The sequence below is a fragment of the Microcella sp. genome (assembly GCF_025808395.1).
GTDB lineage: Bacteria > Actinomycetota > Actinomycetes > Actinomycetales > Microbacteriaceae > Microcella.
Window position 1 is genome coordinate 2101026 of sequence record NZ_CP075524.1, and the last position, 57221, is coordinate 2158246.

Below are 57221 nucleotides of genomic sequence, written 5' to 3' on the forward strand. Positions count from 1 at the left end.
TCGCGATCCAGCCGGGGGCGACGGCGTTGACGGTGATGCCCGAGCGCGCCTCGTCGACGGCGAGCCCGCGCGTGAAGCCGAGCACGCCGGCCTTCGCCGTGGCGTAGCCGAGGTCGTCGCGCGCGGCCTGCACGGCGCCGGTCGTCGAGGCGACGCTGATCACGCGCCCCCAACCCTGCGCCCGCATCCCGGCCATGACGGCGCGCGTGACGAGAAAGACGCTCGTGAGGTTCACGTCGACGGCGCTGCGCCACTCGTCGATCGACATGCCGATGTCACCGCGGGGCATCTCTTCGCCCACCGACACCATGCCGGCATTGTTGATCAGGATGCTCGGGTCGCCCACGAGCGACCGCGCAGCCCCGACGGCCGAGGCCGCGGCGCTCTCGGTCTCGAGCCGCGCGACGACCCCGTGCGCCTCGAACCCCTCGGCCCGCAGCTCGGCCACGCGCTGCTCGATGCGGTCGGTCGTCGCCGTCATCGCGACGAGCGCCCCGCGCTCGGCGAGCGCACGGGCCGTGGCGAAGCCGATGCCCTGAGCAGATCCGCACCCGGTGACGAGGGCGGTGCGACCCGACAGATCGAGGTCGGCGGGCAGGGTGCGGCGTGCGGGGGAGGAGCTCGTCATGCGGTGAGCCTAGGGGCGGGCATCCTGAACCGGGTGCTTCGCCGTCGCGGCCGAACCCGTCTCTCGGGCCGCGGGGGTCGCGACGAACGCGAGCGCGATGAGCACGAGCACCACCCAGAAGGCGTTGAGCAGACCGAACTGCTCGCCGAGGAATCCGAGCACGGGCGGGCCGACCAAGAACGCGAAGTAGCCCACCGTCGCGACCGCGGCCACGCGAGCCGCGGCCTTCGACGGCTCATCGGCGGCCGCCGACATGCCCACCGGAAAGCCGAGCGCAGCGCCGAGGCCCCAGGCGACGATGCCGAACGCGGCCGCGACCGGGTGAGGCACCAGGATGAGCACAGCGATGCCCGCCATCGCCACGAGTGCCGACGCGCGCAGCACCGGCACGCGCCCGAAGCGATCGAGCACCCAGACCCCGCCGATGCGCCCCGCCGTCATCGCGGTGGCGAACAGGCCGAAATAGAGGGCTCCCGTCGCGGCGTCGACTCCGCGGCCGTCGACCATCGCGAGAGCGAGCCAGTCGTTGGCTGAGCCCTCGGCGAAGGCCATGCCGAGCACGATGAGCCCGATGACGAGCGTGCGCGGCTCGCGCCAGATCGCCATGCGCTCGCCGAAGGTCGACCGCTGGGGGCCGGGACCGTCATCATCGAGGCCCGGCAGCACTCGGTGCTTCGGCAGAAAGCGCACAGCGAAGAGTGTCGCGCCGGCGAGCAGCACGGCCATCACGGCGAGGTGCGCATCGAGCGACACTCCGATCGCGGCGACACCGGCGGCGATGCCGGCGCCGACGATCGTTCCGATGCTCCACGCGGCGTGGAACCACGGCATGATGCTGCGGCCCTGTGCTTGCTCGACGCCCGCTCCTTCGACATTCATGGCGACGTCGGTGATGCCCGTCGAGGCGCCGAACAGAGCCAGAGCCGCGAAGGCGATCGGAAACGAGCCGAGCGTGGCCGAGCCGACGCCGAGCAGCCCGAGAGCGAGCACGCAGCTGAGCAGGGCGATGAGGATCGTCGTGCGCGATCCGATCCGCGCGATGATGTGCGACGACGCGAGCAGACCGGCGATCGAGCCTGCTGCCATCGCCATGATGAGCACCCCGAACTGGTCGGTGCGCACCTCGAGCGCATCGCGAATGGCAGGCGTTCGCGCGAACCAGCTCGCCATGGCGAGGCCGTTGATGGCGAAGACCGCGAACACGGCGAGACGCCAGGCGTTCAGCGAGGGGCGGGCGGCGGTGGGCCTGGTCACGATGGCCTTTCACGAAAACGGATGCTCGCGCGCACGTCGAGCGCGCCGCAGGTCGCACCACGCTAACAGCCCCGTGAGGTTTCGGTTCCTGAGAAGTCAAGGGGGTGTCTCAGGGCGGGGCAGATGCAACTGTAGGAACAGTCGATCCACAAGATCGGCCACTGACGACACCGACGAAAGGAGTCGACCATGAACGACACCGGAGACAAGATGAGCCACAAGGGCGAAGAGCTCGGCGGCAAGGCCAAAGAGGCGGCCGGCAAGGTCACCGACAACGAAGAGCTCGAAGCCGAGGGTCGCGCCGATCAGGCGAAGGCCAACTTCAAGCAGGCTGGCGACAACGTGAAAGACGCGTTCTCGAGCTAGTCATCGCGACTGCACCCACGAGCGCTCGAGCTTCGGCTCGGGCGCTCGTCGTCGTCGCTGGGGCTTTCGCTGGCCCGTGAACCGCCGTCAACTGAGGTTCGCGGGCTAGGCTCTCGTGCGTGACTGACGCGCTCTCGAGCGGTATCGACCGCGACGAACTCGACCCCGCGGTGCGGCCGCAAGACGATCTGTACCGCCACGTGAACGGCCGGTGGATCGCTCGCACGCCGATTCCCGACGACAAAGCGCGCTACGGATCATTCATGGTGCTCGCCGAAGATGCCGAGAAGGCGGTGCGCGAGATCATCGAGCAGGCCCAAGAGGCCGAGGCCGGCACGCTCGAGAAGAAGGTCGGCGACCTCTACGCGAGCTTCATGGACGACGAGCGCATCGAGGCGCTCGGCGCGGCGCCGTTGACGCCGTTGCTGGGCGAGGTTGACGCCATCGATGACGTGGATGCTCTGCTCTCGACCATCGGAAGCCTCGAACGCCGCGGCGTGCCGGGCTTCGTGCAGTTGTTCGTCGACAACGACCCGGGCGACCCTGAGCGCTACCTGATCTTCGTCGAGCAGGGCGGCCTCGGGCTGCCCGACGAGGCCTACTACCGAGAAGAGAAGCACGCCGAGACGCTGGCGGCGTATCGTGCGCACGTCGAGCGCATGCTGGCACTCGCCGGTCTCGACGACGCCGCTGCTCGCGCCGAGCGCGTGGTGTCTCTCGAGTCGGCGATTGCCGGGCACCACTGGGACGCGGTGCGCAACCGCGACGCGCAGGCGACCTACAACCTCGCGACGTTCGACGAGTGGGCTGCGCGCGCTCGAGGTGTCGACCTCGCAAGGTGGCGCGACGGCTACGGCATTCCGCCGCTGGCGCTCACCGAAGTCGTCTTGCGTCAGCCCGACGTGACCGACGGCATCGCGGCCGAGCTCACCGGGGGCGACCTCGACGAGTGGCGCGACTGGTTGCGGTACGCCATCGTGCGCTCGATGGCGCCCTACCTGTCGACCGCCTTCGTCGACGAGAGCTTCGCGTTCTTCGGTCGCACCCTGACCGGGGCTCCCGAGCTTCGTGCGCGGTGGAAGCGCGGCGTCGCCCTCGTCGAGCGCGCCATGGGTGAGGCGGTGGGCGCGACCTATGTCGAGCGGCACTTCAAGCCCGAAGCGAAGGCCGCGATGGACGACCTCGTCGCCAACCTCGTCGAGGCATACCGGCAGAGCATCGAGACGCTCGAGTGGATGACCCCGGCCACTCGAGAGCGCGCGCTCGAGAAGCTTCGCAAGTTCACCCCGAAGATCGGGTATCCAGATCGCTGGCGCGACTACAGCACGCTCGAGATCAGCGCAGACGACCTGCTCGCCAACGTGCAGGCCGCGGGCGAGTTCGAGTTTCACCGTGAACTCACGAAGATCGGCTCGCCGATCGACCGCGACGAGTGGTTCATGACCCCGCAGACGGTCAACGCCTACTACAACCCCGGCTTCAACGAGATCGTCTTTCCTGCGGCCATCCTGCAATACCCCTTCTTCGACGCGGGTCGCGACGCGGCCGCCAACTACGGAGCGATCGGCGCGGTCATCGGTCACGAGATCGGGCACGGGTTCGACGACCAGGGCTCGCGCTTCGATGGCGACGGTCGACTTCACGACTGGTGGACGGCGGATGATCGAGCAGCGTTCGAGGCGCGCACAGCATCGCTCATCGCACAATATGACGCTCTCGAACCGACCGAAGCACCGGGTCATCACGTCAACGGCGCCCTCACGATCGGCGAGAACATCGGAGACCTGGGTGGCCTCGGCATCGCGTGGAAGGCCTACGTGCTCTCGCTCGATGGCGCCGAGCCCGCCGTCATCGATGGCCTCACCGCGGCCCAGCGGTTCTTCTTGTCGTGGGCGCAGGCCTGGCAGATCGCCATCCGACCCGAAGAGGCGCTGCGCCTGCTCTCGATCGACCCGCACTCGCCGAACGAGTTTCGCTGCAACCAGATCGTGCGCAACATCGACGCCTTCTACGAGGCATTCGATGTCTCGCCCGACGACGCCCTCTGGCTCGACCCCGACGCTCGGGTGGTCATTTGGTAGATGCGCCGCTCACGCGAGATCGGAGCGCTCGAGCGGGCACTCCGCGTCGGGCGCGCCATCTTGCCGACGTGCGGCAGCCGTCGTTCAGGCCGGCATACCGGTCGCTCGGCGCCGTGGCCTACGAGGGCGCGCGGGTGTCGGTCGCCGTGGTCGACCTCGACAGCGGAGAGAGCGTCTTCGCCGTCGACGAGCGCATCGTGCTGCCGACGGGCAGCATCGGAAAGATCTTGCTGCTCATCGAGGTGAGCGCCAGGCTCACCGACCGCACGGTGAGCGACTTCACCATTGCCGATCGTTCGGCCAACGACGCCGTGGCCGACAGCGGCATCTGGCAGCACCTGCAAGCACCCGCCTTTCCGATCGCCGACCTCGCGGCGCTCGTGGGGGCGACGAGCGACAACCTCGCCACCAATGTGCTCTTGCGTCACGTCGGGCTCGACTCGGTTCGCTCGCGCACCGAGAAGCTCGGGCTCGTGCGCACGGCCCTGCTCGACCGAGTGCGCGATGTGCGCGGGCCCGATGACGCCCCTCAACTCTCTGTGGGCTCGACGGCCGAGCTCGCCTGGCTGTTTCAAGCACTGGCCAACGGCCACATCATCGACCCCGTGACGAGCCAGCGCGTGCTCAGCTGGCTATCGCTCAACGCCGATCTCTCGATGGTGGCGAGCGCGTTCGGGCGCGACCCCCTCGCGCATCGGGGCGTCGAGCACAACACCTGGATGGTGAACAAGACGGGCACCGATGAGGGCGTTCGCAGTGAGGCGGGCATCTTGCGCGGCCCTCGCGCCGGAGTCGCCTATGCCGTCTCGGTGCATTTCGATGACACCGACCTGCCCAGGCGGCTGCGGGTCATGGAGGCACTTCGCGCGCTCGGAGTCGACTTGCTCGAGTTCGTGCACTGACCCTCGTTCATGGGCAGACTAGACGTTCTAGTCTTGCGGCAAGCGTCGACGGTGATCTACAGTCGCATCTGCCTTCGTGCGGCCTACCCGACATTCGTCCACGACGGCACTACCCGATAACCCGAACACCCGAACCCCACCCCAGCGAGGGTGTTGTTCTCGTGCTCCCTTCCCCCAGGAGCTGAAACCCATGAACGCCAAGAAGTTCTTGGCTGCCTGTACGGCAGTCGCACTCACGCTCGGCTTCTCTCTCGGTGCGTCATCGGTGGCTTTCGCCGATGAAGCCGAGAACGAGGCAGCCGAAACGACGCTGGATGTCGTGATCGAAGAGCAACTCGACTCGACAGAACAGCGCACTACCGAAACCGAAGTTGAAGCACCGGTGCAGCCCGCCCACCACAACCCTGGTCACACTCAGGGCGGTGGCAGCGATGCGGGTATCACGTGCGACTCACTCGGTTACCAGAAGCCCGACGCGCTCGATGACATCGAGGGCGGCATCGGCTCGTATGGATTGCCCGACATCGCGTGGGGATCTCTGAGCTGGGATGGCAAGTCGGTGTCGTGGACGATCAATGATGGCTACACCGTTGACATCTGCGTGAAGGGCGGCAACACGGCACCCCACGAGGCGACGGGCGAGACCGAAGGCGGTGGGCACACTCACGGGTTCGACATCTCGCACCTCGGTTTCCGCGTGACCTCGGTGCCGTCGGTTTCTTTTGAGGTTGCGCTGTACCTGTACAAGAAGCTCGACCCCAACGCGCCCGCAAGCTGGCCGAACTCCGGGCCGCAGACCCTGATCGACTTCAAGGCGGGCACTGAGTGGTTCACCGAGTTCCCCGCTGACCTTCCCGTCGACGTCTGTGGATCAGGGTGGGCGGTGCAGCAAGACAAGGTCTCGTACACCGGAACCTTCACGTGGCCGAACTCCATCACCTACCCGCACGACAACATCGGATGGCCCCCGATCTACGACGCCAAGCACGACAATCTCGAGAACTACGTCGACGTTCCCGACTGCGAAGTGGCGACGGCAGTCGTGACGGTCGCCGAGCGCGACTGCTACGTCGGCACCTCGTTCGTCATCGACGAGGAGAACAGCGAGAACGTCACGTGGGGCGAACCGGTGATCGACGACGAGGGCGAGACAATCTCGATCACAGCAACGGCCAACCCGGGATCGAAGTTCGACGGGGCGCTTGAGGGCGTCTCTGACGATGGCAGTCAACGCACCTTCGTGGCCAAGTACGAGCCTGCTGACGACTGCGAGCTCTCGGCGGTCGTCGTTCCCCTGGTCACGTGGGTCGACGAGTGCGTCGACGAGATTCGCCTCGACCTGGCCGCCGCTGCGCTGGTCGGGGTCGCGAGCTTCACCGTGACCGACTCGCCGAATGTGTCGTACAGCTACACGATCAACGGCGGTGCCTCTGTCGACGTCGTCTTTCCGATTGGAGAAGACACTGTGACGATCGTGGTGACCCCGGGTGACACTGTCGTCGTCACAGCTGCGGCGGCCGACGGATACCAGTTGCCTGAGGGGTACGAACCCTTCGTCAAGGAGTTCGTCGAGTCGGAGTTCTGCCTCGACCTCGAGACCGGGCCGGCGACGACCGCCTCGGTCGAGTTCACGCTCGGCGAGTGCGAGGGCGACAGCTCGGTCGAACTCGTCGATGAAGGCGGCGTGGTGTGGCGCATCAATGGCGTGATCGTCGCGGGCAACACCAGCCACACCCTCACCGCTGGTAGCGAGGTTGAGGTGACTGCGACGCTCGCGGAGCCGAGCGAGGAGTTCCCTCTCGGCTGGACGTGGAGCGACCCTGAGCAAGTGACGAGCTGGGAAGAAACGGTGGCCGCAAGCGACCCCAACTGCGACCCTGAGCTTCTCGCGACGACTGGGCTCGCCTCGATGGGTGAGCACCTCGGCCTGCTGGCGGTGCTGCTCACGCTGACGGGCATGGGTCTTGTGGCACGGAAGCACCGCACCACCACCGCCTAGTTCAGGTACAGAGCTGCTCACGGCAGCGCGGCGCCCCAGGTCAACCCGAATATGACCTGGGGCGCCGTTGCTGCACCGCCCCGAGCGGCATGCTGGGAGGCGACCCCCACAGCGGGGGTAGACCGAAGGTTCTGTCGTTGCAGGCCCCGCAATATCGTCTATGCTGACTATTTGTCGCGCCGTTGTGTCGACTCGTGCCGGATGTCCCGATCTGGCATCGCACCCGAAAACCCGAAGAACCCGAATCCCGATTTCTCGTTCCCGCGAGAGTCTGGGCTCCCTACCCCAGGAGCTTCCCCCATGCTGCGCTCTGAAGCACGCCGACTCGAACGTCGTGAGACCCTCCGCCGCCGAATTCTCGCGGGCGGTACAGCAATGCTGCTGGCGCTCGGGATGGCAGCAGGCGGTGCGGCCCCGGCGATCGCCGCGCCACCCAGCGCCACGCTGCCGACGCCGATTGTCTCTGCCGACGGTGTGACGACCTACAACAAGGGCGGCCTGACCTGCAACTCGAGTGCGGTGGGCTTTCAGAAGCCTGATGCGCTCGACGGCACCAACCTCAACAGCAACGGTGTCTATCAGGCGGTCAACCCGAACAACTGGGGAAGCCTGAGCTGGAACGTCAGCGAGAAGCGCGTCACCTGGAGCATCAACGCGGGGTGGGACGTCGACATCTGCGTCAAGGGCGGTACCCACCTGACCGTCATCGACACGAGCGAGACCCCCGAGGGTGTCACGAGCTACGTGCACACCTACGCAGGTCTCTCGCACTTGGGGTTCCGCATCGTGTCGACTCCGGCCAACACGCCGACCCAGGTCGTGACGTGCGAGAGCGTCACCTACTCGCACGGTTCGCCCCTCACCACCGCTGAGGGCCACTTCAACATCACCATCGACCCGCCGGGCAGCCAGATCAACGCCTATGTCGACCAGAACGTGCCCGGGGGCGTGAACTACAACGGTGCCAACGGGCTCGGGCTGCGCATCACCGCGTTCGGTGTGCCGCAGACGCCGGTGCCGTTGACGCTCGAGCAGGTCACGACCGGAGTCATCGAGTTTCGGTACGCAGACTTCATCACCAGCGACGTCTACACGGTGACGTTCGTGCAGACGCACTCGATCGACACCTGGCCGAACCTGCTCTGCGGTGACCTCGACACGCACAACTTCGTCGTACCGACTGTCAGCCAGACCGCACTCGAGTGCGACACGGCCGGCACTTACACGCTCGACGACATCGAGGGCGTGCGCTGGTTCATCGGCGACGATGAGGTGCAGCCAGACACCTACACAGTGGCCACTGCCAGCACGATCGTCGTGCGCGCCGAAGCAGCGAGCAGCGACTTCGCGCTCGACCCCGACGCAGACAGCGAGTTCACCTTCACGTTCACCGAGCCTGAAGACTGCGAACTGCCGTGCCTTCCGGCGAGCGCGGTGTCGTACACGTACTACAACCTCGCGACAGCGACGCTGACGAACCCAGCGAACTCGGGCCTCATCACCGTGACCGCCCGTGACGGCTACAGCGACGAGCTGTGCAACCCGTTCTGGGTCGTCGCCGCTGCGTGGCACTTCAGCTCGTCGACGAGCATCTGGCCCCAGACGCTCAAGGGCACAGACCCGGCCGGTGACCACGACGAGGGCTACATCGACTCGGTGGGCACCTACTTCTTCTACGTTCCGGTCGACTGCGGTCAGGGCGATGTCTACGCCTCGTTCACGTCGATGCCCTATGTCGGCTCCGAGCTGTTCGGCCCGAGCGACCCCTTCACCGAGAAGTTCTTGCACGACATGGGATTCACCGGGCCGAACCCGACCTACCTCGTGACGGCTCCCGGTTGCAACGTGGCGAACCCCATCGCGCCCACGGCGACGCCGATTCTCGAGTGCAACACCTACGGGTCGATCGACATCAGCGACGTGGCCAACCCCTACGTCGGCTACACGGTCTACCGAGGTGCCGCTGACGACCAGGGCTCGGTAGCGGGCCTCGAGACGGTGCCGGTCTCAGAGGCGAAAGAGGGCGTGTTCACCGTCGTCGCGACAGCGATGAACGGCCACGTGTTCGCCCCGGGAACCATCCGCCAGTGGGAGTTCGATCTGGGCACCTACTACTTGTGCGAACTGCCCGAGCTGCCGATCACGAACGCCTCGATCGGCTTCATCGACCCGACGTGCGACCTCGGCCAGCAGCTCGACCCGACCAAGCTGCTGGTCGACGACGACACTCTCGCCAAGCTCGACAGCTACGAGGTCTTCGACGACAGCACCTACGTCGTCGTCTTCGTCACCATCGATGACGACGCACGATTCTTCGACTCCGACACCCCTACGCCAGGACGCATCGTGTCAGAGGGCGGCACGAAGCTGACCTTCACCGGCACGCTCGACGGCCGCCTGACGGGCGACGACTGCGACGTGCGCGAGATCGAGGTCGTCGACCCCTACGGCTACACCGACAACTGCCTCGACGACCCCAGCTTCTGGGTGCGGCTCGTCGAAGGCATCGTCTACACCATCACGGTCGACGACGAGACCCCGATCATCGTCGAATGGGAGGGCGTCGACGAGGTGCGCACCTTCAGCGCGTCGCCGGGTGCGACTCTGAACATCACCGCGAGTGCAACCGAGGGCTTCACGCTCGCTCCCCAGCCCGGCCCGCTCGACCACGTGTTTCAAGAATGGCCCGATGAGTGCCTGACCACTTCTCCGCTCGTCGAAGGAAGCGTGACCTTCACCCCCGCAAACTGCCTCGATGCGACCAACTGGGTGACCCTGCCCGATGTCGACGGCGTGCAGTGGTGGGTCGATGGTCACGAGACCGCCGCCGGAAAGTGGGCCATGCCCGCTGGCGAGGTCATCGTGGAAGCCACCGCGCTGCAGGGCTACGGGTTCGGCCTAGAGGCGACGACCCGCTGGGAGCACACCTTCGCCGCCGCCGATGATGTCTGCGACCTCTCAGGGCTTGCTGAGACTGGCGCGTCGAACGCCCTCGTGGGTATCGGCTTCGCCGCAGTGATCATCACGCTGGCCGGCATGGGTGTCGTCATCGGCCGCCGTTTTCAGCAGGCCTGACCACCGCTCGCCGAGTGCTCGACTCTTCTGAGCGAGCACTCGGCTCAGCGTGCCACGATGTCGCGATGATCAGCACCGCACTCGCGAGACGGCTTCGTGACGCCGGGCTTCGCTGGCGACCCGCATCCGGCGACCGGTTTCAGATCGACCGGGCAGAGTTCGACGCAGATGTCTTCACGGTGAGCGATCTCACGATCGAGGCGCACGAGTACTCGACCGGCACCGTGCTCGGCTTCAATGGCACGACCGAGTGGGCACTCGACTCGGTAGAACTCGATGACGCTCTGTGGCTGCCGCGCGAAGACCAGTTGCGCGACCTGCTGCGCGCGTCATTCCGCGGCTTGCGGCGCACTGCAGATGGCTACATCGTCACTATCGACCTCGATGGCGAAGGCCGCGAGTTCGAGAGCGTGTCGGCTCCAGAGGCCTACGGCCTGGCCGTCATGGCGATGCTCGAGCGCGTCACCGCGTGATGTCGGGCTGAGCGGCACTGTGCGCGAGAATGGCGAGGTGAACGAGGTCATCGTGGTCGGGTCGGGCCTCGCCGGCCTCGTCGCGGCCCGCCAGAACGTGCTGCAGGGCCGCACCGTCCGCGTGCTCGACACCGCGTCGCGCGCAGGAGCCAGCGCGCTCAGCGCACAGATCGCCGGAGTCACCCTCGATGTCGGCACGCTCTATCTCGACCCGTTCGACACTGCGCTCGCTGACGTCGTCGACCGATCGGGGCAGAGCCCCGGCCTGGTGCCGTCAGAGCCGAAGCGCTGGTGGCTGGCGACCCCGACAGGCACTCTGCCTCTGCCTGAGATGCATGTCGTCGGCGTGCCGGCGGCGCCGCTCGCAGCAGAGACGATCGCCATCGTGGGTCGGCGGGCAGCGTGGCGCGGCATGCTCGACGCTGTCATGCCCGGGCCCAGGGGATCGAAGGCGAGCACTCTCGGCGAGCTCGTGCGGGCGAGACTCGGGGTGGGCATCACCGACTCTCTCGTGGCGCCCGTCGTGCGCGCGCTCACCGGCAGCGCACTCGACGAACTGAGCCCCACCGATATCGACGGGCTGCGACACCTCATGCTGCAGCAGAACTCCCTGACCCGGGCGGTGACGCAGTTGCGGCTCGACGATGCCGGTCACCACCGATTGACCGCCATCGCAGGCGGGCCGTCAACGCTCGTCACCGCGCTGCTCGCCGAGCTCGACACCTACGGGGTGCCGATTGAGCTCGGCGTCGATCGTGAGTCTCTCGACATGGTTCGCGACGACGCTGACTCGGTGATCGAGACGCACGACAGACCGCGGGGCGCGATCGCCACTCTCGTGCTCGACGGGTCGCAGGTGCCGGCGGGGCGCCGGGGCGCCGGGGTGCTCGCGGGTCATTCGACAGGCGCCCCCGTTCGCCGCGTGCTCGATCTCTCGTCGCTGTGGCCCTCGCTCTACGGGCAAGACCCATCGCTGACGCTGCTGCGGGTCGAGAGCGACAGCGAGCTGACGGTCGATGAGGCCATCGAGATCGTGGCCCGGTGGTGGGATTCGGCGGGCGTGAACGCTGCCGTGAAGGGGGCCTACCTGATGCGTGACGACGACGTCAACCCCTGAGAATACGCTCTGCATTCCTGGCACCCTGTAGAGGGGCGGCCACTACGCTGGTGTCGCCACCGCCGATGAGTCGAAGTGCTCGGGTGGAGTGAGGAGAACGTCATGAGAGGCAAGATCCTATTTGCGACCGGACTCGCTGTCGGTTACGTGCTCGGTAGTCGTGCGGGCCGTGAACGCTATGAGCAACTGAAGGCCGTCGCCAACAGCTTCTGGAATGACCCCCGGGTGCAGCGCCGAGTCGACCAGGTTGAAGACTTCGTCTCAGACGGTGCCAAGAAGGTCGTCGATCAGGTGACCAGCATGGCGACCACGAAGAAGCCCGCTTCGAAGCCAGCCGCCAAGACCCCGGCGAAGTCGACCAGCACGGCCAAGAAGAAGCCGGCGAGCACGTCGCGCAGCAGCGGCACATCGTCGTGACGGGCCGGAAGGGCTGCTGATGACTGACCCAGACGCGGCGACGCCGCGCGAACGGCGAGGGCTCTTCGCCCTGCTGACCGACATTCCTGGCTTGATTCGTGAGCTCATCGCTGCCGAGATCGAGTCGCTCAAGAACGAGATCATCGGCAAGCTCAAGGCTGCCGGTATCGGAGCAGGTTTTCTCGTCACCGCCGCAGCCTTCGCCTTCTTCGCGGTTCTCGTGCTGACAGCGGCCGCGGTTCTGGCCCTGTCGCTCGTGCTGCCCGGGTGGGCCGCGGCGTTGATCGTCGGAGGGGCCTTGCTGGCGCTCGCCGGGATCGCCGCAGCGATCGGCATCGCCCAACTCAAGCACGGCGTACCGCCGACCCCGACTGAGACCATCGAAAGCGTGAAAGAAGATGTGCGCGTCGTGCGCGGCATCAGAAAGTGACGGCAATCATGAATGAGTCTGCCAACCAGTCTGTCGACGCAGTGCGTGCTCGCCTCGAGCAGACACTCGACGCCATCGACGAGAAGCTCGACGTGAAGAAGCAGGCCAGCGAGCTCACCGAGCGTGTGAAGAGCTCGTACGAAGAGAACCCTGTGCCGTGGATCATCGGTGCCACGGCCGCGGCCGTCGTTGTCGTCGGCTTGGTCGCGTGGGCGATCTTCAGCGACGACTGAGAGCCCGATCGAGCGGATGCTGAGCCAGCGCTCGATTATGACTCTCGACCTGACGGGGCGATGATGGAGGGGATGTATTCCCCCCACGATGTGACGATCGAGCGCACGCCCACGGGCGCACTGCCCGTGATCAAGCCCCTGCTGGGCTGGCGCGTGCTCGTTCCGCGCGGCGGAAAATGGGGCGACAGCGTCGCTGCGCACCTGCGCGCACTGGGAGCGATTCCCGTCATCGCGCCCCTCATCAACTTCGCACCGAGCGATGACGCCGAGCGGCTGGCAGCCGAGTTCGATGATCTGCAGCGCGGTGCCGTCGACTGGCTGGTCGTGACGAGCGCGACCACCGTCGACGTGCTCGTGGGTCACGGCGTGACACTGCCCCCCACGACACGGGTCGCCGCCGTCGGTGAGACGACGGCCCAGGCTCTGCAGCTCGCGGGCTACGACGTCGACTTCGTGCCGAGCGACCACTCGGCTCGCGGACTCGTGAGAGAGTGGCCAGACGCCGACACGACGAGAGTGGTGCTCGTGCCCCAGTCTCAGATCGCAGAGCCCACGCTCGTCAGCGGGCTGCTCGAGCGAGGCATCGCCGCGCGCTTCGTCACCGCGTACCGCACGATTGGGGTCGAGGCCGCGGCTGAGGTCGCCACCGACATCGCCGACGGGCGCATCAAGGCTCTGCTCGTCAGTTCAGGCAGTGTCGCGCGGCAGATCGCCGAGCAGTTCGCACCACTGCCCGACTGCTCGGCAGTCGTCTGCATCGGCCCGCGCACGGCGTTCGACGCGCGCGCGGCAGGTCTCACCGTTCACCGCATCGCCGAAGAGCGCACGAGCCAGTCGCTCGTGCATGCGCTCGTCGACTACGCCATGAACCCCGACGACAACTGCCCGCCCGTCGTCTCGTAGGTCAGGCGAGTCACCCTGCCACGATCGCCACGGTCGCCACGAGCGGCAGACCTGCCTGCGCGAGAGCGATCGGCAGAGTGCGTCTCGGAGCCGTGATCGCGAGGGCGACGCCCGCGACGACCATGACCGAGCATCCGGCGATGATCAAGACGGTGCCGAATGCGGCATCGGGCACCGCGATCGTCAGGACGAGGCCGGCGAGCACGAGCAGCGCCAGCGCCAGATTGTAGATGCCCTGATTGACCGCGAAGAGTCGCAGTGCGGGGGAGTCATGCTCGGGGCGCACTCCGAACACGCGCCGCCCGAACGGCAGCCGAAACAGAACGCTCTCGAGCACGAAGAAGGCGAGATGCAGCAGGGCGGCCATGCCCGCGACGATCAGACCGATGATAGTGAGCGCGCTCATGCTTCCTCCTGGGTGACAGCGCCGGGGGCCACGCGCACCGAGAGCCGGCCGGTGATGGTGCCGGCGAGCAGTTCGCCTGCTGCGTCACGGGCGGCATCGAGCTCGATGGGTCGAGCGATGAGGTCGACGACCTCGGTGTCGAGGTCTTCGCTGAGGCGGCGCCAGATCTGCTCGCGCAGTGCCGGTGCGACGAGCGAAGAATTGCCGCCAATGAGCGTGACGCCTCGCAAGATGAACGGCATCACGGTGGTCTCGAGCGAAGCAGACGCGGCGTTGCCGCACGCCACGGCCGCGCCGTTGTGCTGCAGCATCGCGAGGGCGGTCGCGAGCGAGCGGCCCCCGACCGAGTCGATCACGCCGGCGTGGCGCTGCGATTCGAGCGGCCGGCTCTCTCGATCGAGCTCAGCACGATCGATGACCGTCGTCGCGCCCAGTTCGCGAAGGCGATGCTCGTTCTCGCGGCGGCCCGTCACTGCCGTCACCGAGAAGCCGGCGCGGGCGAGCAGCGCGATCGCGAATGACCCGAGACCCCCGCTTGCACCCGTGACGAGCACATCGCCCTCTGTCACGCCGTGCCTCTCGAGCGCCAGCACTGCGAGCATGGCGGTGAAGCCTGCGGTTCCGATGCCGGCAGCCTGGGCATCGGTGAACGCTGTCGGCGTGGCGATGAGGGTCGACCCGTCGAGCACCGCCCGCTGCGCGAGGCCGCCGTGCCGGGTCTCTCCAGCCCCCGCGCCGTTCAGCAGCACACGGTCGCCGGGCGACCAGCGCGGGTTCGTCGACTCGGCAACAGTGCCGACGACGTCGATGCCCGGCACCAGTCGAGGCACGCGCACCACCCCGCGGTTGCCGGCGAAGGCCAGTGCGTCTTTGTAGTTGAGACTCGACCAGCTGACATCGACCATGACGTCACCGACCTCGTTCTCGCCGGGGCGAAGCTCGTCGTCGGTGAGATCGACGAGCTCGACGCTCAGGTCGTTCTCGCTCGAGTCGCCTCGGGTGATCAGCCAGCCGCGTGTCATGCGAGTCAGCCTATGCCGGGCGAGCAGACGGGGGCGAAGCGATCACCCGAACAGTAGCGCCGCCTCGTCGTAGCGGGCTTGAGGAACCGTCTTGAGCTTTCCGAGGGCGGCCTCGAACCCGACCGCCTCGATCTCGGTGCCGCGCAGCGCCACCATGCTGCCCCATGCACCATCGTTGACGAGCCCGATCGACGCCATGCCCAGCCGGGTTGCGAGCACGCGGTCGAATGCGCTCGGGGTTCCGCCGCGCTGGATGTGCCCGAGCGTCGTGGCACGAGTCTCGATGCCGGTGTGCTCTTCGATGAGCGGCGCGATGCGCTCGCCGATGCCGCCGAGCCGTGGTCGCCCGAATGCATCGAGACCGCGCTCGTTGAGCGGCTCTTCGTCGCCGTCGAGGCTGAAACCCTCAGCCACCACCACGAGCGGAGCGCGACCGCGGTCGTAGGCGCTCTGCACCCAGGCGCAGAGCTGCTCGAGGCTCGTGTCTTGCTCGGGAATGAGAATCGCGTGGGCGCCGGCGGCGATGCCCGAGTGCAGGGCGATCCAGCCGACGTGACGACCCATGACTTCGGCGACCATGCAGCGATTGTGGGCGTCGCCGGTCGTGCGCAGGCGATCCATCGCCTCTGTCGCGATCTGCACGGCCGTGTCGAACCCGAAGGTGTAGTCGGTGGCGTCGAGGTCGTTGTCGACGGTCTTGGGCACTCCGACGATACGAATGCCAGCATCCGTCAGCCGCTTCGCCGCCGCGAGGGTGCCCTCGCCGCCGATGGCGATGAGTGCGTCGAGGCGGTGCTCGGCGAAGACCTGGTTGATGCGATCGACCCCGCCTCGCCCCTCGAAGGGGTTGGTGCGGCTCGTGCCGAGAATGGTGCCGCCCTGCTTCGAGATGCCTTTCACCTCGTGCCGAGAGAGGGGCACGGTGTCGTTCTCGACCAGGCCCTTCCAGCCGTCTTTGAAGCCGACGAAGTCGTGGCCGTGCACGGTGGTTCCCGTGAGCACGGCGGCGCGGATGACCGCGTTGAGGCCGGGGGCGTCTCCGCCGGAGGTGAGCATTCCGATGCGCATAGTCACCATCATGGTGGGTCAGCGCGCGTGGTGCGAAAGCGGGCCGCCTCTGCATCGACTGCACGGGTCTTCCGCCGCGGTGCCGCACGCGAATACGATGCGAGCCATCCAGAACCATCCAGGTTCTCGTTCGCAGGAGTCACGATGACCGACGCCCCTCCCCCCACCGCTCCTCTGGTCAGCCCTCCGGCGTCGACCGACCCGGGAAAGACCATGGGCATCGTCGCCCTCGTGCTGTCGATCATCGGGCTGCACCTGGTCGGTGTCGTCGTCGGGCTCGTCGCCCTCTCGCAGTCGAAGAAGGTCGGCAACACGAACGGCTTCGCGCTCGCAGGGGTCATCGTGGGTGCCGTGCTCTTCGTCATCAGCTTGGTCGTGATCGGCCTCATGATCGCGGGCGGGGCCGCCTTCTGGAGCTTCATCACCGAGGCCTGCAGAGACCTCGGGCCGGGCGTGTGGGAGGTCGACGGCATCACCTACTCGTGCCCGTGATGAGAAGTAGGAATTACTCTTCTGCGCGAGGCGCGCCGAACACTACGATTCGTGCGAACGGAACCACTTCGGTTCCCGAATCGCAGGAGTCAACATGACCGACGCACCTCCCCCCGCACCCGCACCTGCCGCCGCCTCACCCGCCCCGGTCAACCCCGGCAAGACCATGGGCGTCGTCGCGCTCGTGCTGTCGATCATCGGTCTGCACCTCATCGGCATCATCGTGGGGTTCATCGGCCTCAACCAGTCGAAGAAGGTCGGTCAGAAGAACGGCTTCGCGCTCGCCGGCATCATCATCGGCTTCATCGGAATGGTCATCGTCATCGCCTTGCTGGTCGGCGGCGGCGCCCTGTTCGGCAGCCTCTTCGGCGCGTGCGCCGAATTGGGCCCCGGCATTCACGAGGTCGGCGGCGTGACGTACACCTGCGGGTAGCAGCCTGCGTAGCCTGGTCGCGTGATCGCCGCGACTCCGGATGCCGAGCTCGAGCTCGGCACCTCCGAGCCGCGCGATCTCGCGGCCACGATCGGCTTCATCCGGCGCGGACGCGGCGACCCGACCCTGCACGTCGTCGAGGGGCCGGAGGGCTGGCGCGAGGTCTGGCGCGCGCAGCGCACACCCGAGGGCACCGCAACGCTGCGGCTGCTCGTCGAGGGCGAATACCTGCGCGCGCAGGCCTGGGGCCCGGGCGCGACCTGGAGCGTCGACCGTGCACCCGCGCTCATCGGCGAGCACGACGACTGGCGCCCGCTCGACGCCGTGCTCGCCGCGCGCGACGACGCCGCAACCACTGCGCTGAGCCGCGCGCGACGACGGCGGCGCGGTCTGCGGCTCACCAGCACCGGCATCGTGCTCGAAGCCGCGGTCGCGGCGGTGCTCGAGCAGAAGGTGACCGGCGTCGAAGCGCGGCGCGCGTGGCGCAGGCTCGTGCTGCAGCACGGCGAACGGGCGCCAGGCCATGCACCCGAGGGTCTCACGGTCATGCCCGACGGGGTGGGCTGGCGCAGCATCCCCGATCATGAGTGGCACCGCGCGGGAGTGGGCCCGCAGCGCATGGCCACCATTCGGCGGGTGGCGGCCGTCTCGGCATCGCTCGATCGACTGACCGAGCTCGAGCCGAGCGCGCTCGAGGTGGCGCTGCAGTCGATTCCGGGCGTGGGGCAGTGGACTGTCGCCGAAGTGCTGCAGCGCTCGCATGGCCACCCCGACCTGGTGAGCGTCGGCGACGCCCACCTTCCGCACGTGGTCGGCACCTGGTTCACGGGCGACCGTGTCGACGACGCGGGAATGCTCGAGCTTCTTGCACCCTGGGCGGGTCACCGGCAGCGGATTGTGCGACTCATCACCTCACTGGGGGTCGACGTGCAGAGTTTCGGTGCACGAGCCACCATCAGTGACCACCGCGGGCACTGAGCGTCGTAGCGTGGCCCGGTGAACAAACTGCTACGACTCTGGTGGGTGCTCGTGCGCGCTCGCCGACGGCCCACGCTCGCGCCCACCGATGTCAGCCGGGTGCGCTTCAGGGTGCTGCCCAACGACCTCGACCTGCAACGCCACATGAACAACGGCGTGTACTTATCGATCATGGATCTCGGCCGCATCGACCTCATGGTGCGCTCGGGCGTCTGGCGCGAGCTCACCGCGCGGGGCTACTACCCGGTGGTCGTGAGCTCGACCATCACCTACCGCCGGTCGCTCGACCCCTGGCAGTCGTACGAGCTCGAAACCCGCATCGTCGGACTCGACGAGATCGCCGGCTACGTCGAGCAGCGCTTCGTTCGCGACGGTGAGATCTGTGCTCGCGCCGTCATCAAGGCCCGCTTCTTGAAGAAGAGCGGCGGCGTGGTGCCGATTCCCGAACTCGCCGAACTCTTCGGGCTCGACCCGGCACACCACCCGCTGCCCGAATGGCTTGCAGCGTGGAGCCAGAGCGCGTCGCTGCCGTCGCGCCGCGAGCCGGCCCCGAGCGTGTGGACGTGACGTTCGTCAAGCCCTGGTCGAGCGTCGATCACGCGCGATAGCGTGCGGTCATGACCGACGACTCCCGACGCCCTCGCTCTGTCTACTCGGTAGGGGAGGAACCAGAGGTGCAGGCCTCGCTCGCCAACGAGCGCACGGCTCTGTCATGGATTCGCACGGGCATGGCGCTCGTCGCAGGAGGGGTCGCACTCGCGACCCTCGCGAGCTTCGGCGACCTGCCTGTCGTCGTGGTGATCATCGCCGCCATCTCGAGCCTCGGCGGAGCAGCGCTCGGCGTGTGGGCGCTCGTCTCTTGGCGACGGGCCGAGCGGGCACTGCGACTGCGCGAACCACTGCCCCACCCGGCAGCACTGCCCTGGGTGGTCGCCGGAGTGGTCGCCGTGGGTCTCTTTCTCGCGGGCTTCGCCGCGTTTCAGGCACTCGAGCTCACGCGATGAATGCGGCAGTGGATGCTCGCCGCGGCCCTGTCGATCGCACGAGCCTGTCGTGGCAGCGCACCGCGGCTCACTCGGCCCTCGTCGCTCTCGTCGCCGCCGCGACCGCGCTGCAGCTCGGCGAGCCGCTCGTCGGCATCATCGCCGCCGCCCTCGCCATGGCGGCACTGCTGATCGGCGCCACGACGCCACGCGTTCGCCGATCGACCGCCGAGCATCGAGACCCGTGGGCACTCATGGTGCGCACGCTGCTCGTGCTACTCGCCAGCAGCGTCGTGGCCCTCATGCTCATCGCCTCGGTGGCGCTCGACGGGTGATGAGCGGCCGGATGCTTAGGGCAGAACGTAGTCTTGAATCGCGAGCACGGCGGCCCCACGACACCACTCTGAGTCGTCGCCCGAGGTGAAGTTCAGGGGCAACTCTCGAGTTCGGGGGTCTCGATTCTCGGACATGCCCGCGCGGATGGATAGCTCTGCGATCGACGTCAGTCGAACTCCTTCACCACCGATGACGACCATTTCAGGCATCGTGAGATTCGCTATTGCAGCGATCAGACGGCCCAAACCGCGGGCGGCTTCGTCAATGACTCGCGCGGCGGCCGGCTCGCCGGCCTGCGCGAGGTCGAGCGCCTCGTCGTAGCTGACCGTCCGGCCCAACGCAGCGCTCACAGAGCCTGCTATGGCCATGCTGGTGAGCACGGTGCGCGCACAACCACGGTGGCCAGCAGGGCACAGGGGCCCGTAGGGGTCCATCGGCCAGTGCCCGACGAGGCCGATGCCGTAATCGTCGTCCATGACGATCTCGTCGTGCACAACGAGGCCATACCCGATGCCGGCACCGAGGGTGATGACAGCGAATCGCTCGAGTTCACGCCCTGCTCCGAACCAGTTCTCGTACTCGGTGAAGGCGACCAGGTCGTTGGCGACCACCGTCGGAATACTCGTGCGCTCGCGCACCAATTGCTGTAGCGGAACATCGGTCCATTCGAGAAAAGGGGCGCTACGCACGACCCCGTCACTGCCGATCAGCGCACCTACGCCGATGCCCATCGCGTTCACCGACGGAACCAAGCCGCCGAGCTCGCGCGAGAGCGCCTCGATGATGTCAACGACGTGCTCGACGGCTGTTGAACGAAGGTTCGCCGTTCGCGTGCCCAGAATTGTTGCGCGAAGGTCGGTCACGACACCGAGAACGCTATTGCTCGTCACTTTGAAGCCCAAGAAGTGACGCGACTCGGGAACAATGTCGAGCGGCCTACTCGGTCGCCCTGCTCGACCTCGGCTCTGTTCGTCGCCTTCTATGAGCACCCCGGCCTCGATCAGTGGAGCGGCGAGGCGTGTCAAGCTTCCGGCAGAGAGCTGCAGCTTCTTCGCGATCTCACTGCGCGCGATGGGTCCATGGAGGAGAACCTCGAGCGCGACGGCTCTGGTCGCGCCGACGTCTGGGGCCCACTCGACGGTGGAAATCCTCACAGGCACTCCTCGGCTGCGTGGCGCCGACGCGTCACGTCGGACAGGAAATTCTTTCTTCAAAGAACTTACACCGCGAAACATGCTCCGCAAAATAGGGACTTGACACGAGGTTTCTATTGTCATAGAACTAATACCGATGTGTCGCCACGTCTCACGACGGTTCATTCCCAACACACGACAGGAGATTCGCAATGATGCGATCTACACGGTCGGGGCTTGCCCTGACCATCACGGCACTCGTCGCGATCGGCGCGGCCGGCTGTTCACCTTCGGCTGATCCAGATGACGGCGACGTCACTATCACCTTCTGGGGCGCATACGGAAACGGTGGCAATTCGGCACAACAAGCAGTACTCGACAACGAGCTCATCCCTGCATTCGAAGCCGCGCACCCCGGCGTCAAAGTGCAGTACGTCGACGTCGCGTATGACGACCTCCTCCAGAAGCTGACGACGAGCGCCGCAGGCGATGCGCTCCCCGATCTGGTTCGGGCCGATCTCGGATGGGTCCCCCGCTTCGCCGACCTGGGCGTGCTGGTTCCACTGTCTCAGGTCATGGATGACTTCGATCAGTTGGCCAGCGCGGTCTACCAAGGCAGTCTGTCGACGAACTTCTACCAGGGTGAGTACTACGGACTGCCGCTGAACACGAACACCCGGGTGCTCATCTCAAACCCGGATGCGCTTGAGGCAGCGGGCATGGATGCACCGCCCGCGACCTTCGATGAGGTGCGCGCTATGGCGGCCGCGCTCGACGGCACGGGCATTCAAGCGTTCGCCGACGGTGGCCTCGGTGCGTGGAACATCATGCCGTGGCTGTGGTCAGGTGGAGGGGACATTGCCGATGAAGCGCTGACGACGTCGTCGGGGGTGCTCGACAGTCCCGAGAACATCGCCACGGTGCAGATGCTGGTCGATCTCTATCAAGCCGGGCAGGTGTCGACGGGCATCACGGGAAACGAAGGCTCGGTGTCAACGAGTGAAGGGCTTCCAGGCGGCAACTACGCCAGCATTCTGGACGGCCCATGGATGCAAGGCATCTGGAGTGATCAGTTCCCCGACTTTGCGCCGATCTATTCTCCTGTGCCCGCGGGCCCTGGCGGGTCAATCAGCGTCGTCGGCGGTGAGAATATCGTGCTGACGTCTAGCTCGAAGCATCAGGAAGCTGCGCTCGACTTCATCCGATTCACCCAGACTGCAGAGTTCCAACTGGCGCTCGTCCCGACCGGCCAACTCACCATCATTGAGGCTCTCGGTGACGCGCAGGTTGAACTAGTGCCGGGGCTCGCACTGTTCACCGAACAACTGTCGACTGCGAAGAGTCGTCTCGCCATCACGGGCGGGTCCGAAGTCGACACGATCCTCAACACCGAGCTCACCCCCGCCTTCGAGGGTTCGGTCTCGGTTCAGGAAGCGCTTCGCCGCGCGGCCGAGCAAATCGACGCCGTGCTCGCGCGCGGCTGATCATGAGAGCCAGGGTGGACAACGCCACCGCAACCCTGGGCGCGGAAGCCTCGGCTTCCGCGCCCAGGGCGCGGGCGCAGCGACGACGGGCAACGACCCTTACTGGACGCCTGACGCCGTACCTCTTCATCGTGCCCGGCTTTGCGGTCTTCCTCCTGGCCATCATCTATCCGACGGCGCAGGCCTTTCAGATGAGCTTCTTCGACTGGAAGATTGTCGGTTCGGCTACGAGCGAGTTCCTCGGGTTCGGCAATTATGCGCGCGCCTTCGGAGACCCGCAGTTCTGGGTGTCAGGTGTCAACACCGTGGTGTACATCGTCGCGACCGTCATTCCGCAGATCGTCATTGGTCTGGCCGTGGCGCTGCTGCTGCACATGAAGAGCCCGGCGCAGCCCTTGTTCCGAGTTCTCTACTACCTTCCCGTGGTCACGAGCTGGGTGGTCGTGAGCCTCTTGTTCAGATTCCTCTTCGCAGATGCGGGACTCGTCAATTTCACGCTCGGCGAGGTACTTCAGCTGACCGACGGAGATACGTCATGGCTTGCCGATCGCTGGACAGGTATGGCTGCTATCGCTGCGCTCGGCATCTGGAAGGGGATCGGGTGGTCGATGATGATCTTCCTGGCCGCCCTGCAAGGCGTCCCCACTGGTTTGATCGAAGCGGCGACGGTAGACGGAGCGAATGCGTGGCAGCGCTTCCGGGTCGTCACCCTTCCCGCCATCTGGGCCGCGTTGGCCTTCGTCACCGTCATGCTCGTTATCGGCGGCTTCAATGTCTTCATCTCGGTGTACCTCATGACCGGCGGAGGACCCGCGGGTCGCACTCAAGTTCTCTTGACCTACATGTATCAGCAAGCCTTTGAATACCTCGACTTCGGCTATGGCTCGGCGATCGCCGTGCTGCTCACGCTCGTCGTGTTCTCCTTCTCCGTAGTGCAGCTGCGGGGATTCCGAAGCCGCTATCGAGAGGACGCACGGTGATCCGTACTCAACGCCAGCGTGCCCGGCATCGCTGGAGCCTCACCGCGCGCCACGTGGTCTTGGCGGCCGGAGCCGTGATCATGGTGACGCCCTTTGTCTACATGCTGTCGACGTCGTTTCAGCCACAGACGTTCGTGCTCACCACCCCGCCGCAGCTGATTCCCAGCGACCCGACTCTGGCGAACTACGCCGCCGTCGTCTCGACAGAGAACATCGCGCGGTACTTCGCGAATTCGGTGTTCGTCACCGCGGTGTCGACTGCACTCTCGTTGCTCTTGAGCTCGATGATGGCGTACGCCTTCGCCCGGTTCCACTTTGCAGGCAGAGAGACAATCTTCCGAGTGCTGCTGCTCGGGCTGATGATTCCCGCGATCATGCTGATCATTCCGCAGTTCATTCTCGCCAAGCAGCTCGGGCTGCTCGATTCGCTCGCGGGACTCATCGTGTTCTATGTCGCGGGCACGCTCGCCCTCAACACATTCTTGTTGCGCGGGTTCTTCGAGTCGATCCCGCAAGAACTCGATGACGCTATGCAGATGGACGGTGCCAATGCATGGACGCGCTACTGGCGTTTGGCCTTGCCACTCGCCAAACCCGGACTCGCCACAGCCACCATCTTCACCTTCCTCGCTTGCTGGGATGAGTTTGCCTGGGCTTTGACCATCATCAACAACCCTGAGATTCGCACTTTGCCGGTGGCGATTCGTCTCTTTGCGGGTTCTGGCAACAACGCCGTCCAGTGGGGAATCGTGTTCGCGGCCTCAGTCATAGCGGTGGTGCCGGTCATCATCGTGTTCTTCGTCTTTCAGCGCTACTTCGTGCAGGGCCTCACTTCAGGAGCAATCAAAGGATGACCACCACCTTCACTCTTCTCCCCACGCGCGCCACGTACCTACCTGGCGAGCCGATCGACCTTGACGTTCGCGGAGGCTCTGTCGTCGGTGAGGTGGTCGTGCGCCAGTTGGGTGACCAGATCGCGCGGCTCGCTCACCAGGGTGGCCAGACAGTTCGTCTTGAGCGGCTTCCGGAAGGACGCTACGCAGTCGAACTCCATGGGGAGCACCACGTCGCCCGAACTGCGGTTGAGGTCTCATCGACTCCTCGGTCTCGATTGCGCTACGGGTTCGCGGTGGACTTCTCGCCTGGGCGTGACTCGGCAGCACTCAGTGACCTCTTGCGTCGACTTCACCTCACAGGGGTTCTGTTCTACGACTGGGCATATCGGCATGCAGACCTGCTCGGCGGCGGTGATCAGTACGCGGACGCTCTTGGTCAACCTGTCGACCTGGCGACCGTGATGCGGCTCATCGAGGCTGTACACGATGTCGGCTCGCACGCCATCGGCTACGCCGCGATATACGCAGTGGGTCCGGATGAGTGGGAGAAGTGGAGCCACGATGCACTGCTGCGTGCTGACGGCGAGCCTTTCGCGCTTGGCGACTTTCTGTTCATCGTCGACCCCGCAGCACCTGACTGGCTTGCGCACTTGCAACGAGAGCTCGTCGCCGCCACTCGCCGCCTGGGCTTCTCGGGCTTTCACCTGGACCAGTTCGGGTACCCAAAGATCGCCCGCCGCGCCGACGGAGCAGTCGTCCGAACGAGCGAGTCATTCGTTCGGATGATCGGTGGAGTTCGCGAGGCACTGCCCGAAGCCCACCTCGTCTTCAACAACGTCAATGACTTTCCGACGTGGGCCACCGGTTCCACTCCTCAAGATGCGGTCTACATCGAGCCGTGGCAGCCGGTCGACACCCTCGGAGCACTCGCTGCTCGAGCATCAAGAGCGCGAAGCGTCGCAGACGGCAAACCTGTTGTCTTTGCGGCGTATCAACACGTGTATGACAGTGCACCTGCAGAGTCTGCAGATCGAGCGACTGCCCTCACGATGGCGACCCTCTACTCGCACGGTGCGACCCAGCTGCTCGCGGGTGAAGGCGACCGCATCCTGGTCGACCCGTACTACGTGCGCAATCATGTCGTCGAACCCTCCACCGCTGAACTTCTTGTGCGCTGGTACGACTTTCTCGTCGAGTTCGATGAAGTGCTCATGGAGCCCGATCTCGTCGACGCGACTGCGTGTCTCGCCCGCGAGTACAACGACGACTGCGACGTCACGTACCCGGACGTCTCGACCCACGACGAGGCGGTGACGGGCGGAGTCTGGCGACGCATCACGACCGTGCGGAATCGCCTCGTCGTGCACCTCATCAATCTCGTCGACCAGCCAGACGCTCTTTGGGATGCGCCGAGGGCTCCGATCGCCGCCGTGGCCAATGGAGTGCTTCGCATACGGTGCGTTGCCGGAGCACGGCCTCGGGTTCGGGTGGTTGACCCCGATCGACCAGGAGTGGTCATCGAGCCTGTCGCAGCGCTGGAGGGCGAGCACGCGCAGTTCACTCTCCCGGAGTTGCAGATCTGGCAAGTCGTGATTATTGACCTCGTGGACGATCGTGGCGCCACATCATGACTCTCCTCAGTTCTGACGACTCTCGCCTCCACCAGCACGACGCTCCTTGGTGGCAGAGCGCGGTCGCCTACCAGATCTACCCGCGCAGCTTTGCCGACTCCGATGGCGATGGAATTGGTGACCTGCGCGGGGTCATCAGTCGCCTCGATCACCTGGAGTATCTGGGCGTCGACGTGATCTGGCTGAGCCCGATCTATTGCTCACCGCACGATGACAATGGCTATGACATCAGCGACTACGAAGACATCGACCCGACATTCGGAACACTCGCCGATGTCGATGAGCTGATCGCCGAAGCGCATGCGAGGGGCATACGCATCGTCATGGACCTCGTGGTGAACCATACTTCTGACGAGCATCCGTGGTTCATCGAATCAGCGAGTTCGACGACGAATCCGAAACGAGATTGGTACTGGTGGCGACCGGCACGAGAGGGTTTCGAGCCCGGCCAGGAGGGCGCGGAGCCCACGAATTGGGAGTCATTCTTTTCGGGTTCGACGTGGCAGCTCGACGCGCAGACGGGCGAGTACTACTTGCATCTGTTCTCGCGAAAGCAACCCGATCTCAATTGGGAGAACCCCGAGGTGCGGCGGGCGATTCACGGCATGATGAATCGCTGGCTCGATCGAGGTATTGATGGCTTTCGCATGGACGTCATCAACCTCATCTCGAAAGATCCCGCTCTGCCAGACGGTCCAGTGGCCGATGGGGCGCGGTGGGGAGACGGGTTTGCGCACTATGCCGCCGGGCCGCGCATCCACGAGTTTCTGAAGGAGATGCACGACGAAGTTTTCGCGGGGCGAGACCGCGTGCTCATGACTGTCGGCGAGATGCCGGGGGTGACGATAGACCAAGCTCAGCTCTTCACTGACTCTCAGCGGCGCGAGCTAGACATGGTCTTTCAGTTCGAGCACGTCGGGCTGGATCACGGCGTAGACGGCAAGTGGTCGCTGCGCAAGGCGTCGCTCGTCGACCTCAAGGCGTCTTTCGAGCGGTGGCAACTCGGCCTTGCCGGCCGCGGGTGGAACAGTCTCTACTGGAACAATCACGACCAACCCCGAGCCGTCAGCCGCTTCGGCAACGATGGCGCGTACTGGCGCGAGTCGGCCACGGCACTGGCGACCGTGCTGCATCTGCAGCAGGGCACCCCGTTCATCTACCAAGGTGAAGAGATCGGCATGACGAACGTGCGGTTCACGTCGATCTCGGACTATCGAGACATTGAGACCCTGAACCACTTCTCTGACGCAGTGGACGAACGCGGAGAGGATCCTGCTCTTGTTCTCAGTCGGCTGCGCGAGACGAGCAGAGACAACGCGCGCACGCCCATGCAATGGACGGGCGACGACGGGGGAGGGTTCACGACGGGGTTGTCGTGGATTCCGATGAACCGCAACCACCGAGTGATCAACGTTGCCGACCAGAAGGGTCACGCCAGTAGTGTGCTCGAGCACTATCGGCTCTTGATCGAGCTCCGGCACCGACTCCCTGTCATTCGTACAGGGGAGTTCGTGTTGCACGACAGAGAGCACCCGAGCCTTTTCATCTTCGAGAGAGTGTCACGCGACTGTTCCCTGCTCGTAGCGGCCAATCTGTCTGAAGTCGCGGAGACGCTCGACGCGGAGCGCTCGCCGTGGGCGGCATATCGTGACGCTGAGATCATCGTTGACAATCAGCAGAGCTTCGGCTTTCGCTATTTGCTGCCGTGGCAGTCGGTCGTGCTGGCTCGCGATCTCACGGACTAGCGGGTCTCGAGCACGGCCATCGCAGCATTGTGGCCGGCGATGCCGCTGACGGCGCCGCCGCGGCGTGCTCCCGACCCGCAGAGCAGCACGCCGTCGAGACCGGTGGCGACGCCCCAGCGCTGAGCGGGCGAGTCGAGCACCTCATCGTTCTCGACCCACGGCCAGTCGAGGTCGCCGTGGAAGATGCTGCCGCCCGGCAGCCGCAGCGCGTGCTCGAGGTCGCGCGTGGTCTTGGTCTCGACGCATGGTCGACCGTCGGCGTCGGTCATGAGCAGGCTCTCGATGGGCTCGGCGAGCACCGAGTCGAGCGAGTCGAGCACGGCGTGCTGCAGGGTCTCACGCATCGCATCGTTGTTCGCCTCGGTCAGCAGGCGATCGGGAACATGCAGCGCGAAGACGGTGAGCGTCTGCGCCCCCGATGCCCGCAGCTCGGGGCCGAGAATGCTCGGGTCGGTGAGCGAGTGGCAGTAGATCTCGGCGGGCACCGGATCAGGCACGCGGCCGGCGACGGCCGCGTCATGCGCGGCCTGCAGCTGCGTGAAGGTCTCGTTGATGTGGAACGTGCCGCCGAAGGCTGCCGCGGGGTCGAGCGCAGCATCCCGAAGCCGAGGCAGGCGCTGCAGCAGCAGGTTCACCTTGACCTGGGCGCCCTCTGCGGGCGGGGTGGCGAGGCCGTGATCGGATGCCCCCGCGCCGCCGCCCGCCGCGAGCAGCCGCGCGAGCTCGTGCGGCGAGCAGTTGACGAGCACATGCTGGGCGGCGGTGGCGTGCTCGACTCCGGCGGCGTCGACCCAGAGCACGACTCGGTCAGGCTGCAGCGCAGTGACCTCGGCACTCGTCGTGAGGGTCGCCCCGGCGAGCCGTGCGGCACGCTCGAGCTCACCCGAGACGGCGCCCATGCCGCCGACGGGCACATTCCAGTCGCCCGTGCCGCCGCCGATCACGTGATACAGAAAGCAGCGGTTGGCGAGCAGGCTCGCGTCGTCGTTGGGGGCGAACGTGCCGATGAGGGCGTCGGTGTAGACGACGCCGCGCACGAGATCGTTCGAGAAGGTGTCGGCGATCGTGCGACCGATGGGCTGCTCGATGAGGGCGTTCCACAGTGCATCGTCGCCCACGGCCGCGCGCGCCTCAGACCGCGTGAGCAGGGGGTCGGTCACTGTCGGAAACAGTGCGCGCGCGAGTCGTTGCGTGCCCTCGTAGAAGGTGGCCCAGGCGAGCGCGTCTTCTTCTGCCCCGAGGGCAGCGAAGCTGTCGGCGGTCGCGAACGGGTCGTGGTTGTCGACGAGCAGGCCGGTGTCGGTGCCCGGCAGCGGAGTGTACGAGCTGAAGCGGCGAGGAGCGAGCTCGATCTGCAGCCCCAGGTCGTCGATGATGCGCTGGGGCAGCAGGCTCACGAGATAGCTGTAGCGGCTGAGCCGGGCATCCACCCCGGCGAACGCTTGCGCCGAGATGGCGGCACCACCGAGCACGTCGAGACGCTCGAGCACCTGCACGTCGAGCCCCGCCTTCGCGAGGTAGGCGGCGGCGGTCAACCCGTTGTGGCCTCCGCCGATGATGACGACGTCGCGGCGATCGGTCATGTGGCCCAGAGTAGCCGCTGGTGACGCGACGGGAGAGGATAGGGGGGTGAGCACACGTGAGCAGCCGACCGCTGACGAGGCCGTCGCACTCGTCCGACGGTGGCTCGCCCTCACCGTCCGCGCCAAGCCCGACCCGAGCGCAGCACGACTCGCTGGGCTGCTGCAAGACCCGGTGGGGCTCGACTTCGCGATCGGCTTCGTCGACCGGGTGGCGCGACCAGACGACCTGCGCGTTGCGGGGCGCAACCTCGAGCAGCTGGCGCAGAGCATCCCGAGCTTTCTGCCCTGGCCCCTGCGCGCGCTCATCGCGATCGGCGGCCCCCTCGCCCGCCTGCTGCCGTGGCCGATCGTGCCCATCGCACGCCGAGTGCTGCGAAGCATGGTGGGGCACCTCGTCATCGACGCGACGCCGAACCGGCTCGGCCGCACGCTCGAGAGCCTGCGCGCCGAGGGCGACCGGCTCAACATCAACCTGCTCGGCGAGGCTGTGCTGGGCGACGGCGAAGCCGATCGCCGGCTCGAGGGCATCACCGAGCTCGTCAAGCGCTCTGACGTCGACTACGTGTCGGTGAAGGTCTCGGCGATCGTCAGCCAGGTGAGCATGTGGGCGTTCGACGAGACCGTCGAGCGCGTCGTCGAGAGGCTCGCACCGCTCTACGACCTCGCCGCGCATGGCGTGAACCCCACCTTCGTCAACCTCGACATGGAAGAGTTTCGCGACCTCGACCTGACGATCGAGGTCTTTCAGCAGCTGCTCGACCGACCCTCGCTGCGCCACTACGAGGCGGGCATCGTGCTGCAGGCCTACCTGCCAGAAGCGCTGCCCGCCCTCGATCGGCTGACGACGTGGGCGAAGCGCCGCCGCGCCGCGGGCGGGGCCGGCATCAAGGTGCGAGTGGTCAAAGGCGCCAACCTGGCGATGGAGCGAGTGGATGCTGCGCTGCACGACTGGCCCGTGGCCGTGCTGCCCAGCAAGCGTGACAGCGACGCCAACTACAAGCGCGTGATCGAGGCCGCACTGCACCCCGATCGAGCGGATGCGGTGCGCATCGGCCTCGCCGGCCACAACCTGTTCGACATCGCGTGGGCGTGGCAGCTCGCTGAAGCACGGGGCGTGGCCGACGCGGTCGAGGTCGAGATGCTGCTCGGCATGGCGCCCGACCAGGCCGACGCCGTGCGACGCACCGTCGGGCACCTTCTGCTCTACACGCCCGTCGTGCACCCGCGCGACTTCGACTCGGCCATCAGCTATCTCATCAGGCGGCTCGAAGAGAATGCGAGCACCGAGAACTTTCTGTCGGGAGTCTTCGAGCTCACGCGCGACGAGACCATCTTCGAGCGTGAAGAGCAGCGCTTTCGCGCATCGCTCGCCCTGTTCGAGTCGTCGCCGCACGCGCCCCCGGCGCGCCGTGTGCAGAACCGCTTGACCGAGCGGCCCCTCGACGAGCCAGACGCGCTGCCTGTTCCGGCGGGCGTTCGCGACGGCTTCCACAACGTCGCAGACACTGACCCTTCGCTGCCAGACAATCGGGCGTGGGGGCGCGCGATCCTGCAGCGCGCTCAGACGACCACTCGCGGGCAGGCGCTCGTCGACGTGAGCGGCGTCGCCTCGGCCGCCGCGATCGAGCGCATCGTCGCCGAGACGCGCGGTGCCGCCGCCGACTGGGCTGGGCGATCGGTGGAGCATCGCGCGGGCATCCTGCATCGATGCGGGCGGATGCTCGCCGCGCGCCGCGCCGACCTGCTCGAAGTGATGGCGGCCGAAGCCGGCAAGACCCTCGCCGAAGGCGACCCCGAAGTGAGCGAGGCCATCGACTTCGCGCACTACTACGCCGAGAGCGCGCGCGACCTGGCGCGCATCGACGACGCGACGTTCACCCCCGCGCGCCTGACGGTCGTCGCGCCGCCGTGGAACTTTCCCGTCGCGATCGCCGCCGGCGGAGTGCTGGCGGCGCTCGCCGCGGGCAGCGCAGTGATCATCAAACCTGCGCCGCAAGTGCGCCGCAGCGCCGCCGTCATGGTCGAAGCGCTGTGGGATGCCGGGGTGCCGCGTGAGGTTCTGCGCTTCGTCGACGTGCCCGAGAACGAGGTGGGCCAGGCGCTCATCGCGCACCCGGCAGTCGACCGGCTCGTGCTGACGGGTGCCTGGCAGACCGCTGCGCTGTTTCGCTCATGGCGGCCCGACCTGCCGATCATGGCCGAGACGAGCGGCAAGAACGCGATCATCATCACACCGTCGGCAGACCTCGACCTCGCCGTCGCCGACCTGGTTCGCTCGGCCTTCGGGCACGCCGGTCAGAAGTGCTCTGCGGCGTCGCTCGCGATACTCGTCGGATCGGTGGCGACGTCAGAGCGCTTCGAGCGCCAACTGGTCGACGCCGTCACGACGCTGCGGGTCGGGCACGCGCTCGATGCGACCACCACTGTGGGGCCGCTCATCGAGCGCGCCGACGGCAAGCTGCTGCGCGCCCTCACCCGGCTCGACGAGGGCGAAGAGTGGATCGTGCCCCCGCGAGCGCTCGACGCGAGCGGTTCGGTGTGGACTCCTGGCGTGAAGCGCGGGGTCGCCCCCGAGAGCGAGTTCCACCTCACCGAGTACTTCGGCCCGGTGCTCGGCCTCATGCGCGCTCGCGACCTCGACGAGGCGATCGACCTGCAGAACGCGACGCCCTACGGGCTCACGGCGGGCCTGCACTCGCTCGATGTCGACGAGATCGACCACTGGCTCGCCGCCGTGCAAGCCGGCAACCTCTACGTCAACCGCGGCACCACCGGAGCGATCGTGCGCCGACAGCCCTTCGGCGGCTGGAAGCGTTCGAGCGTCGGAGGCTCGACGAAAGCGGGCGGGCCGTCATACGTCATGGGGTTCGGAACCTTCACGCCCGTGCCGCGCGAGCCGCGCGAGTCGCTCAGCATGCGCGGCATCGACCGGCGGGTGCGCGAAGTGCTCGAAGCCGCGCAGCCCGGGCTCGACTTCGCCGGCTTCGACATGGCCCGAGCGGGGGCTGTGAGCGACCAGCTCGCGTGGGGCGACGAGTTCGGCGTCGCGCGCGACGCGAGCCAGCTCGGCGCGACGACGGCGCACATCGTCGAGCGCAACGTCTTGCGGTATCGCCCAGCGCCGGTCGCCGTGCGACTCGCCGAGGGCGGCTCGATGGCCGAGCTCGTGCGCGTGCTGCTCGCTGCGACGCGCGCCGCATCACGCGTGAGCATCAGCAGCGCCGTGCCGGTGCCGGCGAGCCTGCTCGCGCTCATCGACTCGGGAATCTCGGCCCTGCGGGCCACGTCGGTCGCGATCGAGACGGATGCGCGCTTCGCCGACGCGGTGCGGGATGCCCGCCCCGCCCGCATCCGCCTCATCGCGCCAGACGGCGCACGTGTCGCCCGTGCACTGCACGAGGCCGTCGAGGGCGACCCCGACGTCGCCGTCTGGTCGGGGGCCGTCACGACCGCGGGCCGCGTTGAACTGCTGCCCTTCGTGCGCGAGCAGGCGGTGTCGATCACGACGCACCGGTTCGGCAACCCCTTCGCCGGGGTCGCCGAGCTCGAGCTCTAGGGGGCGAGCGCGTCGGCGATCAGCTCGCCGATGAGCACGGCAGTGGCTGCCGGCCCACCGGTGGGGGCGCGCGGCAGCATGCCGACGTCGGCCACGTGCAGGCCGACCACCCCGTGCACTGCGCCTCGGCCGTCGACGACCGACGTCGCCGGGTCGAGGCCCATGGGTGTGGTGCCGCACGAGTGCAGCGCCGTCGAGAGGTTCGCGAGAATCCAGCCGTCGAGCGCCTCGTCGTCGAGGTTGCTCACCTGTCTGTGCACGGGCACGGCTCCGATGCTCTGCAGGGGTGCGCTCTCGAGCAGCCGGGCGGCGAAGCGCGCGCTCGACCGAAGTCGCGCCCGATCGTCGTCGGTCGCGGCGTAGTTGAACCGCACGCGGGGCGGCGCCAGTGCGTCTGCGGGGTCGAGCTCGACCCGGCCGCCGCCGCTGCCGCGCAGCGGCGAGACGAGCAGGCTCAGCATCGCATCGGCGTCATCGGTGCCCAGCATGCGGCCGAGGGGGCGCATGAGGGCGAGAACTTCGAGATCTGCGACGCTCGAGGCAGTGCCGCCGACGCCGCTCGAGGCGTGCAGCGACACCCCGAGCGCGCCGTCGACCGCAACACTCAGCGTCTCGACGGGCATCGCGAAGGGCAGCACGAGCTGAGGGTGATCGTCGAGCCGAGCGCCCACCGCTGGTGCGTCGACGACCACGGGGATGCCGTGTGCGGCGAGTGAAGCGCTCGGGCCGATGCCGCTGAGCATGAGCACGTGGGGTGTGCTCAGCGCGCCGGCGCACAGCACGACGAGGTCGGCCGAGAACTGCACGGCCTCGCTGCCGGCGACGGCGAGCACTCCGACCGCCCGCCCGGCACGCACGATCACCTGCAGCACTCGATGGCCACCGCGCACCTCGAGCGTCGCCGGGGCGCCTGGCAAGTACGCGCGTGCGGTGCTGACGCGTTCGCCTCCGACCGTGTTCGTCGGTGTCGGCCCGACCCCGGGCGGGGCCTGCGGGCTGGCGTTCTTGTCATGCTCGACGGGCAGACCGAGCTCGATGCCGCCCGCGAGCAGGGCGGCACTCAGGGGGTGGTCGAGGGCGCTTCGGGTGACAGGCATGGGGCCCGTTGAGCCGTGGCCGGGGTGATCGCCCAGATCATGATCGTTCTCGAGCCGGGCCCAGAGCGGCGCCGTGCGCTCTGCGCTCCAGCGGGCATCGCCGGCCGTGGTCGCCCAGTCGTCGAGGTCGTGCGCGCGCGCCCGACGAAAGTAGCCGCCGTTGATCGCGGTAGAGCCTCCGACGACGCGACCCCGCACGACGGTGTGGGGGCGACCCGGTGCGAGCTCGGCGGCGAAGGTCGCGGCCAGTGGATGCCCTGGCATGGCCGCGGCGAGGCTCGAGGCGTCGAGGGTCGATAGGGGGGCGGGCACGGGCCCCTCTTCGAGCAAGAGCACCGTCGCGCCCCGTTCTGCCAGCCTTCGGGCGAGCGGTGCGCCAGAACCACCGGCGCCGACGACGATGACGTCTGCGGCCGGTGCGGTCACGTTCGGCCGGGCTCGTCGAGCAGCATCAGATCTCGAGCCGCGAGAAAACCCTGGTCGAGCAAGTCGCTCAGCGATGCGTCATCATGGGCGAGCCATTGCTCATACGCGGCGATCGACACACCGAGGCAGACGAAGGCGATGGTCTGCGGCACCAGGCCCGACGCCGAGACGCCGAGCCGTTCTGCCACGAAATCGGCGATCACCTGCCGCCACGAGGCGTATCGAATGGTCGAGTGCGCCACGAGCGAGGGCACGGTCAGCAGCAGGGTCATGCGTTCGCGGTGATACTGCAGTTCGTTGTCGGGGATGTGGTTGAAGACCACGATGGCGATGCGCAGGGCATCGCGCAGGGGAAGGCTGCGCGGCAACGACGCGAGGTGCTCGCGCATGCCCGCGAGCATCTCGTCGAACTGGCCCCACGGCAGATCGTTCTTCGACGGAAAGTAGCGAAAGAAGGTGCGTCTGCCGATGCCGCACGCCGCGGCGATGTCGTCGACGGTGACTCGATCGAAACCGCGATCGATGAAGAGCCGCAGCCCGGTGTGGCTGATGTCGGCGTGAGTGGTGGCGGGTTGCCGACCGATGCGCGTGACGCGAGCGGGCTCACCGGCTAAGAGTTCACTCATGGTTCACCGCCACCTCTTCCCTTCGGCACTGAGTGCCAATACAGTAACCTTCACCGGCCGTCGGCACATCATCGTCGCCGACTCACTGCAAAGGAGCAAGCCATGAGCGTTTCGCCCACTGTGACCCCCGAGCCCGCCGACGAGCTTGTTGACGAGGAATCGCTGGTCGAAGAAGTCTCTATCGACGGAATGTGCGGCGTCTACTGAGCCCGTCATGGCCTCACTCGAGTTCGACCACATCGTCACGATTCACCCGCGGGTCTCTATCAGGCCCGAGCCCTTCGGTGCGCTCCTGTACCACTTCGGCACTCGACAGCTCAGCTTTCTGAAAGACCGCCGCCTGCTCGACATCGTGCGAGCGTGCGACGGTCAGCGCAGCCTCGCCGATGCGTTCGCTGTCGCAGACGTCACCGATGCTCACACCGATCGCTATCGCCGAGCGATCGAGACGCTCGTCGCTTCGTCGATGCTGCGTGTCGAGGCCCCGAGTGAGGTGGCGGCATGACGCTCGTCGTTCCTCCACCGTCGTCCGCACGGCCCGCGAGCATCTCGCCAGGTGCACCCGCCCCGACCTCGCAGACGCTCATCGGTCACTTCGAGCGAGGTCTGGATGCCCCCATCTGTCTCACCTGGGAGCTCACCTACGCCTGCAACCTGTCGTGCAGCCACTGTCTGTCGAGCTCTGGCCGACGCGACCCTCGCGAGCTGACGACCGACGAGTGCAAAGCGGTCATTGACGAGCTGCAGCGCATGCAGGTGTTCTACGTCAACATCGGCGGCGGTGAGCCGACCGTGCGCAGCGACTTCTGGGAGCTCGTCGACTACGCCACCGATCATCAGGTCGGGGTGAAGTTCTCGACCAACGGCATCAAGCTCACGCCCGAGGTCGCCCAACGGCTGGCCGCGAGCGACTACGTCGATGTGCAGATCTCGCTCGACGGCGCCACCGCCGAGGTCAACGACCGTGTGCGCGGGCCGGGCTCGTACGACACCGCCATCCGCGCGATGCAGAACCTTGCCGATGCGGGCTTCGTCGGGTTCAAGATCTCGGTCGTCTGCACGCGAGACAACATTCCGCAACTCGATGAGTTCAAGGCCATCGCCGACCGGTTCGGGGCGCAACTGCGACTCACTCGGCTGCGGCCGAGCGGTCGCGGTGCCGACGTGTGGGACGACCTGCACCCGTTGCCCCACCAGCAGCGCGAGCTCTACGACTGGCTCGTCGCGAACGGCGAGGGCGTGCTGACGGGCGACTCGTTCTTTCACCTCTCGGCGTTCGGCGAAGCGCTGCCCGGCCTGAACCTGTGCGGCGCGGGCCGCGTCGTCTGCCTCATCGATCCCGTCGGCGACGTCTATGCATGCCCCTTCGCGATCCACGACGAGTTCCTCGCCGGCAGCGTTCGCGACGAGGGCGGCTTCGCGGGCGTGTGGCGCGAGTCGGAGTTGTTCCGACGACTGCGCGAACCCACCGGCGGCGGCGCCTGCGGTTCGTGCTCGTTCTACGACTCGTGCCGGGGTGGGTGCATGGCGGCGAAGTTCTTCACGGGGCTGCCGCTCGACGGGCCAGACCCGGAGTGCGTGCGCGGCTTCGGCGAGCAGCTGCTGGCTGAGCGGGCGACGGATGCTCTGCCGAAGCCCTCGGGCGACCACTCGCACCGCACCTCGCCACCGCGGCCGCGCGGCTCGACCGGGCCCGTGCCCCTCACGCTGAGCATCCGTCGTCCGGATGCCCCGCCGGCGCACGCCTGCGCCGAGAGCCCGCTCGCGGGCTTCTCTCCCACGTCGACGGCGTGCGCCTGCGGCGGCCACTGAGACCAACCCCGCGCCGCGCGGTTCGCGGCACCACAACTCCAGAAACGATCAGAAGGAGGCACGCGATGGGGCGTGTATCAGGAAAAGTCGCATTCGTCACGGGCGCCGCTCGTGGTCAAGGTCGGGCGCACGCGCTGCGCCTCGCAGAGGAGGGCGCCGACATCATCGCGGTCGACCTCTGTGCTCCGGTGCCCGATCTGCAGTACCCGCCCGCCACGCCCGATGATCTGGCCGAGACCGTCCGGCAGATCGAGGCGCTCGACCGTCGTATCGTCGCCCGCCAGGCCGACGTCCGTGATCACGCGGCGCTCAAGGCCGCGGTCGACGAGGGCGTCGCCGAGCTGGGTGGTCTCGACATCGTCGTCGGCAATGCAGGAATCTGCATCATCGCCGATGCCGAGAGCACGACGCCCGAGATCTGGAAGAACACGATCGACACCAACCTCACCGGCGTGTGGCACACGGTGCAGGTTGCCGTGCCGCACCTCAAGGCGCGCGGCGGCGGATCGATCATTCTCACCAGCTCGGCGGCCGGCCTGGTCGCGCTGCCGTTTCTCACCGCGTACATCGCGGCGAAGCACGGGGTCACAGGGCTCGGCAAGGCGTACGCCCTCGAGCTCGGGCGATTCGGCATCCGCGTCAACACCCTGCACCCGGGTGGCGTCAACACCGCGATGGGAGGCATGGGAGCCGCGTTCCCCGAATACATCGAGAAGAACCCCGGCATCGTGATGGGCGGCTACGGCGTGCTGCCCGAGACGACCACAGAGCCGGTCGATCAGGCCAACGCGGTGCTGTGGCTCGCCTCCGACGAGGCCAAGTTCGTCACCGGCACCCAGGTCTCGGTCGACGCCGGAATGGTCGTCTGCTGATCGTCGCCGGGTCGCCGTGACCCGGCAAGACAGCCCCGCCGAGGTACGCGGGGCTACTCACCCACAATGAAGAAGGAGAACGCAATGGGGCGTCTAGAAGGCAAAGTGGTATTCATCACGGGCGTTGCTCGCGGACAAGGTCGCAGTCATGCGATCAGATTCGCCGAAGAGGGCGCCGACATCATCGGCATCGACGTGCTCGAGCCCATCGCCGGCAGCACCTCGCCGCCGGCCACGCAGGCCGACATGGATGAGACTGTCGCCGCCGTGGAGGCGCTCGACCGACGCATCGTGGCGACGAAGGCCGACGTTCGCAGCCTGGCACAGGTGAAGAAGGCGGTCGACGATGGAGTTGCGCAACTCGGGCGACTCGACGTCGTGATCGCGAACGCGGGCGTCTCGACGTTCATGGGCCCCGCCGAATCGCTCAGCGAGGAGGCATTCGTCGACATGGTCGACATCAACCTCACCGGTGTCTGGCGTTCATGCGCCGCCGCGATTCCGCACATCAAGGCGGGCGGTCGAGGCGGATCGATCATCATGACGAGCTCGGCCGCCGGACTCATGGCCTATGCGAACGTCGGTCACTATGTGGCCGCGAAGCACGGTGTGGTCGGCCTCATGCGCACCCTTGCGCTCGAGCTCGCCCCCGAGAGCATTCGCGTCAACTCGATCCACCCGACCACGGTCGACACGCCGATGGTCAACAACGAGGCGACGTTCAAGCTGTTCAGGCCCGACCTTGAGAACCCCACCGCTGACGACTTCGTCGAAGCGGCCAAGGTCATGAACGCCCTTCCGATCGGATGGGTCGAGTCGGTCGACATCTCCAACGCCATGGTGTGGCTCGCCTCGGACGAGGCTCGTTACGTCACGGGCGTCACCCTGCCGGTCGACGCCGGCGCAGTCATCAAGTAGCGCACTGCCCGGCCCGCGGGCGACCGCGGGCCGGGCATCTCACACCACCGAAAGGACACACATCATGGGACGGTTGGATGGCAAAGTCGTACTGATCTCGGGCGTCGCCCGCAGCCAGGGTCGCAGTCATGCGCTGCGCTTCGCCGAAGAAGGTGCCGACGTCATCGGGTTCGACCTGCTTGACGAGATCAAGGGCTCGCCCTCGGCGCCCGCGACGCAGGCCGATATGGACGAGACGGTGCGGCAGGTCGAGGCGCTCGACCGGCGCATCATCGCCACGAAGGCCGATGTGCGCGACTACGCAGCAGTCAAGGCCGCCGTCGACGACGGTGTGGCGCAGCTCGGCCGCCTCGACGTCGTGCTCGGCAACGCTGGAGTCTTCACATCACCGTCGTTCGCCGAAGACATGGAAGACGACATCTTCATGGACACCCTCGACATCAACGTCGCCGGTGTCTGGCGCACCGCGAAAGCGGCGATTCCGCACCTCAAGAAGAACGAGCACGGCGGGTCGATCATTCTCACCAGTTCGGTCGCAGGGCTCATGGGCTATCCGAACTTCGCGCACTACGTCGCGTCGAAGCACGCCGTGGTCGGCCTCATGCGCACGCTTGCGCTCGAGCTGGCCCCGCACCACATCAGGGTCAACTCGGTGCACCCCGGGTCGGTCAACACCGTGATGGTGACCAACGACACGATCGCGAAGCTCTTCAGGCCTGACCTTGAGAACCCGACTGCCGCCGACTTCGCCGAAGTGGCGAAGCAGATGAACCCCATGGGCATCGAGATGCTCGAGTCGTACGACATCTCGAACGCCATGGTGTTCTTGGCCTCTGACGAGGCGCGCTACATCACGGGCGTGACCCTGCCGGTCGACGCCGGAACGATGGTGCAGTGAACGACGCCTCCACTGTCTCGGCGAGCCGCGATCGGGTCGCCGGGCACCTCGTCGGCCGCGAGCGTGAGATCGAGCTCACGCTCGCGGCCGTCGCGGCCGGCCGCGACATCGTGCTCGAGGGCCCCCCCGGCACGAGCAAGACCACGATGCTGCGCGCGATCACCGACGAGTGGGGAATTCCGCTGCTGTTCGTCGAGGGCAACGCCGACCTGACGCCGGCGAAGCTCGTCGGCCACCACAACCCCTCGCGCGTGCTGCGCGAAGACTATTCGCCCGACAACTTCGTCGCCGGGCCGCTCACCGAAGCCATGCAGACCGGGGGGTTTCTGTATATCGAAGAGTTCAACCGTGCTCCTGACGACACCCTCAATACTCTGCTGACGGCGATGGCCGATCGCCGACTGACGATTCCGCGAGTGGGCACTGTTGACGCGCAACCGACCTTCCGGGTGATCGCCTCGATGAACCCCTACGACAACGTCGGCACGACCAAGCTGTCGTCGTCGATCACCGACCGCCTCAACCGCCTGTCGGTCGACTACCAGGATGCGCCGGCCGAAGAGAGCATCGTGCGACTGCGGGCGAGACCGCAGAGCGCGATCGCCGATCGCCTCGTGAGTGACGCAGTGGCGGTGACGCGGGCGACCCGCGAGCACCCGTACATCCGTCAGGGCTCGAGCGTGCGCGGGGCCATCGACCTCGTCGCCGTCGCCGAGCAGCTCGCCGGCCTGCGCTCGATCGCCTCGCCCGACCACGAGCGATACGCCGAGCTCGTTTACGACGCCATGGTCGTGTCGCTCTCGGGGCGCATCCACATCGATGAGGCGGTCGACATCAGCCCGGAGGCCGTGCTGCGCGAGATCTGGGAAGACCGATTCGTGCTCGAGCCAGCGATGGCCAAGCCGGGATGAAGGGATATCCGGGTCGAATCACCCGTGCAGCGCACGCGCCACGGTCAGCGGTCGACGATGACGAGTCGACCGTTGTCACGAGCACCCAAGCAGCTCGACGAGAAGCCGACGGTGTTCGAGCCGGGGCAGGGCGGCGCCGGCATGGTGTTCCGCTCGCGACCGGCAGCGCGCAAGGGCCACGAGACGAAGCGCTCGGGCGGAACCGCCGAGGGGTTCACCGACGAAGCAGCCGAGCTGGTGCCGGTGGAGGCGTCGGGGTCACTCGACCCCGCGGTGCGTTCGCTCGCTCGGCAGATCTCGTCGCGACTGATGATTCCGCGGCCGAAGAGAGACGCGCGCTCGCAGCGCGGCTCGGGAGCGCTCGCGAGCGTGCCCTACCGGCGCGGCAGCGACGAGATCGACCTCGACAAGACGATCGAGATGCTCGCCGAGCGCCCGGTGCCAGACGACGAAGACATCATCGTGCGCGAGCGGGTGCGCACCCGCCGCGCGGTCGTGCTGATCGTCGACGTCTCGGGGTCGATGAAGGGCGAGCGCATTCGCACGGCGGCGGCGATCGTCGGGGCGCTCGCGGGCGAACTGTCGAACGACGATCTGGCACTGATCGCCTTCTGGTCAGACGCGGCCGTGCTGCAGACCTTCGGCCAGCAGCAGACCCCGGATCGCCTGCTCGACCTGCTGACCAGCATCCCCGCCCGAGGGCTGACCAACGTGGGGTTCCCGCTCGAGCTGGCTGCCCAAGAGCTGCGCAAGCGGCCCGCGCAGGACGCGCGGGTGCTGCTGCTGTCAGACTGCGTGCACAACGCCGGCCCCGACCCGCGACCGATCGCGGCGCTGCTGCCGCGACTCGACGTGATGCTCGATCTCAGCGGCGAGCACGATGCCGAGCTCGCCCGAGAATTGACGAGGGCCGGCCGCGGCGTTCTGCAGACGGTGCTCTCGCACCGCGATGTCGCCCCCGCCCTCACCCGCATCTTCACCTCATGAACCGCACCCGTCAGAAGGAGAACGCACGATGAGCAGGAACGCATGGTTCGAGACCGTCGCCGAGGCGCAGCGTCGAGCCAAGAAGCGGCTGCCGGCCCCCGTCTACGGGGCGCTGATCGCCGGCTCGGAGAAGGGCGTCACTCTCGACGACAACATCGCGGCGTACAGCGAACTCGGCTTCGCGCCGCGCATCGCCGACCACCACGCTCACCGAGACCTGTCGAGTTCGGTCATGGGCATCGACATCGCCCTGCCTGTCATCATCTCGCCCACCGGAGTGCAGGCCGTGCACCCGCAGGGCGAGATCGCCGTGTCACGCGCGGCCGCCAACCGCGGCACCATCATGGGCCTGAGCTCGTTCGCGTCGAAGGCGGTGGAAGACGTTGTTGCCGCCAACCCGAACACCCTCTTTCAGGTCTACTGGAGCGGCTCGAAAGAGGAGATGGTGCATCGGATCGAGCGGGCGAAGGCCGCTGGCGCCAAGGGACTCATCGCCACTCTCGACTGGTCGTTCTCGCACGGTCGCGACTGGGGCAGCCCGCAGATTCCCGAGCGGCTGACGCTCGGCGCGGCGCTGAACTTCGCCCCGCACGCGCTGCCGCGCATCCCCTGGCTGTGGAGCTTCGCCAAGACCTTCCGCGTGCCCGACCTCAAGGCGCCCAACCTGAAGCCCAAGGCGGGCGGCGAGCCACCGACCTTCTTCGGCGCATACGGCGAGTGGATGGGCACGCCCCCGCCCAGCTGGGACGACGTGCGGTGGCTGCGCGAGCAGTGGGACGGCCCGTTCATGCTCAAAGGCGTCGGGCGCATCGACGATGCCAAGCGGGCGATCGACATCGGCGCCACGACCATCTCGGTCTCGAACCACGGCGGCAACAACCTCGACACGATTCCGGCGCCGATTCGCATGCTTCCGGGCATCGCCGAAGCGGTCGGCGACCAGATCGAGATCGTGCTCGACGGCGGGGTGCGCCGTGGCTCCGACGTCGTCAAGGCTGTCGCGCTCGGAGCTCGCGCCGTGATGATCGGCCGTGCCTACCTCTGGGGTCTCGCCGCCAACGGGCAGGCGGGGGTCGAGAACGTGCTCGACATCATGCGCGGCGGCATCGACTCGGCGCTGCTCGGGCTCGGGCGCGGCTCGCTCAGCGAGCTCACGCGCGACGACGTGTACGTGCCCGAGGGCTTCGAGAAGATCCGCTGAGCCGCACCGTGCCGGGCAACCCCGATACGGTGGCGTCGTGACGCGACTCGACGAGGTGGCCTGGCCGGGCATCCCGAACCAGCCCCTGATGCTCGTGCCGCTCGGATCTACCGAGCAGCACGGCCCGCACCTGCCGTTCACGGTCGACGCCGTCGTCGCTGAGGCTGTCGCGCGGTCGGCGGGCGCGCGGCTCGGCGCGGTCGTCGCGCCCGTGCTCGCCTACGGCTCGAGCGGCGAGCACCAGCAGTTCGCGGGCACCCTCTCGATCGGGCAGGATGCCCTGCGCCTGCTGCTCGTCGAGCTCGTGCGCTCGGCGCGCACGTGGGCGGCTCGAGTGGTGCTCGTGAACGGGCACGGCGGCAACACGCCCGTGCTGTCGGAGGTCGTACCCACTCTGCGCGCCGAAGGTCACGACGTGGCGTGGATCGGGCTCACCGTGCCCAGCAGCTCGCCGAGTGACGCGCACGCGGGTCGCACCGAGACCGCGCTCATGCTGCACTTCGCGCCCGAGCGGGTCGGCGACTTCGCCGAGGTCGAGGGCGCCACCCGTGCGCTCGTCGAGCTGATGCCCGCCCTGCGAGCGGGCCGGCTGCACGAGGTTGCACCGAACGGCGTGCTGGGCGACCCCCGTGGTGCGACGGCGGCCGAGGGGGCCGCGCTGCTCGCGACGCTCGTCGACGAGGCTGTGCGGCACATCGAGCGTGGGGTGACGGACGGCGACGGCATGCTGCGAGCGCCGCAGTGACGGCCGCCGCGCGCCTGCCCGACGGCTTCACGGTGCGGCTGAACCGCCGCACCTGGGTCGCCGACGAGGGGGCGACGCTCGTCGGCGGCGCCCCGACGCGGGTGCTCTACCTCACGGCGCTCGCCCGCACGATGCTCACCGGCGGGCGCCTCGTCGTGGGCTCGTCGGGCACCGCGGCGCTCGCCGAGAGGCTGCTCGACGCCGGCGCCGCAGACCCTGTCGTCGCCGAGCTGCCCGACGTGACCGGACGGGTGACCGTGGTGGTGCCCGCGCACGATCGGCCCGACGCGGTCGCGCGGCTGCTGGCGAGCATCCCGAGCGCAACCCCGGTGATCGTCGTCGACGACCGCTCGCGACGACCGGAGGCAGTGCGGCGCGTCGCCGAGCAGCACGGCGCCCGTGTCATCTCGCTGCCCGAGAATCTCGGACCAGCGGGGGCGCGCAACGCCGGGCTCGCGGCAGTCACGACCCCCTTCGTGGCTTTCATCGACAGCGACATGGTGATCGATGCCGACACGCTGCCGCAGCTGCTGCGGCACTTCGGCGACCCGCGCGTCGGTCTCGTCGCCCCGCGCATCGCCGGCCTCGAGCCCGAGGGCCGACCGAACTGGATCACGCGGTACGAGGCGGCGCGGTCGTCGCTCGACCTCGGCGCCGAGCCCTCGGTCGTGCGACCCGGAGCGCGCGTGTCGTGGCTGCCGGCAGCCTGCCTCGTCGCGCGCACCGACGCGATCGGCGCGGGGTTCACACCGGGCATGAGAGTGGCAGAAGACGTCGACCTCGTCTGGCGGCTGTGCGAGCAGGGCTGGCGCGTGCGCTACGAGCCAGCGGTCGAGGCGAGGCACGAGCACCGGCGCACCCTGCTCGACTGGCTCGGCCGCAAGGCCTTCTACGGCACGGGGGCCGACGACCTCGCGGCGCGGCACGGCGACACCGTCGCGCCCGCCGTCTACACGCCGTGGACCCTCGTGTTCGTGGGAGCCCTGCTCGCGCAGCGGCGCTGGTCGCTGCCCATCGCCGCGGGGGCTGCCGCCGTCGCCGCCGTGCGCATCGGATCGCGGTTGCGGCCCACCGCCGATCGAGCACGCATCGCGGCGCGGCTCACCGGCATGGGGGCGCTCGCCGCCACCGCGCAGACCGCCGAACTGCTGACGCGGCACTGGTGGCCTCTCGCCGTCGCTGGATCACTCGTCTCGCGCCGGTTTCGGCGTGCGACCGTCGTCGCCGCGGTCGCCGATGCCCTGTACGAGCACCGTCGCACCGCGACGGGCATGGGGTTGCTGTCGTTTGCCGTCGCGCGTCGGCTCGACGACCTCGCCTACGGCGCAGGGCTCTGGTGGGGCGCGCTGCGGGCGCGCTCGATCCGGGCGCTGCGGCCGGTCGTGCGGCTGCGGTCGCGCATCAGGTAGCTGCGGCCAGCGGGCGCGCCGGCTCTCCTGCGGTGCGCGCCGGGGCAGGCTCAGCCGCGCTGCGCCGCACGCACGAGCTCGAGCGCGACCGCGTCGTCGAGGCCGAGCCGCCGTGCTCGCTCGACGAACTCACGGGCGGCGACCTGCGCCTGCTGCTGCGCGGCATCGCCCTGCGGGGCGACGAACGAGCCCGCGCGCCCGCGGGTCTCGATGATGCCGTCGGACTCGAGCTCGCGGTAGGCGCGCGCAACCGTGTTGACTGCGAGCCCCAGCTGCTCGGCGAGCGCGCGCACGGTCGGCAGCTTGGCGCCCGCGACGAGCTCACCGGCCGCGACCGCGTCGCGCACTTGAGTGCGCAGCTGCTCGAACGGCGGGGTCGCCGAGCTCGCGTCGATCGAGTACTTCATGCGCCTGCTCCGCCCGGCGCGTGCCGCTCGAGAAAGCCGAAGACCTCGGTCTGGTCGACGCCGGGAAACGATTCAGTCGGCAGCGCGGCGAGCAGCGACGAGTGGACGCGCGCTTGAGGCCGCGCCGAGCCGCTCCAGCGCTCGGCGAGCGGTGCCGGCGCCTGTCGGCAGCACGCCGCGTCGGGGCAGGTCGACTCGCCCCGACGCGTGGTCTCGCGCCCGCGAAACCATTTGACGTGCGCGAACGGCGTGCCGACCGAGATCGAGAACTCGCCCGCCGAGCCCGACTCGATGCGCGAGGTGCACCAGTAGGTGCCGGTGGGCTTATCGGTGTACTGGTGATAGGCGCTGAAGCGGTCGGGCTCATCGAACACCTGGCGCGCTGACCACTTGCGGCACACCAGTTGCCCTTCGACCGCGCCGAGGGCGTCTGCCGGAAACTGCACGCTGTCGTTCTCGTAGGCCTTCGAGAGCACGCCCGCCGGTGACACCTTCAAGAAGTGCACCGGAATACCCAGGTGCTCGGTCGCGAGGTTCGTGAACCTGTGCGCGGCCGTCTCGTACGACACCGCGAAGGCGTCGCGCAGGTCTTCGACGGCGAGCTCGCGGCGCTCTTTCGCCTTCTGCAGAAACGCCACGGCGTCGGCCTCGGCGATGAGCAGAGCGGCGGCGAGGTAGTTGGTCTCGACGCGCTGGGTGAGAAACTCGGCATAGTCGCGCGGCTCTGGGCGCCCGAGCACGTGCGCGGCGAGGGCCTGCAGCAGGGTCGTGCGGGGGTCGCGACCCGGTGCGTTCGCGACGGGCAGGTAGATGCGCCCGTTCTCGAGGTCGGTGATCGACCGGGTCGAGCTCGGCAGGTCGCTCACGTGGTGCAGTGTGAAGCCGAGGTGCGCGGCGAGTTCGCCCGCCACACGCTGCGGCAGCGGCCCGCCCTCGTGCCCCACGGCGCGCAGCAGGTCGGCCGCCGCACTCTCGAGCTCGCCGAAGTAGTTGCCGCGGTCGCGCATCGCCCGACGCAGTTCTGCGTTCGCGCGCCGCGCCTCTTCAGGGGTGGCGGCGCGCTCGACGTGCACGCGCTGCAGCTCGTCGTGCAGAGCCAGCACGGTCTCGATCGCCTCATCGCTCAGGCTCTTGCGCACCGGCAGCGGCGCGATGCCCAGACTCGCGAACAGCGGGCCCTCCTGGGCCCGCGCCAGCGCGATCTCGAGCGCCGCCCGCCTGCTCGGCGGCGTGGGGGTGAGCAGCTCGTCGAGCGAGACTCCGACGGCTCGAGCGACCGACTGCAGCTCGCTGAGCTTCGCCTCGCGCTTGCCGTTCTCGAGGCTCGACATGTGCGATGTCGCCACCCCGACGGCACTCGCCACGTCGGCGAGCGTGAGCGCGGCATCCGTTCGCAATTGCCGGATGCGCTTGCCGAGGGTCAACGAATCGATCACCTCATCAGCCTGAGGGGGTTTGAGCGGCGAATCGAGCATGTCGAGAGCCTGACAGGCCTCAGTTTTCAGCGCAACTGAACTTTCTCGGTATTTCAGGCGGTCTCGATCGGTTCGAGGGTCGATTCTTCGCCCAGTGTTGCTCACACGACCACCGGCGCCGCCGCTCATGCGACGGCTCTGTGCACTAACTACTGCAGAAGCGCCGCCCTCGCACAGTTCGCGGGCCAGGCGGGCAGTTCTGCAGACGTGAGTGCACAGCACCCCGAGCAACTATCGAAGGAGCACCTCATGACGCAGAACCAGCCGAACCGCCCGGGCGACCAGACCGAGACCGCCGCCGAGCTCGAGACCCGCTGGAAGACCGACGCCCGCTGGAACGGCGTGCGCCGCGACTACACCGCCGACGACGTCATCGCGCTGCGCGGCCCCGTGCGCGAAGAGCGCACGCTCGCCCGCCGCGGCGCCGAGAAGCTGTGGCAGCAGATTCAGGCCAACACCGACAACCCCGACGAGTGGACGTACGCCCTCGGCGCCCTCACCGGCAACCAGGCCGTGCAGCAGGTGCGCGCGGGCCTCAAGGCCATCTACTTGAGCGGCTGGCAGGTGGCCGCCGACGCCAACCTGTCGGGCCAGACCTACCCCGACCAGAGCCTCTACCCGGCCAACTCGGTGCCCGCCGTCGTGCGCCGCATCAACAACGCGTTGCTGCGCGCGGGCCAGATCGAGCAGAACGACACCGACTGGATGGCCCCCATCGTCGCCGACGCCGAGGCCGGCTTCGGCGGCCCGCTCAACGCCTACGAACTCATGCACGGCATGATCGAGGCCGGCGCCGCGGGCGTGCACTGGGAGGACCAGCTCGCGAGCGAGAAGAAGTGCGGCCACATGGGCGGCAAGGTGCTCGTTCCTACGAGCCAGCACATCCGCACCCTCAACGCCGCGCGCCTGGCCGCCGACGTGGCCGACGTGCCCACGATCGTCATCGCGCGCACCGACTCGCTCGCCGCCAACCTCATCACGAGCGACGTGGATGATCGAGACAAGCCCTTCCTCACCGGCGGCCGCACGGCCGAAGGCTTCTATGAGGTCGAGCCTGGCATCGGTCCGGTGCTCGCACGGGGGCACGCCTACGCCGAATACGCCGACTTGCTCTGGGTCGAGTCGAGCGAGCCCGACCTCGAGCTCGCGCGCGCCTTCGCCGAGAGCATCCACCAGGAGTTCCCCGGCAAGAAGCTCGCCTACAACTGCTCGCCGAGCTTCAACTGGAAGCGCCACCTCGACGACGACACCATCGCGAAGTTTCAGCGCGAACTGTCGGCCATGGGCTACGCGTTCCAATTCATCACCCTCGCGGGCTTCCACTCGCTCAACCACGGCATGTTCGAGCTCGCGAGCGGCTACCGCGACCGCCAGATGAGCGCCTACGTCGAGCTGCAGGAGGCCGAGTTTGCTTCCGAGGCTCACGGCTACACCGCCACCAAGCACCAGCGCGAAGTGGGCACCGGCTACTTCGACCGCATCGCCACGGCTCTCAACCCCGAGAGCGCGACCCTGGCACTCGTCGGCTCTACCGAGTCAGAGCAGTTTCACTAAACCTCTCGAACCAGACACGGAGACGATCATGAGCACGACACCGAACACCCTCAGCATCACCGGGCCGATGCGGCCGCGCTACGACGAGATACTGACCCCCGAGGCCGTGGGCTTCGTCACCGAGTTGCAGAACCGCTTCGCGAGCCGCCGCCACGAGCTGCTCGCCGAGCGCATGCAGCTGCGCTACGACCTGGGCAATGGGCGCGATCTGCACTTTCTTCCCGAGACGGCGCACATTCGTGACGACACCACGTGGCGGGTGGCCGGGGCCGGCCCCGGTCTCGATGATCGCCGCGTCGAGATCACGGGGCCGTGCGACCCGAAGATGACGATCAACGCGCTCAACTCGCGCGCCAACGTGTGGCTCGCCGACCTCGAAGACGCGACGAGCCCCACCTGGGGCAACATCATCGAGAGTCAGCTGTCACTCTTCGACGCGATTCGGGGGCAGCTCTCGTTCACGAACGACGCCGGCAAACGGTATGAGGTGACCGCCGAGCGCACGCCGACGATCGTCATGCGACCGCGCGGGTGGCACCTGGTCGAGAAGCACATCGAGCACGTGGATGCTCAGGGCCGACGCCTCGCCGCGAGCGCGAGCCTCGTCGACTTCGGGCTCTATCTGTTTCACAACGCGCACGAGCTCATCGCTCGCGGCCGGGGGCCCTACTTCTACCTGCCGAAACTCGAGAACCACCGCGAAGCCCGGTTGTGGAACGACGTGTTCACGTTTGCCGAGCAGCGCCTGGGCCTGCCCCACGGCACGATTCGCGCAACGGTGCTCATCGAGACCTTTCCGGCGGCGTTCGAGATGGACGAGATCCTCTACGAACTGCGCGACCACTGCGCCGGACTCAACGCCGGCCGCTGGGACTACGTGTTCTCGATCATCAAGAACTACCGCGGCCGCGGCCAGTGGTTCGTGCTGCCCGACCGCGACCGCATTCTCATGACGCTGCCCTTCATGCGCGCCTACACCGAGCTGCTCGTGCAGACCTGCCACAAGCGGGGTGCCCACGCGATCGGCGGGATGAGCGCCTTCATTCCGAACCGTCGCGACCCCGAGGTGACCGAGCGCGCTCTCGACCGGGTCGCTGCCGACAAGCGCCGAGAGGCTCGTGACGGTTTCGATGGGTCGTGGGTGGCGCATCCTGATCTGATTCCGGTGGCGCGTGCCGAGTTCGACGCCGTGCTCGGCAGCAGCCGCAACCAGCTCGACCGTCAGCGCGACGACGTGCATGTCAGCGCGCGCGACCTGCTCGACATCCGCTCGGCGGGCGGCGCTGTCACCCTCGCCGGCGTTCGCGCCAACATCTCGATCACGGTGCGCTACCTCGAGTCGTGGTTGCGCGGGGTCGGGGCTGCTGCGATCGACAACCTCATGGAAGACGCGGCGACAGCCGAGATCAGCCGCTCGCAACTCTGGCAGTGGATGCACCTCGACCACGAGACGGTCGAGGGCCAGATCGTGTCGCGCACGCTCGTGGAAGGGATGCTCGCCGAGGTTCTGGCAGAGCTGCCGAAGCCCGACGGCCACAAGCTCGCCGAGGCCGAGGAGGTCTTTCGCACGGTGACGCTGCAGGAAGACTTCCCAACCTTCCTGACGGTGCCCGCGTACACGCGGTTTCTCGTCGAGCGCGACGAGCCCGCTGCTCGCGAAGCTGCTGCGGCGTAGTCGATTCGCTAGCCTCGAGGCATGTCATCGAGCAGCACCCTCAGCACCCGACGATGGGGTCACCTGCTCGTCGACAGTGCGCTGGTGCTGCTCGGTGCCGCCCTCGTGCTGCTCATCAACGCGGCGGCCCCCGGCCCCGAGGTGTGCGCCGCCTCGCTGCCGACACCGGGGCCGTGCTTCGCCGATGACCGGGCGCAGATCGCGCTCATCGCGATCGTGAGCGTGGTGCTCATCGTCGGGGCGGGAGCGGTGGCGAATCACCTGCTGACCGGCAGGAGGCGACGCGTCACGGTTGCGAGCGCCGCCGCGCTCGCGCTTGGCGTGGGGATGCTCGGGTGGAGTTCGCTCGCCTACTCGTACTGGATCGTCTTTCCGAGTTGGCAGGTCTGGGCGGCGCTCTCGCACATCAGTTGAGCCGGTCAGACGCCGCCTTCTCGTCGGGGTGGTTCGGGGTCCAGCCGTACCAGCCGTCGTCGGTGGGGATCACTGCCCAGTCGCCGCACGCGAAGACCATGTCGACGTAGGCCTGCGGGGCTCCGTCGACCGAGAACACGGGGCCAGACTGGCGCTCGACCTCGATGCAGAGTTCGGGGTCGAGTGAGCGAGAGCTCGTCGCGAGCAGCACCGCCGGCTCAGCATCCGGAGTCTCTCGAGTGGTGATGTCGGTGGCGTCGGCCGGCAGCCACGGTGCCGACTTCGACCAGGTGTCGACGAGTTCGGCGCTCGTCGAGAACTCGGTGACCCTCTCATTGTTGAGGGTGTCGCCGATCGAGCAGCCGGCGAGAGCGACGTTCGAGGCGGCGGTGAGCAGGGCCAGGGCAGTCATGCGTGTGAATGTCATGGCTCTATTCAGCCGCGACCGCCTCGAACCGTCTTCCCCCGCGAGTGCCAGCGAGGGGGGTCGAGCGGATGAACCTGAGTGCGACTATTGGTGGCGGCGGTCGATGAGCCGGGTGAGAATGATCGCGCTGCGCGTGTGGTCGACGTTGGGGGCGACGCGCACCCGTTCGAGGGCATCTTCGAGCGAGGCGATGTCGCGCGAGCGGATGTGCACGATCGCGTCGGCCTCGCCCGTGACGGTGCCGGCGTCGACCACTTCGGGCACTGCAGAGAGGATGCGACGCAATTCGTCTGGGGCGACAGTGCCGCGGCAGAAGAGCTCGACATATGCCTCGACGGCCATGCCGTCGACGGCAGGGTCGACCTGCACGGTGAACGAGCGGATGGTGCCGTCGGCGACGAGCCGGTCGACTCGGCGCTTCACCGCCGAGGCTGAGAGGCCCACGACGTCGCCGATGTCTCCATAGCCGGCGCGGGCGTTCTGCCGCAGCTGGTCGATGATGCGCGAATCGATGGCGTCCACACCTGTGAGCGTATGGCACGAGAGCGCGGGGTGGGGGTTTGCCTGGCGGGAGCATCCCCCTTGTGTCAATGTTTAGGTAAGGCTACCCTTACTCAAGGCAGCGTCGCCTGTTCCTATTCCTTCCCTCAACGGAGAACCGCCATCATGCGCACCACAGCACCTCTCTCATTCCTCTCCCTCGTCACCGCTGGCCTGCTGCTCGCGGGATGTGCGGCGCCCGCACCGACTGAGAGCGAGCCAGCGCCAGACTCGACCGCCGACGGAGCCTTCACTCTCTACTCGGGCCGCGACGAAGCCCTCATTCAGCCGCTCATTGACCTGTTCGAAGAGCAGACGGGCATCACGGTCGACGTGCGCTACGGCAACACCGCCGAGCTGGGTGCGTTGCTGCTCGAAGAGGGCGACCGCACCCCCGCCGACGTGTTTCTCTCGCAAGACGCCGGAGCGCTCGGCGCGCTGAGCGACGCAGGCCTCTTCGCGCCGCTGCCCGACGACATCGCCGGCGCGGTGCCCGCAGGCTTCACCTCGACCGACGGCACCTGGGTCGGCGTCACCGGTCGCGCGCGCGTCGTCGTCTACGACGGCGAGCGGTTCACCGCCGACGAGCTGCCCGACACGATCGACGACTACGTCACCGACGAGTGGAACGGCCGACTCGGTGTGGCCCCCGGCAACGCGAGCTTCCAGTCATTCGTGACAGCACTGCGCGTGCTCGAAGGCGAAGACGCTGCTGCCGAGTGGGTCAACTCCCTCGCCGCCAACGGCCCGCAGCTGTTCGAGAACAACCGGGCGATTCTCGCCGCCGCCAACGAAGGCGTGCTCGACGCCGGGCTCATCAACCACTACTACTGGTTCGCCTCGGCGGCCGAGGTGGGTGTAGACAACATGCGCGCGCAGTTGAAGTTCTTGACGGCGGGCGACGCGGGCTCGATGGTCAACGTGACGGGTGCCGGCCTTCTCACGAGCGCGGCCGACGATGCCGATGCACTCGAGTTCGTGCGCTTCTTGGTGTCGCTCGAGGCCCAGACCTACTTCGTCGAGCAGACCTACGAGTACCCGCTGCTGCCCGGCGTCGACGCGCCAGCGGGTCTTCCGAGCCTCGACGGCCTCGTCAACCCCGAGCTCGACCTGAGCGACCTCGACGACCTCGCGGCGACCCAGCGGCTGCTCGCCGACGCCGGGCTCATCTGACCGGCGGCAGTGACTTCGGTCACTGTCGTGCATCAGCTGGATCGTGATGCACTAGTCACATGATCGTCGCGCCTGAGCTGGCCTCGAGCGCCGCGGGGGTTCCGGATGCCCGGCCCACCCCCGCGGCGCTCAGCCGACTCTCGGCGCACCGGCGGCCGCCACTCGCGCTCGTTGTCGCGGCCATCGTGGCGGCCTCCGCCGCGGCCATCCCGCTCGTCTACTTGGTCGTGCGCTCAGTCGAGTCCGGCCTGCCGACGATCGTCGAGACCCTCGCTCGACCGCGAGTGCTCGAGTACGCCGCCAACTCGCTCGGTCTCGCCGCGGCCACGACGGCCAGCGCGCTCGTGCTCGGCACCGCAGTCGCGTTCGTACTCACACGCGTGCGAGTGCCGTTCGCGCGAACGTGGCTGCTGATATCTGCACTGCCGCTCGCGGTGCCGTCGTACCTCGCGGGATACGGGTGGCTCGTCGCACAGCCAGGCCTCAACGGATTCTTGCCGAGCTGGCTGCTGCTCACGGCCGTCACGGTTCCGTATGTGTCGCTGCCGGTGGCGGCGGCCTTGCGCGGAGCATCCGGAGACCTCGAAGGAGTCGCCCGCACGCTGGGGCGCGGGCCGTTGCGGGCCTTCATCGTCGCGACCTGGCCGAGCGTGCGCCCCGCCGCGATCGCCGGATCGCTGCTCGTCGCGCTCTACGCTCTCAGCGACTTCGGGCTCGTAGCCATGATGCGGTTTCAGACCCTCACGTGGGGCATCAACGCCGCATACTCGGCGAGCTTCGACCGTGCGCAGGCCGCGACCCTGGCGCTGCTGCTCGTGGTGCTCGCGCTCGTGGTCGTGACGGGGGAGCGCGCCGCTCGTCGGCAGCTGCCGCGTGCGGCCGCTCGCGCTATTGCGCCGCGCACGGTCGGTCGTGTCACGCTTCTGTCGTTCTTGCCCATCGTGGCCGCGGCACCGCTCGTGGGGGTCGCGATACCCATGTTGGGGCTGCTGACTCGATTGCTCGAAGCCGAGACCTTGCGCGCCATCGACGCCCCCCGCCTGCTGGGCGCCGTCGGCTCGACCGTCGGAGTCGCTCTGGCCGCGGCCGCCCTCGCCGTGCTGCTGGCACTGCCGATCGCAGCGCTCGCCGCCCGCCACCGCGGTCGGCTCGTCACTGCGATCGAGTCGGTCGGCTACCTCGGTCACGCCCTGCCCGGCATCGTCGTCGGGCTCTCGCTCGTGTTCTTCGCCCTCGCCGTCGTGCCCGTGCTCTATCAGAGCATCGCCGTTCTCGTCTTCGCCTACGCCGTGCTGTTCATGCCGAAGGCCATCGGAACCATGCGCGCCGGCCTCGGCGACGTGCCACCGCGACTCATCGCCGTCGCACGCACCCTCGGAGACTCACCGCTGCGAGCATGGTGGCGAGTGACCGTGCCGCTCGCGCTGCCCAGTATCGGAATCGGCGCCCTGCTGGTTGCCATCGCCACCATGAAAGAATTGCCCGCGACGCTGCTGCTGCGCCCGACCGGGGTGCAGACCCTCGCCACCGAGCTCTGGAACCGCACGGTGGTGTTCGAGTTCGGAGCCGCGGCACCCTATGCGGCGCTCCTTGTGCTCGTCGCCGCAGTGCCGGCCGTGATTCTGTCGGGTGTGCGCAGTGCGGCAAAGGAGGAACTGTGAGCGACCTCGTCGTCGACCGACTGAGCGTGACCCACGGGTCGACGCTGGCGATCGATGACGTCTCAGTGAGCATCCGGAGCGGAGAATTGGTGGCCGTGCTCGGGCCCTCCGGTTGCGGCAAGACCACCCTGCTGCTCGCCATCGCTGGCCTGCTGCCGGTGACTGCAGGAACCATCACCATCGGCGGCCGCGAGATCTCGCGCGCCGGCCGCACCGTCGCCCCCGAGAAGCGCGGCGTCGGGTGGGTGCCGCAAGAGGCGTCGCTGTTTCCGCACCTGTCGGTGGGTGAGAACATCGGCTTCGCCGTGTCGCGCGCTCGGGGGGCGGCGCGCTCAGCTCGCATCGCCGAGCTCGCATCGCTCGTCGGGCTCGGCGACCTGACCGGGCGAGCACCGCACCAGCTCTCGGGAGGTCAAGCACAGCGCGTCGCCCTCGCTCGCGCCCTCGCCCCGCGCCCCGACCTGCTGCTGCTCGACGAGCCCTTCGCCGCGCTCGACACCCAGTTGCGGGTGAGCCTGCGTCGCGAAGTGGCAGAACTGCTGCGCGCGCAAGGCACCACGTCGGTGCTCGTCACGCACGACCAAGAAGAGGCGCTGACCCTCGCCGACCGCGTCGCCGTGCTGCACGACGGGCGCCTCGCGCAGTTCGGCACACCAGAAGAGATCTATCAGCACCCCGCCTCAGACTGGGTGGCCTCGTTCGTCGGCGACGTCGTCGAACTGGTCGGCCAGTGGCGCCACGGCCGCGTCGTGTGCGCGCTCGGCTCGGTCGAAGCAGCTGCCGTGGGCTTCACTCCCGCCGACGGCGACTCGGTGCGGCTCATGCTGCGCCCTGAGTGGATCATCCCTCGCCCCGACCTGCTCGCCCAGGCGGCGGCAGGCGCTGACGCGCGCGTCGCGGCCATCTCGTATGCGGGCCACGACGCGATGATCACCGCCGACCTCGTCGACGGGCCGTCGGTGCAGCTGCGCATGGCCGCGGTCGAGCTGCCCGAGGTCGGTGACGATGTGCGGCTCGCGGTGCAACGGCCGGGGCTTGCGTTCGCGCCCCGCGGCTAGGCTCGCGGCATGAGCTCGAACCCTGCAGAACTGCGTGCCCGCGCGGCCGTGCTCGACGCGGCCGACCCGCTCGCCGTATACACCGCGCACTTCGTGCCGGGTGACGACCTCGTCGCCTATCTCGACGGCAACTCGCTCGGGCGGCCGGTGGCGAGCGTGCCCGCAGCCCTCGACGAGTTCGTGCGCACGCAGTGGGCCGGCCGACTGATCCGCGGCTGGGACGAGCTGTGGCTCACCCGCCCGGCCGAGCTCGGCGACCGCATCGGTGCGGCATGCCTCGGCGCAGCATCCGGTCAGACGATCGTGGCCGACTCGACGAGTGTGCTCATCTTCAAGCTGCTGCGCGCCGCGATCGCCGCCAGACCCGGTCGTGACGAGCTCGTCATCCTGCGCGACGAGTTTCCGACCGATCGCTTCATTCTCGAGAGGCTGGCCGACGACCATGGGCTGACGGTGCGGTGGGTGGATGCCCCGCTCGACGCCGGCGTCACCCCCGAGCTGGCATCCGACGTCGTGAGCGAGCGCACCATCGCCGCGCTGTTCAGCGGGGTCGCGTACCGAAGCTCATGGTGGGCCGACATGCCCGCGGTGACGGCGGCGGTGCAGGCGGCGGGCGCGCTCATGATCTGGGATTGCTCGCACGCCGTCGGGTCTGTTCCGCTTGAGCTTGACGCTTGGGGCGTCGACTACGCCGTGGGCTGCTCGTACAAGTACTTGAACGGCGGCCCGGGTGCCCCCGCGTGGGCCTACGTCGCCGAGCGGCACCACGCCACGCTGCGCAACCCGATTCCCGGCTGGCTCGGGGCGGCCGCACCGTTCTCGATGACCGAGGGGTTCACGCCCGCGCCGGGCGTGGGGTCACTCGTGAGCGGCACCCCGCCCATTCTCAACATGGTGGCGCTCGAGCAGATGCTGCGCCTCATCGAGACGGCCGGCATCGACGCGATTCGTGCGAAGTCGATCGCCCTCACCGACTATGCGATCGAGCTCGTCGACTCGTTGATTCCGGGTGCGACGGTGAGCACCTCGCGCGACGCAGCGCGGCGGGGCAGCCACCTGACGATCGACCACCCCAACGCTGCGATCGCCGTCGAGCGGCTGTGGGCGCGGGGAGTGATCCCCGACTTCAGGCACCCGAGCGGAGTGCGCATCGGCCTCTCGCCGCTCAGCACGAGCTTCGCCGAGGTCGAGCGGGGCATCCGCGCGCTCGCCGACGCGCTGTCGTAGCAGACGACCGCTACCGCGACAGCGTCGCGAACTTGCGAATCGACAGCGGCACGAAGACGAGCAGCAGCACCGCGATGCCGATGAGCACGGTCGCGATGGGGTTCTGCGCCGTCCAGGCATCGCCGACGGGCGTGCCGGGGGGCACGTTGCCGAACAGCTCGCGCGCCGATTGCACGAGTGACGACACCGGGTTCCACTCGGCGAAGATGCGCAGCGGGTCGGGCAGCCGCTCGCTCGGCACGAAGGCGTTCGAGATGAACGTGAGCGGGAAGAGGATCAAGAACGAGGCGTTGTTGATGACCTCGGGGCTCTTGACCGCCATGCCGAGAAACGCCATGACCCATGAGAACGCGTAGGCGAACAGCAAAAGCAGGGCGACGCCGGCGAGAAACTCTGGCAGTGACGAGTTGACGCGCCAGCCGACGATCCAGCCGGTGCCCATCATGACGACCATCGACAGACCGTTGATGACGAGGTCGCCATTGGTGCGCCCGACGAGCACGGCGGCGCCGCTCATCGGCAGCGTTCGAAAGCGGTCGATGATGCCGTCTTTGAGGTCTTGCGCCATCGCCGACCCCGAATAGGTCGAGCCGAAGACGACGGTCTGCGCGAAGATGCCGGCCATCAAGAACGAGGTGTAGCCGTCGCCCGGAATTTCGATCGCCGCCCCGAAGACATACGAGAACAGCAGCACGAACATGATCGGCTGAATGAGGGTGAAAAGCAGAATCTCGGGAACCCGCACGATCTTCATGAGGTTGCGCCACGTCGTGACCCAGCCGTCGCTGAAGAATCGCGAGATCGGGCCGCCCGGAATCGGCTGCAGGGTCGTGGATGCTCGCCCGAGCTCACTGCTCACCGTGGGGGTGCTCATGCTGCTGCCTCCGTCGTCTCGTCACTCTCTTCTGCCACGTGGCCCGTCAGCTGCAAGAACACGTCGTCGAGGGTCGGTCGGCGCATGCCGGCGTCGTGCAGGGCGATGCCTGCGGTCGAGGTGGCGGCGACGATCGCGGCGAGGGCTGCGGGCCCGTCGTCGACGGGCACCACCCAGGTGCGGCCGCCTGTCACGACAGGTTCGCCTGTGCCGTGGCTCGCGAGGATGCTGCGCACCGCATCGCCGTCTGATTCGTCGACGACCGTGAGCGCCACCCGCTGCCCGCCGAC

The 57221-nt window shown here is 67.7% G+C and carries 56 protein-coding genes (2 of these 56 cut by a window edge); 41 read left to right on the plus strand and 15 right to left on the minus strand.

Features of this window, described 5'->3' with window-relative positions:
• Both KIT89_RS10290 and KIT89_RS10295 read right to left on the minus strand, forming a co-directional pair.
• Positions 1-628 carry the 5' portion of an SDR family NAD(P)-dependent oxidoreductase gene (locus KIT89_RS10290; RefSeq protein ID WP_297601161.1) on the minus strand. It extends 194 nt beyond the left edge of the window, so 628 of the gene's 822 nt are visible here — the first part of the coding sequence; the start codon lies at positions 626-628; its stop codon lies beyond the left edge, outside the window.
• A gap of 9 nt (positions 629-637) precedes the next feature.
• Complete coding sequence (locus KIT89_RS10295) at positions 638-1882, minus strand: MFS transporter (protein ID WP_297601164.1); 1245 nt, start codon at positions 1880-1882, stop codon at positions 638-640.
• A gap of 189 nt (positions 1883-2071) precedes the next feature.
• On the opposite strand from KIT89_RS10295, the gene KIT89_RS10300 reads away from it, so the two are divergent.
• The 11 genes from KIT89_RS10300 to KIT89_RS10350 all read left to right on the plus strand — a co-directional run bounded on the left by KIT89_RS10300 (position 2072) and on the right by KIT89_RS10350 (position 13878).
• Complete coding sequence (locus KIT89_RS10300; protein WP_297601167.1) at positions 2072-2248, plus strand: CsbD family protein; 177 nt, start codon at positions 2072-2074, stop codon at positions 2246-2248.
• A 119-nt stretch (positions 2249-2367) separates the two neighbouring features.
• Positions 2368-4329, plus strand: a complete 1962-nt coding sequence (locus tag KIT89_RS10305) for a M13-type metalloendopeptidase (RefSeq protein ID WP_297601170.1) — start codon at positions 2368-2370, stop codon at positions 4327-4329.
• Positions 4330-4397: 68 nt separating this feature from the next.
• Entirely contained in the window at positions 4398-5231 is an 834-nt protein-coding gene (locus KIT89_RS10310) for a serine hydrolase (RefSeq protein ID WP_297601173.1), read from the plus strand.
• Between the two features lie 190 nt (positions 5232-5421).
• Positions 5422-7230, plus strand: coding sequence for a hypothetical protein (locus KIT89_RS10315; protein ID WP_297601176.1), 1809 nt, complete (start codon positions 5422-5424; stop codon positions 7228-7230).
• 300 nt (positions 7231-7530) lie between these two features.
• Positions 7531-10305 carry a hypothetical protein gene (locus KIT89_RS10320; RefSeq protein ID WP_297601178.1) on the plus strand — a complete coding sequence of 925 codons (2775 nt, stop codon included), beginning with the start codon at positions 7531-7533 and terminating at the stop codon, positions 10303-10305.
• A gap of 65 nt (positions 10306-10370) precedes the next feature.
• Complete coding sequence (locus tag KIT89_RS10325; protein ID WP_297601180.1) at positions 10371-10778, plus strand: pilus assembly protein CpaE; 408 nt, start codon at positions 10371-10373, stop codon at positions 10776-10778.
• Positions 10779-10815: 37 nt separating this feature from the next.
• On the plus strand, positions 10816-11895 hold the full coding sequence (locus KIT89_RS10330; RefSeq protein ID WP_297601183.1) for an NAD(P)/FAD-dependent oxidoreductase: 1080 nt from the start codon (positions 10816-10818) through the stop codon (positions 11893-11895).
• Between the two features lie 102 nt (positions 11896-11997).
• The gene (locus tag KIT89_RS10335) at positions 11998-12312 is read left to right on the plus strand and encodes a YtxH domain-containing protein (RefSeq protein WP_297601185.1); all 315 of its coding nucleotides are present in this window, start codon (positions 11998-12000) and stop codon (positions 12310-12312) included.
• Between the two features lie 19 nt (positions 12313-12331).
• Positions 12332-12742 carry a phage holin family protein gene (locus KIT89_RS10340; protein WP_297601188.1) on the plus strand — a complete coding sequence of 137 codons (411 nt, stop codon included), beginning with the start codon at positions 12332-12334 and terminating at the stop codon, positions 12740-12742.
• Between the two features lie 8 nt (positions 12743-12750).
• The gene (locus tag KIT89_RS10345) at positions 12751-12975 is read left to right on the plus strand and encodes a DUF3618 domain-containing protein (RefSeq protein WP_297601190.1); all 225 of its coding nucleotides are present in this window, start codon (positions 12751-12753) and stop codon (positions 12973-12975) included.
• Between the two features lie 72 nt (positions 12976-13047).
• Complete coding sequence (locus KIT89_RS10350; protein WP_297601193.1) at positions 13048-13878, plus strand: uroporphyrinogen-III synthase; 831 nt, start codon at positions 13048-13050, stop codon at positions 13876-13878.
• 10 nt (positions 13879-13888) lie between these two features.
• Here the strand turns inward: KIT89_RS10350 and KIT89_RS10355 are convergent, their stop codons facing one another.
• The 3 genes from KIT89_RS10355 to KIT89_RS10365 are packed head-to-tail and all read right to left on the minus strand — an operon-like array spanning position 13889 to position 16374.
• Positions 13889-14284 carry a DUF1304 domain-containing protein gene (locus KIT89_RS10355; RefSeq protein WP_297601196.1) on the minus strand — a complete coding sequence of 132 codons (396 nt, stop codon included), beginning with the start codon at positions 14282-14284 and terminating at the stop codon, positions 13889-13891.
• The gene (locus KIT89_RS10360; protein ID WP_297601199.1) at positions 14281-15306 is read right to left on the minus strand and encodes an acryloyl-CoA reductase; all 1026 of its coding nucleotides are present in this window, start codon (positions 15304-15306) and stop codon (positions 14281-14283) included. The genes KIT89_RS10355 and KIT89_RS10360 overlap by 4 nt, the downstream gene beginning before the upstream one ends.
• A 42-nt stretch (positions 15307-15348) precedes the next feature.
• Positions 15349-16374, minus strand: coding sequence for a 6-phosphofructokinase (locus tag KIT89_RS10365; RefSeq protein WP_297601201.1), 1026 nt, complete (start codon positions 16372-16374; stop codon positions 15349-15351).
• Between the two features lie 144 nt (positions 16375-16518).
• Here KIT89_RS10365 and KIT89_RS10370 point away from each other — a divergent pair, with 144 nt between their 5' ends.
• From KIT89_RS10370 to KIT89_RS10395, 6 genes are all read left to right on the plus strand, one after another.
• A complete protein-coding gene (locus KIT89_RS10370; protein WP_297601204.1) occupies positions 16519-16866 on the plus strand; it encodes a DUF4190 domain-containing protein in 348 nt (115 codons plus the stop codon).
• A 94-nt stretch (positions 16867-16960) separates the two neighbouring features.
• Positions 16961-17299: a DUF4190 domain-containing protein gene (locus KIT89_RS10375; RefSeq protein ID WP_297601207.1), complete on the plus strand. Its 339-nt coding sequence runs from the start codon at positions 16961-16963 to the stop codon at positions 17297-17299.
• A 21-nt stretch (positions 17300-17320) separates the two neighbouring features.
• The gene (locus KIT89_RS10380) at positions 17321-18277 is read left to right on the plus strand and encodes a DNA-3-methyladenine glycosylase 2 family protein (protein ID WP_297601210.1); all 957 of its coding nucleotides are present in this window, start codon (positions 17321-17323) and stop codon (positions 18275-18277) included.
• 18 nt (positions 18278-18295) lie between these two features.
• Complete coding sequence (locus KIT89_RS10385) at positions 18296-18844, plus strand: thioesterase family protein (RefSeq protein ID WP_297601213.1); 549 nt, start codon at positions 18296-18298, stop codon at positions 18842-18844.
• 50 nt (positions 18845-18894) lie between these two features.
• Positions 18895-19281, plus strand: a complete 387-nt coding sequence (locus KIT89_RS10390) for a DUF202 domain-containing protein (protein WP_297601216.1) — start codon at positions 18895-18897, stop codon at positions 19279-19281.
• An 8-nt stretch (positions 19282-19289) separates the two neighbouring features.
• The gene (locus KIT89_RS10395; RefSeq protein ID WP_297601219.1) at positions 19290-19595 is read left to right on the plus strand and encodes a hypothetical protein; all 306 of its coding nucleotides are present in this window, start codon (positions 19290-19292) and stop codon (positions 19593-19595) included.
• 15 nt (positions 19596-19610) lie between these two features.
• Here the strand turns inward: KIT89_RS10395 and KIT89_RS10400 are convergent, their stop codons facing one another.
• Positions 19611-20750 (minus strand): ROK family transcriptional regulator, encoded by a 1140-nt coding sequence (locus tag KIT89_RS10400; protein WP_297601222.1) that lies wholly within the window; start codon positions 20748-20750, stop codon positions 19611-19613.
• A gap of 191 nt (positions 20751-20941) precedes the next feature.
• On the opposite strand from KIT89_RS10400, the gene KIT89_RS10405 reads away from it, so the two are divergent.
• The 5 genes from KIT89_RS10405 to KIT89_RS10425 are packed head-to-tail and all read left to right on the plus strand — an operon-like array spanning position 20942 to position 27405.
• Positions 20942-22213, plus strand: a complete 1272-nt coding sequence (locus KIT89_RS10405; protein WP_297601225.1) for an extracellular solute-binding protein — start codon at positions 20942-20944, stop codon at positions 22211-22213.
• Positions 22214-22227: 14 nt separating this feature from the next.
• On the plus strand, positions 22228-23193 hold the full coding sequence (locus KIT89_RS10410) for a carbohydrate ABC transporter permease (RefSeq protein ID WP_297601227.1): 966 nt from the start codon (positions 22228-22230) through the stop codon (positions 23191-23193).
• Positions 23190-24047 carry a carbohydrate ABC transporter permease gene (locus KIT89_RS10415; RefSeq protein WP_297601230.1) on the plus strand — a complete coding sequence of 286 codons (858 nt, stop codon included), beginning with the start codon at positions 23190-23192 and terminating at the stop codon, positions 24045-24047. Before KIT89_RS10410 ends, KIT89_RS10415 begins: the two co-directional genes overlap by 4 nt.
• Positions 24044-25660, plus strand: coding sequence for a glycoside hydrolase family 66 protein (locus KIT89_RS10420; protein WP_297601232.1), 1617 nt, complete (start codon positions 24044-24046; stop codon positions 25658-25660). The genes KIT89_RS10415 and KIT89_RS10420 overlap by 4 nt, the downstream gene beginning before the upstream one ends.
• Positions 25657-27405, plus strand: coding sequence for an alpha-glucosidase (locus KIT89_RS10425; RefSeq protein ID WP_297601235.1), 1749 nt, complete (start codon positions 25657-25659; stop codon positions 27403-27405). Before KIT89_RS10420 ends, KIT89_RS10425 begins: the two co-directional genes overlap by 4 nt.
• Here KIT89_RS10425 and KIT89_RS10430 read toward each other — a convergent pair.
• Positions 27402-28988, minus strand: a complete 1587-nt coding sequence (locus tag KIT89_RS10430) for an NAD(P)/FAD-dependent oxidoreductase (RefSeq protein WP_297601238.1) — start codon at positions 28986-28988, stop codon at positions 27402-27404. The two genes, KIT89_RS10425 and KIT89_RS10430, sit on opposite strands and share 4 nt — an antisense overlap.
• 46 nt (positions 28989-29034) lie before the next feature.
• On the opposite strand from KIT89_RS10430, the gene KIT89_RS10435 reads away from it, so the two are divergent.
• Complete coding sequence (locus KIT89_RS10435; RefSeq protein WP_297601241.1) at positions 29035-32544, plus strand: bifunctional proline dehydrogenase/L-glutamate gamma-semialdehyde dehydrogenase; 3510 nt, start codon at positions 29035-29037, stop codon at positions 32542-32544.
• Here KIT89_RS10435 and KIT89_RS10440 read toward each other — a convergent pair.
• Positions 32541-34067, minus strand: coding sequence for a GMC family oxidoreductase (locus KIT89_RS10440; RefSeq protein ID WP_297601244.1), 1527 nt, complete (start codon positions 34065-34067; stop codon positions 32541-32543). The genes KIT89_RS10435 and KIT89_RS10440 overlap by 4 nt on opposite strands.
• Positions 34064-34693 carry a mycofactocin system transcriptional regulator gene (mftR, locus tag KIT89_RS10445; RefSeq protein WP_297601245.1) on the minus strand — a complete coding sequence of 210 codons (630 nt, stop codon included), beginning with the start codon at positions 34691-34693 and terminating at the stop codon, positions 34064-34066. Before mftR ends, KIT89_RS10440 begins: the two co-directional genes overlap by 4 nt.
• A 102-nt stretch (positions 34694-34795) precedes the next feature.
• On the opposite strand from mftR, the gene mftA reads away from it, so the two are divergent.
• The 11 genes from mftA (at position 34796) to mftF (ending at position 44446) form a co-directional block, all read left to right on the plus strand.
• Positions 34796-34900 (plus strand): mycofactocin precursor MftA, encoded by a 105-nt coding sequence (mftA, locus tag KIT89_RS10450; RefSeq protein ID WP_297601248.1) that lies wholly within the window; start codon positions 34796-34798, stop codon positions 34898-34900.
• 7 nt (positions 34901-34907) lie between these two features.
• On the plus strand, positions 34908-35198 hold the full coding sequence (gene mftB, locus KIT89_RS10455) for a mycofactocin biosynthesis chaperone MftB (protein ID WP_297601251.1): 291 nt from the start codon (positions 34908-34910) through the stop codon (positions 35196-35198).
• The gene (mftC, locus tag KIT89_RS10460; protein WP_297601254.1) at positions 35195-36505 is read left to right on the plus strand and encodes a mycofactocin radical SAM maturase; all 1311 of its coding nucleotides are present in this window, start codon (positions 35195-35197) and stop codon (positions 36503-36505) included. Before mftB ends, mftC begins: the two co-directional genes overlap by 4 nt.
• 65 nt (positions 36506-36570) lie before the next feature.
• Positions 36571-37377, plus strand: coding sequence for a mycofactocin-coupled SDR family oxidoreductase (locus tag KIT89_RS10465; protein WP_297601256.1), 807 nt, complete (start codon positions 36571-36573; stop codon positions 37375-37377).
• 84 nt (positions 37378-37461) lie between these two features.
• Complete coding sequence (locus KIT89_RS10470; RefSeq protein WP_297601259.1) at positions 37462-38295, plus strand: mycofactocin-coupled SDR family oxidoreductase; 834 nt, start codon at positions 37462-37464, stop codon at positions 38293-38295.
• Between the two features lie 64 nt (positions 38296-38359).
• On the plus strand, positions 38360-39193 hold the full coding sequence (locus tag KIT89_RS10475; protein WP_297601262.1) for a mycofactocin-coupled SDR family oxidoreductase: 834 nt from the start codon (positions 38360-38362) through the stop codon (positions 39191-39193).
• Positions 39190-40104: a MoxR family ATPase gene (locus KIT89_RS10480; RefSeq protein ID WP_297601264.1), complete on the plus strand. Its 915-nt coding sequence runs from the start codon at positions 39190-39192 to the stop codon at positions 40102-40104. The genes KIT89_RS10475 and KIT89_RS10480 overlap by 4 nt, the downstream gene beginning before the upstream one ends.
• A gap of 57 nt (positions 40105-40161) precedes the next feature.
• On the plus strand, positions 40162-41091 hold the full coding sequence (locus KIT89_RS10485) for a VWA domain-containing protein (protein ID WP_297601266.1): 930 nt from the start codon (positions 40162-40164) through the stop codon (positions 41089-41091).
• A gap of 28 nt (positions 41092-41119) precedes the next feature.
• On the plus strand, positions 41120-42292 hold the full coding sequence (mftD, locus tag KIT89_RS10490; protein WP_297601269.1) for a pre-mycofactocin synthase MftD: 1173 nt from the start codon (positions 41120-41122) through the stop codon (positions 42290-42292).
• Between the two features lie 37 nt (positions 42293-42329).
• A complete protein-coding gene (gene mftE, locus KIT89_RS10495; RefSeq protein ID WP_297601272.1) occupies positions 42330-43037 on the plus strand; it encodes a mycofactocin biosynthesis peptidyl-dipeptidase MftE in 708 nt (235 codons plus the stop codon).
• Positions 43034-44446 carry a mycofactocin biosynthesis glycosyltransferase MftF gene (mftF, locus tag KIT89_RS10500; RefSeq protein WP_297601275.1) on the plus strand — a complete coding sequence of 471 codons (1413 nt, stop codon included), beginning with the start codon at positions 43034-43036 and terminating at the stop codon, positions 44444-44446. The genes mftE and mftF overlap by 4 nt, the downstream gene beginning before the upstream one ends.
• A gap of 50 nt (positions 44447-44496) precedes the next feature.
• Here mftF and KIT89_RS10505 read toward each other — a convergent pair whose 3' ends face one another.
• Together KIT89_RS10505 and KIT89_RS10510 are read right to left on the minus strand one after the other, a co-directional pair.
• Positions 44497-44853: a GntR family transcriptional regulator gene (locus KIT89_RS10505; RefSeq protein WP_297601278.1), complete on the minus strand. Its 357-nt coding sequence runs from the start codon at positions 44851-44853 to the stop codon at positions 44497-44499.
• Positions 44850-46328, minus strand: coding sequence for a helix-turn-helix transcriptional regulator (locus tag KIT89_RS10510; RefSeq protein WP_297601282.1), 1479 nt, complete (start codon positions 46326-46328; stop codon positions 44850-44852). The genes KIT89_RS10505 and KIT89_RS10510 overlap by 4 nt, the downstream gene beginning before the upstream one ends.
• A gap of 249 nt (positions 46329-46577) precedes the next feature.
• Between KIT89_RS10510 and aceA the strand changes: the two genes are divergently transcribed.
• Genes aceA through KIT89_RS10525 form a run of 3 tightly spaced genes read left to right on the plus strand, consistent with a single transcriptional unit; the run spans position 46578 to position 49971 of the window.
• Complete coding sequence (gene aceA, locus KIT89_RS10515; RefSeq protein ID WP_297601285.1) at positions 46578-47882, plus strand: isocitrate lyase; 1305 nt, start codon at positions 46578-46580, stop codon at positions 47880-47882.
• Positions 47883-47910: 28 nt separating this feature from the next.
• Positions 47911-49557 carry a malate synthase A gene (gene aceB, locus KIT89_RS10520; RefSeq protein ID WP_297601288.1) on the plus strand — a complete coding sequence of 549 codons (1647 nt, stop codon included), beginning with the start codon at positions 47911-47913 and terminating at the stop codon, positions 49555-49557.
• A gap of 21 nt (positions 49558-49578) precedes the next feature.
• The gene (locus KIT89_RS10525) at positions 49579-49971 is read left to right on the plus strand and encodes a hypothetical protein (protein ID WP_297601291.1); all 393 of its coding nucleotides are present in this window, start codon (positions 49579-49581) and stop codon (positions 49969-49971) included.
• Here KIT89_RS10525 and KIT89_RS10530 read toward each other — a convergent pair.
• The gene (locus tag KIT89_RS10530) at positions 49964-50398 is read right to left on the minus strand and encodes a hypothetical protein (protein ID WP_297601294.1); all 435 of its coding nucleotides are present in this window, start codon (positions 50396-50398) and stop codon (positions 49964-49966) included. The genes KIT89_RS10525 and KIT89_RS10530 overlap by 8 nt on opposite strands.
• A gap of 84 nt (positions 50399-50482) precedes the next feature.
• Positions 50483-50920 (minus strand): Lrp/AsnC family transcriptional regulator, encoded by a 438-nt coding sequence (locus KIT89_RS10535; protein WP_297601297.1) that lies wholly within the window; start codon positions 50918-50920, stop codon positions 50483-50485.
• 144 nt (positions 50921-51064) lie between these two features.
• On the opposite strand from KIT89_RS10535, the gene KIT89_RS10540 reads away from it, so the two are divergent.
• From KIT89_RS10540 to KIT89_RS10555, 4 genes are read left to right on the plus strand one after another with little or no spacing between them, the layout of a single operon-like run.
• Positions 51065-52111: an iron ABC transporter substrate-binding protein gene (locus tag KIT89_RS10540; protein ID WP_297601299.1), complete on the plus strand. Its 1047-nt coding sequence runs from the start codon at positions 51065-51067 to the stop codon at positions 52109-52111.
• A 59-nt stretch (positions 52112-52170) separates the two neighbouring features.
• On the plus strand, positions 52171-53772 hold the full coding sequence (locus KIT89_RS10545) for an iron ABC transporter permease (RefSeq protein WP_297601302.1): 1602 nt from the start codon (positions 52171-52173) through the stop codon (positions 53770-53772).
• Entirely contained in the window at positions 53769-54830 is a 1062-nt protein-coding gene (locus KIT89_RS10550) for an ABC transporter ATP-binding protein (RefSeq protein ID WP_297601305.1), read from the plus strand. The genes KIT89_RS10545 and KIT89_RS10550 overlap by 4 nt, the downstream gene beginning before the upstream one ends.
• Positions 54831-54839: 9 nt before the next feature.
• Positions 54840-56057, plus strand: a complete 1218-nt coding sequence (locus KIT89_RS10555; protein WP_297601308.1) for an aminotransferase class V-fold PLP-dependent enzyme — start codon at positions 54840-54842, stop codon at positions 56055-56057.
• Positions 56058-56067: 10 nt separating this feature from the next.
• Here the strand turns inward: KIT89_RS10555 and KIT89_RS10560 are convergent, their stop codons facing one another.
• Complete coding sequence (locus tag KIT89_RS10560) at positions 56068-56931, minus strand: ABC transporter permease (RefSeq protein WP_297601311.1); 864 nt, start codon at positions 56929-56931, stop codon at positions 56068-56070.
• Positions 56928-57221 carry the 3' end of an ATP-binding cassette domain-containing protein gene (locus KIT89_RS10565; RefSeq protein ID WP_297601314.1) on the minus strand. It continues 687 nt past the right edge of the window, so 294 of the gene's 981 nt are visible here — the last part of the coding sequence; its start codon lies beyond the right edge, outside the window; it ends in the stop codon at positions 56928-56930. The genes KIT89_RS10560 and KIT89_RS10565 overlap by 4 nt, the downstream gene beginning before the upstream one ends.

Bases quoted from the DNA above. Each gene is read 5' to 3' on its own strand.
- KIT89_RS10300 (WP_297601167.1), top strand. From the start codon at position 2,072: ATGAACGACACCGGAGACAAGATGAGCCACAAGGGCGAAGAGCTCGGC.
- KIT89_RS10315 (WP_297601176.1), top strand. From the start codon at position 5,422: ATGAACGCCAAGAAGTTCTTGGCTGCCTGTACGGCAGTCGCACTCACG.
- KIT89_RS10320 (WP_297601178.1), top strand. From the start codon at position 7,531: ATGCTGCGCTCTGAAGCACGCCGACTCGAACGTCGTGAGACCCTCCGC.
- KIT89_RS10325 (WP_297601180.1), top strand. From the start codon at position 10,371: ATGATCAGCACCGCACTCGCGAGACGGCTTCGTGACGCCGGGCTTCGC.
- KIT89_RS10335 (WP_297601185.1), top strand. From the start codon at position 11,998: ATGAGAGGCAAGATCCTATTTGCGACCGGACTCGCTGTCGGTTACGTG.
- KIT89_RS10340 (WP_297601188.1), top strand. From the start codon at position 12,332: ATGACTGACCCAGACGCGGCGACGCCGCGCGAACGGCGAGGGCTCTTC.
- KIT89_RS10345 (WP_297601190.1), top strand. From the start codon at position 12,751: ATGAATGAGTCTGCCAACCAGTCTGTCGACGCAGTGCGTGCTCGCCTC.
- KIT89_RS10350 (WP_297601193.1), top strand. From the start codon at position 13,048: ATGTATTCCCCCCACGATGTGACGATCGAGCGCACGCCCACGGGCGCA.
- KIT89_RS10355 (WP_297601196.1), bottom strand. From the start codon at position 14,284: ATGAGCGCGCTCACTATCATCGGTCTGATCGTCGCGGGCATGGCCGCC.
- KIT89_RS10360 (WP_297601199.1), bottom strand. From the start codon at position 15,306: ATGACACGCGGCTGGCTGATCACCCGAGGCGACTCGAGCGAGAACGAC.
- KIT89_RS10365 (WP_297601201.1), bottom strand. From the start codon at position 16,374: ATGCGCATCGGAATGCTCACCTCCGGCGGAGACGCCCCCGGCCTCAAC.
- KIT89_RS10370 (WP_297601204.1), top strand. From the start codon at position 16,519: ATGACCGACGCCCCTCCCCCCACCGCTCCTCTGGTCAGCCCTCCGGCG.
- KIT89_RS10375 (WP_297601207.1), top strand. From the start codon at position 16,961: ATGACCGACGCACCTCCCCCCGCACCCGCACCTGCCGCCGCCTCACCC.
- KIT89_RS10390 (WP_297601216.1), top strand. From the start codon at position 18,895: ATGACCGACGACTCCCGACGCCCTCGCTCTGTCTACTCGGTAGGGGAG.
- KIT89_RS10405 (WP_297601225.1), top strand. From the start codon at position 20,942: ATGATGCGATCTACACGGTCGGGGCTTGCCCTGACCATCACGGCACTC.
- KIT89_RS10420 (WP_297601232.1), top strand. From the start codon at position 24,044: ATGACCACCACCTTCACTCTTCTCCCCACGCGCGCCACGTACCTACCT.
- KIT89_RS10425 (WP_297601235.1), top strand. From the start codon at position 25,657: ATGACTCTCCTCAGTTCTGACGACTCTCGCCTCCACCAGCACGACGCT.
- KIT89_RS10430 (WP_297601238.1), bottom strand. From the start codon at position 28,988: ATGACCGATCGCCGCGACGTCGTCATCATCGGCGGAGGCCACAACGGG.
- mftR (WP_297601245.1), bottom strand. From the start codon at position 34,693: ATGAGTGAACTCTTAGCCGGTGAGCCCGCTCGCGTCACGCGCATCGGT.
- mftA (WP_297601248.1), top strand. From the start codon at position 34,796: ATGAGCGTTTCGCCCACTGTGACCCCCGAGCCCGCCGACGAGCTTGTT.
- mftB (WP_297601251.1), top strand. From the start codon at position 34,908: ATGGCCTCACTCGAGTTCGACCACATCGTCACGATTCACCCGCGGGTC.
- mftC (WP_297601254.1), top strand. From the start codon at position 35,195: ATGACGCTCGTCGTTCCTCCACCGTCGTCCGCACGGCCCGCGAGCATC.
- KIT89_RS10465 (WP_297601256.1), top strand. From the start codon at position 36,571: ATGGGGCGTGTATCAGGAAAAGTCGCATTCGTCACGGGCGCCGCTCGT.
- KIT89_RS10470 (WP_297601259.1), top strand. From the start codon at position 37,462: ATGGGGCGTCTAGAAGGCAAAGTGGTATTCATCACGGGCGTTGCTCGC.
- KIT89_RS10475 (WP_297601262.1), top strand. From the start codon at position 38,360: ATGGGACGGTTGGATGGCAAAGTCGTACTGATCTCGGGCGTCGCCCGC.
- KIT89_RS10485 (WP_297601266.1), top strand. From the start codon at position 40,162: ATGACGAGTCGACCGTTGTCACGAGCACCCAAGCAGCTCGACGAGAAG.
- mftD (WP_297601269.1), top strand. From the start codon at position 41,120: ATGAGCAGGAACGCATGGTTCGAGACCGTCGCCGAGGCGCAGCGTCGA.
- KIT89_RS10505 (WP_297601278.1), bottom strand. From the start codon at position 44,853: ATGAAGTACTCGATCGACGCGAGCTCGGCGACCCCGCCGTTCGAGCAG.
- KIT89_RS10510 (WP_297601282.1), bottom strand. From the start codon at position 46,328: ATGCTCGATTCGCCGCTCAAACCCCCTCAGGCTGATGAGGTGATCGAT.
- aceA (WP_297601285.1), top strand. From the start codon at position 46,578: ATGACGCAGAACCAGCCGAACCGCCCGGGCGACCAGACCGAGACCGCC.
- aceB (WP_297601288.1), top strand. From the start codon at position 47,911: ATGAGCACGACACCGAACACCCTCAGCATCACCGGGCCGATGCGGCCG.
- KIT89_RS10525 (WP_297601291.1), top strand. From the start codon at position 49,579: ATGTCATCGAGCAGCACCCTCAGCACCCGACGATGGGGTCACCTGCTC.
- KIT89_RS10530 (WP_297601294.1), bottom strand. From the start codon at position 50,398: ATGACATTCACACGCATGACTGCCCTGGCCCTGCTCACCGCCGCCTCG.
- KIT89_RS10540 (WP_297601299.1), top strand. From the start codon at position 51,065: ATGCGCACCACAGCACCTCTCTCATTCCTCTCCCTCGTCACCGCTGGC.
- KIT89_RS10545 (WP_297601302.1), top strand. From the start codon at position 52,171: ATGATCGTCGCGCCTGAGCTGGCCTCGAGCGCCGCGGGGGTTCCGGAT.
- KIT89_RS10555 (WP_297601308.1), top strand. From the start codon at position 54,840: ATGAGCTCGAACCCTGCAGAACTGCGTGCCCGCGCGGCCGTGCTCGAC.
- KIT89_RS10560 (WP_297601311.1), bottom strand. From the start codon at position 56,931: ATGAGCACCCCCACGGTGAGCAGTGAGCTCGGGCGAGCATCCACGACC.